The organism is Exiguobacterium sp. s80, assembly GCF_018618725.1.
Classification (GTDB): domain Bacteria; phylum Bacillota; class Bacilli; order Exiguobacteriales; family Exiguobacteriaceae; genus Exiguobacterium_A; species Exiguobacterium_A oxidotolerans.
On record NZ_JACSMP010000009.1, the window covers coordinates 1 to 57671 of the forward strand.

Consider the following 57671-nt stretch of genomic DNA (forward strand, 5'->3'; position numbering starts at 1 on the left):
AGCAACAACGCAACAACAGGTGCACTCGCACTCTTCGGTCTTGCACTCGGTGCAGCTGGAATCGTCGTTGCACGCAAACGTCAAAACGCATAAGAAATCGGGTATACTAAAAAGGATAGCGCCCTCGGCACTATCCTTTTTCTTACATAGAGAGGTCTTCCTCTCGGAAAGGAGTGACGTGTTTTGAAAAAATGGTTATTCCCAATCAGTATCGTCCTGATGCTCGCTTCAGTCGGCACACTGATTTTCTTATTATTCGGAAACACGAGCGACACAGAAACGAACATCACGCAAGGTACGGCTGATTCACAATCCGCGGCTTCTTCCGGGACACAGGAGGATCCACTCAAACCATCCGAAATCTTTAAAAAAGAATTTAAGACCCTCTCAACCAATGAAGTCGAACTTCCGAAGACATTGACGATCGACGCCCTCGACGTTAAAACGAACATCGAACAAGTCGGTCTCGATAAAAAAGGAGCGATGGGTACACCCAAAAATGAACAACAAGTCGGGTGGTATAAATTCGGACCACGACCAGGTGACATCGGTAATGCCGTCATCGACGGACATACGGATACAAAAACCGGTCCTGCCGTCTTCTACAAGCTGCATGAACTTAAAAAAGGTGACGCTATTAAAATCAAAGATGAATCTGGACGCCTGCTCGTCTTCCGCGTCAAGAAACTCGTCGAGTACGACCATCTCGATGCCCCACTCGAAAAAATCTTCGGTGCTGCCGATACCCGTAACTTGAACTTAATTACGTGTATCGGTACGTACGACCAAAATGCAGGGACGTATGACAACCGTCTCGTCGTGTTCACCGAGCTTGATGAGAAAGCATCCGATCCCGTCAACACACCACCAAAACCAGCAACCAACGTCCGCATCAGTGGTGGCTTCGTGAACTGGTATGCTTCAAAAGACGATGAAGTCGTGACGTATAACATCTATCAAGAACAAGATGGAAAACGGAAAAAACTCGGTTCAACGGAATCGATTGAACGGAAAGCGTTCCCGCTTCCGGAAGATGCGACAGGTCGCTTCATCATTACGGCCGTCAATAAAGCAGGCATCGAGTCACCAGAAGCGTTTAGTGTCACGCAAAAATAAGCACAACAAAAAGATCTTACGTTCAATTCGAGCGTAAGATCTTTTTAGTCTGCCCTTTCGTTCAGAGCAATCCGTAATTGTTTATCCCCAGACGCCGTCTCATAAAATACATGGAGCCGCCCCGGTCTGATTTTCGTTTCCGTCGTCGGGATGAAGACGATTCCGATTCGTTCTTCCCCACTCTGATACGTTCCGCTTAATGCATTAAACTGATCGGTAATCGTCACGATCCGTCCATCCGTTTCGTATTCACCGAGCTTCGGGGCGATCTCAATCGAATCGGCGGATTGATTTTTGATTTTGACGGTAATCGCGAGCAGGCGAGTCGCCTCACCACTGACCTGTAAGACTTTTTCTTTTTGAACGTTTACAAGCAAGAGCGGTGTTTGACGGGTCGCGTCCATCCGCTTGACGGCAAGCGTCTTGAGCGAGAGTCCGGCCATCTCGTAACTGACGCCAATCCGGTCTTCCCGATCAAATTGTTTTAGCTGGGCTTCCGTGAGACGCAGGCTCGTCCGGTCCGTCTGCGGCTTCGGTTCGTCCGCCTCGAAAAAACCGAGCAACGGGACCATGAATTTCGCAAGGATGATGACGACTAGCGCCGCCGTCATCAAATAAAACAAGAACGTCTTCACACGTCACCTCTTCTCTAAGCGCGCACCCGCTGTTTCATCCAGCCCGCCTTCAATCCATTGCTGGCGGTGTACGGTTGCTTCGCTAAAAAATCACAGTACTGAATCGCTAAATATTCTGCCTGGAATTCAACGTAACGCGTCCCCGGCAGACTGTTTACTTCATACAGATAAATCTTCCCGTCCGCTCCAATCCCGACATCGATGCCGAGCGCATCGAGCGGGTAATCATAAAACGACTCGAAATATGCCGGGAAGCGACGGGCGAACAACACAATCTGCCGGGAAATTTCTTCGTGTTGCTCCGGATAGTTTTGCTTCATGAAGATATCCATCCGCGTCGTCGAAAAGGCACCGTGACTCAAGTGACTAACGGACTCTTGCTTGTTGTTACTGACGAAAGGAAAGAACTTGACGAGCTTCCACGTTCCATTCGCCCCTTTTGCGACATGGATCCGCATACAATAGGAATGTCCGTGGATGGTTTCCGAAGCGATGAACGGTTGGACAATCATTGGGTTCCGTTGAATCTCTTCTTCGATACGGTCGATCAATTGTCCTGTCGAACAGGTGTTACTTTGTAAAAGATAATCGAACGTATACTGATCCGGGCCGACCTGTTCAATCGTATAAATCCGTTGCCCTTGCTTGCCGTTAGCCGGTTTGAAAATAATTTTCCCGTACCGTTCCAGTAGAGCGATCAAATCCTTCCCCGCACGAATCCGGTGCATCGGAATCAAATATTGTTTGAACGTTCCGTCAGCCGCAAGTTTTTTCAGGACGACGTTTTTGTTGCCGATCCGGTGTGTCGTAAACGGAATCTCGTCGGCCAAGCGCGAAAAGATGTCTTTTTGCTCGTCCGTCAACGGTAAGTGATTGTAGACGACATCCGGAAATTCGCACAAGCCGTTATGCCAGCGGTCATCCAAAAAGTGCATCCCCCGAATCATCCGCTTCTCAAAGTCGATATCCTGCGGCCGGAAGAAAAACGCTTCAATCCCCATCGATGCTGCGACGACACAGGCGATTTTATCACGAAATTGTGGTTTATCGTTCAAGCGTAATATGCCGATTCTTGTCATGTCCGTCTCCCCCTACTCAATCGGTTCTAAGAAAATCAAATAGCGTTCCGTACTGTTCGCAATGTTATAAAACGGGTAACAGGTCGAGATGACGAGCGACTCCGTTCCTGTCGCTGCCAAGACGCGTGTATCTTCATCGTCGACGATTTCACTCGACCGCATGACATAGCGGTATGATCCATCCGCCAAATAGAGTTCGACCTCATCACCCGGTTCGAGCTCACTGATTTTTGAAAACGTCGTATCGTTATGCCCGGCGATGAAGATTCGGTCACCCTGTCCAGGAAAAGCCGTGTCCGGGTGGTGCCCGACTCCTTTCGCAAGCGTTTTGTCCGTTACCCCTTCGAGGAGCGGTAATTCCATGTCGAGCGATTTAATGCTTAAGAAACCAAGCGTCTCGCCTTCTTTAAACGTGACCGGCACCGCCTCCGTGTCCGTTGCCTCTGGTTCAGCCGTCTTCTTCTGTTCCTCCGCCTCCACGACAACGGCTTTCGCCTTTTCCAGTTCGGTGGACAACGTTCGATCAATCGTGAATTTCTGATATCCGACGTAACCTAACAGGAGAACACCGATGATGAGCAAGAGTGTCGAGACGTGTCGTCTCATCCTTTTACGACCTCCTTCTGACGGATTTGTTCGAGTGCACGACAGTACCCGGAGATATTATGCTCGACATCATCAATCCGGACGCGGAAGGAGTGGTGACGGATGTAGAAACTACCGAGTATGCGCTCCGGTACTTTCATATACATCGCGACTTCCGGGTAGTAAAAACCAGTCAATTGATACTGCATCCGGCGTTCAATCGTCGCTTCGAGCCAGTCGAGCGGAAACGTCGTCAATAAGTCCGTCTGCCCGTCCGCTTGCATCCGGCCGATCATCTCGCGGGCCGCCAGCATCAACTCAAGAAACGTCGGATACGTCGTCTCGCGGTGATGAATGAAATCAAGCTTTTGTTCGATATTTTGAAGTCCGAACCGATAGTACCGTTCATCCGGGACATACTTCGTCAGTTCATTGACGCTGTAGCTGAGCCAGTGGTCATGTTGCTTCCAGTAATCGTGCGCGATAAAGTAGTCGAACGCTTGCGTCACACTCGTCAACCACTGTTCTTGTCGATCGAGCTCGTATAGACGAAGCAGCGCAAACGTCGCTTCACCTTCGTAATAGATAATCCGAAACGCCTCTTTCAGTGCAAGCGACGGATACGATAACACATGGTTGAAGTTGCCTGCCGGCTGCTGCAACCCTACAATTCCGTTCGCAAGGGCGCGGCACAGCGCGAGTTCGCGACGCGACTTGAACGTCGTCATGTATTTCGTCAACGCTAAGATCGCCGCGGCATTGGCACCGAGCTTAATTTCCGCATCCTGCTCCCAATCGACGACATAGGCCGATTCGTTCGGTTGAACGATCAAGTGCTCGATGAGATAGTTTTTCGCGCGATCGATTGCGTGTTGAAGTGTCACGTCCGGTCGGACTGCATACGCTTCAATCATCGAGTAAAGTGTACTCGCATGCCGTAAGCTGTTGTAAAATTGAATCGTTTTGTCAAAACATGAAAAGTAACCATATATGAAGCGGCCATCCGCCTGAACTTGGCGAGCTAAGTAATCACTCGCTTGCGTGACGACCGTTTTGATTTCAAAGGGAGTGGTGCGTGGAGAGGCTCTGATTTTTTCCACTGTCCCTGTCGTTTCGATGACGATCGGCTCCTCTTCACTGAAGACGCTCGTCGTCTCAAACAAGATACAGCTCGTTTCATCCGTAAAGATGAAGCGGGGTATTTTTCGACGCTGCTGTTCAACATATCGTGTCATGTTCTTCAAATTCACCCGGAGTTCCGGCGTGTCCTTGTCCGGCGTCAACATCGCATTCCCATTTAGTTCTTCTTCTAAAAAAGCACACGTGAAGCGAGCATCAAAAGCGATGCCTCTTCGAAAATAATTCTTACGTGTTGCACGAAGTTGATCGTTTAATTCTGCAAACGAACAAAAATGAAAATTCTTTGCAACATCTACTTTAATCCAGTCGTAGTCGACGGGATGTTCAAGTAAGAAGTTTTTGATTTTTTGAAAGATACTCGCCATTCGTTTCCCACGAAATGTATGGACCCGTGCGCGGCGTTTCTTCGTCCCGACTGATAGAAAAACGGTGAGGCGTTGATTTAAAAAGTAAGTTGCCTGATCTTCTTTCATTAGTGCAAAAACTTGTTCTTCGATTCGTTCTATCCGTTCCATCAATTCCATCCGAAGTCACTCCTTCAAAAATAATGAAAATTGTAGCAGAGAGCTTCCCCTCCGCTACAATGACTGTTATTTAATCGGTCTGCTTATTGCTGGGGACGGCGACGGAATAGTTTTGCAAACAATCCGGTTACTACCGCCAACATACCCATCATTGAAACAAGGAAAAGATTTTCTGATGTGTTCGGAAGCTTACTTGCAATCGGTCGGGTTACCGGTTTCGAAAGTACAGACGCTTTTTTCTGTAGAACCCCTAAGTTCGACGGCATCGTCGGTTTACTGATCACTCCCGTATTGATTGGACGGGTTGGTTTGTTTGTTGGTGCTGGAACAACAACATGGTCTTGATCTTTATCCCCGTCTTTATCGGCATCGGCATCGGCGTCGGCATCGGCATCGGCGTCGGCATCGGCCTCAGCGTCCGCATCCGCATCCGCGTCGGCATCAGCATCAGCATCCGCATCCGCATCGGCATCAGCATCCGCGTCGGCATCCGCATCGGCGTCAGCATCGGCATCGGCATCCGCATCTGCGTCGGCATCGGCATCCGCATCGGCGTCAGCATCGGCATCGGCATCCGCATCCGCGTCAGCATCGGCGTCAGCATCAGCATCAGCGTCAGCGTCCGCGTCAGCATCCGCATCCGCGTCGGCATCAGCATCGGCATCGGCATCAGCATCAGCATCAGCATCAGCATCAGCATCAGCATCTGCATCCGCATCGGCATCGGCATCCGCATCGGCATCCGCATCCGCATCCGCGTCGGCATCGGCATCCGCGTCGGCGTCAGCGTCCGCATCCGCATCAGCGTCAGCATCGGCATCGGCGTCAGCGTCAGCATCCGCATCCGCGTCAGCATCCGCATCAGCATCGGCGTCGGCATCCGCGTCGGCATCCGCATCGGCGTCAGCGTCGGCGTCCGCATCCGCGTCGGCATCAGCATCAGCGTCAGCATCCGCATCCGCGTCAGCATCCGCGTCAGCGTCAGCGTCAGCATCCGCATCGGCGTCAGCATCGGCATCCGCATCGGCATCGGCATCCGCATCCGCATCGGCATCCGCATCCGCATCGGCATCCGCGTCGGCGTCAGCATCGGCGTCAGCATCCGCATCCGCGTCCGCATCGGCATCCGCGTCAGCATCGGCATCAGCATCCGCATCGGCATCGGCATCCGCATCGGCATCCGCATCGGCATCGGCGTCAGCATCCGCGTCGGCATCGGCATCAGCATCGGCGTCAGCGTCAGCATCAGCATCGGCGTCCGCGTCGGCGTCCGCATCGGCGTCGGCATCAGCGTCAGCGTCCGCATCGGCGTCGGCGTCAGCGTCCGCATCGCCTTCTTCATCAAACACAATCGTCGTTTGACCATCTAAATCACTTAATAACTCAGCATCAATCGCTGTAGTACTGACGGCTGATCCCGTAACGACAATTTCACCATCAACACCCGCTGGCTTGTCGACGAGCACATTTAAGTCGACCGTCGTCGGTCCAAGAACCTGAACGCCGACTAGTTCATTCGATAAGTTGACCGTATCGTTCGCGACTGCTGTTAGTAAGCCATTAACAGATGGTAACAACTCTTTTACAGGAGTTAGCACAAAGTTCAGTGATGATCCTAATATTCCCGTCAATTGAAGATTCGCAATTGCATCCACTAAGTCTTGTAGCGCTTGTTGCACTACTTGCTGGACTGCAGTTTCAAGATGTTGTCCTAATCCATCGCTGAAATTGACAACGATCGTGCCATCAGCATTGACAGTCACCGGGGCCTGCCCATTGTAGTCAAGCAAATCAGACAATGCTACGTCCAAATTATTGAGTGCAGCCAACGCATCTTCTAGTTCATTTAATCCTTGGACATTTAAAAGCGGGCTTGTCAGCGGGTTGTCTAAAATTATGTCAATTTCAGTGACCAAATCTCCGACAAGGCCATTGACACTCGTCGTTAAAGGATCAAGTTGACCTTTAAGCGTCGGCAAGTCTTCCAGTGTGATTGGCAATAGTTCTACGCTCACGTCGGCATTGCCGTTCGCCGTCATTTTGCCCGCGAGATCCGGAATATTAAAGACGGCGACACGTTCTGGCGACAAAATTTCTGCATCGGCCAATCCTCGGCCCGTTAAACCAAGTGCTAAATTATAATTTTCTAATTGTTCTGTTAAATTCGCTCGGACTTGTACATCTGTCAATAATTGTACATCCGCTAGACTCACTCGATTTACTGGAGCAAGTGCTAATGAATTTTTAATGGATGAGGCAAATTGTTGCTGTTGCGGCTGAAACTTTTTTTCAGATGCTTCTGTCTTGGTGTAAGTAAATGAAATTGGGGATAGTGCCAGTGAGGAGGCTGTGAGTAGTTTGATCAAGCGTTTGGTGTGGTTTCTGTGGTGTCGGTTCATCTTCTTTCGGAAATCAGGCGTTTTCTTGTTCATTTGAACACTCCTTTTCTTGAGAAAAATTACCTTACACCCATCATTATGCAGGGTTTTACTAATAAAAAATACATTTTTTTACAATTATAATAGAAGTATAGTACCTAATATCTAGTATTTTTAATGCTTAATTGCCTCTAAAAATATAAATTAAAGCCGTTTTTATTTTCAATCTCTTAATTTATATTGTAATTTTATTTCATTACTTAATATCCCATAAAAATCCATATTCATTTAAGAGCCTTTTATACCCATATAATTTCCACAAAATAAAAAAAGGTCATCCTCAAGCTGATAGCTCGAAGATGACCTTTTTTATTAGAAGGTAATGTGTTGTTTACTCCATTTGATGGACTCTTTAAATTGTCTGATTAAATCTTCTGCTGGAACTGTCAAAAAGTAAGCTAATCCATCAACTTTTTCTGACATTTGCTGAATCACGAGTCCATCTTCAATCAACTCTTGAAGTTGCTCTAAAATCTGACTGTGTGACTGATCGATTCGCTGTTCAATCTCACCAATCGTCAGCGCCCCATCCCGTAAAATGTAGATGACGCTCGACTTTAAGCTGTTCTCGAAGTTATGCTGAAACTTTTGCAGGGCTAATAAATCGGCTTGTTCTTCTGTTTGACGTTGATCCATCTGTCACTACCCCTTTCCTAACACATCAGACTGCTTCTTTAGTATGAAGGAACGACGTTAATAATTCAAAAAGTCATTCTTTTTTTGTGATGATGGTATCGAACGTCTTTTCCTCATCCGTGATGACCATCTTCTTTTGTGTCCGGAGATGGTAAAGCCGTTGCAAGTTAAGAATGATAACTTTCATGACGGCATAAAACGGAACCCCGAGTAGGACCCCGAAGAAGCCGGCGATGTTCCCGGCGACAAGCAGGACGATGATGATCGTCAACGGGTGAACATCAAGCGTCCTTCCTTGAACGAGTGGTGACATGATGTGCGAATCGATTTGTTGCGCGACCGTCATGACAATGATGGCATAGATTGCAAGAATCGGATCCTGGATAAACCCGACGATCAAGGCCGGTATGACACCGATGACTGGTCCAAGAAACGGAATGATGTTCGTCAATGTCGCGAACATCGCTAACAAAATCGCATAGTCAATGCCGATGAAGAGGTATCCGATATAGGCGATGATTCCGACACCGATACTAACGATGACCTGTCCCCGGATATAGCTCATGATCGTTTCATGGACATCTTCTAAAATTTTCTTCGTTTCTTTATGAAATTCAAACGGCATCATGTTAACCAGATTGCCTTTTAGCTTATGACCGTCTAACAACATATAAATCAACATGATCGGAATGATGATGATTGTGATGACGGTCGTCGTGATTAAGCTGACAAACCCGCCGACCCCTGCCCCGACATTTTTTAAGAAGGATGACGCGTACTCGGAGAGATTCGTCGAAAATTTATCGAACAAGTCATCCGGTCCCCCAACGAAGCGAGAAAAGATACTGCTGTTTTCAAGCTGACTCCGGACTTCGACGAGTTGACGCTGAAATTCCGTCGCGAGGTTCGGAATCGAATTGACGAATTCGCTGATTTGTGTTGATAAGGACGGACCAAAGATAAATCCAAGCGCCGTCATAATCCCAATCAATCCGAACAAGACGACCATCACGGCCGGACGCCGACTCATCTTCTTCTCAAGCATCTCGACGATCGGCAAAAGGACGTAATAGAGAATCCCGGCGATTGCGAGTGGCGGGACGACCATTTGCCCGAGTATGGCGAGTGGGCGAAATAAAAAGGTCACGTGATTGCCGACCCAGACGATGACGAGCAGTGTCATGACCCACCATGCGCCACGATACCACTTGTTTTCAAACATTTTTTGCATTCTGTCACTTCCCTATGCGTAATAATGATAGCTTTCACTCAGTTAGTTTTCCTTTATCCGGCTGCTTCTAATCCTCCTAAAAAAAAATAAGCTGGACCGTCATCTAAATATAATATTTTTTTTACATCTTTGCGTGTTAAAATTTGATGACTGCTAACAAGCAGAGTAAAATCTACATATGTCTTCACACATTTACGTACATATACAAAAGAATATGGAGGATTCGAACGTGAAATGGATTAATCAAAAGATTGGTCGACAATTGATGTTTGCTTTTTATGCAGTCTTTATCGCACTCAGCATCACATCCGCTATCGTCTATACGTATACTGAACAAAAAATCAGTCAAACCGATGCGACATTCGATGACTTACGTGAACGAAGAACGAATGCGAACGCGTTGGCATACGAATGGTCCGCTGCACAGAGCAATGTAAAATCATACCTCTTGTTCGGAACACCGGCGATGCTCAATGCCGTCAAAACAAACCAAGATGAAATCAACCGCTTGACGACCTGGTTCGAGCAAAACGCCATCTATACGCAAGGCGATCAATACGCAACTGCGACACGAAACTTATATGAAGATTATTTCGGTACTGCCGTCCCCTTGTTACGTCAATACGTGGAACAAAAACAGGAAGGCTCGGTCGACGAGCAGTTCGTTGATCCGAAAACGCTCGCTTCGCTTTCGAACGGGAGCGAATTATTCAATTCTGACGGAACGCTAAAAGGCTCAAACAGTCAAATTGATGGTGAAGCCGATACGGCTGGAATCGAAGCCTTGCTGACAAACTATTTAAACCTCATTCAGACTGAAGAAGATGAAGCAAAGGCCAGCCTGCTCAATGAAATGCGCATCGCCCAGTTCATTTGGCTGTCAAACCTGCTTGTCCTCGTCATCATTCTTGTCTTACTCGTCCGCCCATTCATCAACCGGGTGACGAAACAAATTAATTCGTTGTCTCGGGACAGTGCACAACTCGCAAGTGGTGAAGACGTCAAAGAACTTCCCTTACCGAGACGACGCGATGAATTACACATGTTAACCGCATCCTTCAATCAAATGGCAGCATCGATTGCGGATAATAAAGTCCATATGCTGGCGAAGAATGAAGAGTTGCAAGCACAACAAGAGGAACTCGTTGCGCAGCAGGAAGAGCTGCAGGCGCAGCAGGAAGAACTCGAAGAAGCACTCGAAATCACCCTGCAAAGCGAACAACATCTAAAATATCGTAATGAACTGACGGAGACGCTCGCATCCCGCGAAACATTGACGGCGTATCCGGAAATCATCGAGAAGCTCGTCTCAATCACTCATTCGGAAATCGGAGCCTTGCTGTTCCTCGATCAACACGATGTCCGCTCGACGATTGAATACGGGATGACCCCTGATATGGTCGAACAACTGATCCACGAAGATCAATCATTGTTCCACCGGGCGCGTGTCTTAAAACGTCCGGTGCACTCGTCTAAACAGGTCGCACACGAAAGTCCGCTTCCGTATCCGTACTACATGTATGAAGTCGCCGTGCCGATCCTTGATCCGAATGAAGAAAAAATCATCGCCTGCATCTATCTCGTCCGGTACCGTGACGCCTTCACGCCGGAGCAGATGAGCGATATCCTTTCCTTCTCGCACCAGCTCTCACTTTCGTTGATGCGGATGGGAATTTACGAAAAAATGATTCATGAAAAGAACAAAACAGGACAACTGTTGAACTCGATCCGGGAAGCCGTCGTCTACATCGAACATGAATCAGATGAACTGCTCGTCAACGAACCGTTGATGAAGCTGTTCCCGGAAATTCAGACGGAACATCAGGATGAAAGTAATCTTTCCTCTTTCCGTCAAGCGATGTCCGCCTTGTCTTCCATCATCGATGAAGCAGAACCGTTCGAACAATACATCGAACAAATCGTCGAGCAGAACTTGCCGAAGGATAGTCTCGTCGTCTCGATTCGCGCGCGCAGTGCCTATATCCAAATTTACGCCGAGAGGATTCAAATCAATAACGTTTGGGTCGGAACGATGCTCGTCTTACGGGATGTCACGAAAGAAACGGAGTCGGACCGGATGAAAGAAGAGTTCGTCTCGACCGTCTCGCACGAACTTCGGACTCCGCTCTCATCAATTTACGGTTTCACGGAATTGATGCTCAACAAATCATTTGAAGAAGAACGTCAGCTAAAGTACTTGCAGACGATTCATTCGGAAACAGGTCGCCTGACGACCCTCGTCAACGACTTCCTCGACGTCCAGCGTATGGAATCGAGTGAGCAACGTTATCAGATGTCGACGTTCGACATCGTCGAACTCGCAAATGACGTGACCGACTTCTATGGTGCCTCGCACACGACACATACGTTAGTGTTCGCAGGTAACGGACCGATCATGATTGACGCCGATAGCGAAAAGATTAAACAGCTCTTAAACAATCTACTCAGTAACGCCATCAAGTATTCTCCTGACGGCGGAACGGTTTCAATCGAAGTCCAGCACCAGGATGGTTTCGCTGAAATCAAGATTCACGACGAAGGAATGGGCATCCCGCAAGAAGCGATGTCGAAGTTGTTCGATAAGTTTTACCGGGTCGACAACTCAGAGACACGCAAAATCGGTGGAACGGGTCTCGGTCTATCGATTTGTAAAGAAATCGTCAAACACCATAACGGAACGATTGATGTTGAATCGACCGTCGGTGTCGGCTCGACCTTTACGATTCGTTTTCCGGTCGCTGTCATTTCCACCATCTTGACGTACGAAACTGAATGAGTCTTTACCCCCGTGTCCACTAAGACGCGGGGGTTTTTTGACCTGTTCATGTTCAGGTTCCGTCAAGGGCGGACAAAACGCAGTCTTCTAGTAAGAAGAACGCCCCTTACGTCGCGTTTAACATAAGGTCCTAAAAGGGAATAGCTAAAGCGACTCTACACATACAGGAGGAATCAGACAGATGCAACTTGGTTGGATAGGATTAGGTCATATGGGTATCCCGATGGCGTTACGTCTTCGCCGTGCCGGACACCCGTTACACGTCTACAATCGAACAGAAAGTAAGACAGCACCGCTCGTCGCGGAAGGGGCAACATCGCTTCGCTCACCACGCGAACTGGTCGAACAGTCGGACATCATCTTCATCATGCTCGCAGACGGAAAAGCGATCGATCATGTCCTTCACGAAACAGACGGGCTGCTCGCAGGCGACTTGACGGACAAAATCGTCGTCAACTTGAGTACGATTTCGTCCGAGGAATCAACACAGGCAGCGCAACTTATCGAACGCGCCGGTGCCGCCTATCTCGAGTCTCCCGTCTCTGGTTCAGTCGGTGTCGCAGAAGCCGGCCAGCTCGTCATGCTCGTCGGTGGTGACAAACAGACACTTGCGACATGCCGGCCGTATCTCGATGTTCTCGGTAAAGAAAGTATCCATTTCGGTGACCACGGAACAGGCAGCTCAGCAAAACTTGCCATCAATCTCCTGCTCGGCATCGTCGGTGAGGGACTTGCTGAAACGTTCCTGCTCGGAGAAGCGGCCGGGCTCGACAAAGAAAAACTCATCCAGATGATTTCTTTGTCCGGCATGAATACACCACTCTTCCAAGGCAAACAGGACATGTACCGAACAGAGGAGTTCCCCCCTGCTTTCCCGCTTCGGTTGATGGCGAAGGATTTGGGGTTGATCACGGACGCCGCGAAACGGTACACGTTACGTTTACCGCTGGCAGAAGCAGCACATGAACAGTATGAACAGGCGAACACGGGAGACCAAGCCGATTTAGATATGGCAGCGGTCTACCTGAGCTTAAAAAAATGACTCCATCAGAAAGCCGCGCCTTCCGGATTCCGGAAGGCGCGGCTTTTAGCAGATGCGTTATTTGAGTGATGTGACGATTCCCATCATCTGATCGGTCGTCATCAAAGCTTTCGAATTAAACTGATAGGCGCGTTGAATTTGCGTCAAGTTCGTCATTTCCGTCCCCATGTCGACATTCGAGGACTCGAGCGTCCCGACCGTCAACGGGTTCCCTTGAGCATTTTGATATTGCCCGGCCGCCGTATAGAGTCCACCGCCGACATCCGTCAACTCGCCATGGTTCGGAATATCCGCGACACCGATGCGGGCAAGGACACGACGTTCTCCGTTGAGGACACCTGTGATATTGCCATCTTTGTTCAGCTCAATCGCCGTCGCATTTTCCGGTAAGGTGATGGCATCGTTCGCTTGATTGATGACGGAGCGTCCCGCATCATCCGTCAACAACATCTGTCCGTTGCCTTGCGGTGATAACTCAAAGTTGCCGTCCCGCGTGAATTTCGTCACACCGTCTGCATCGATGACACCAAAGAAGTGATGCGGATTACCGAGTGCCGCATCCAAATTCCGTCCGGTCGTTTGAAAAGCACCGACGGTAAAACGTGTCGCTTCGTTCGCGACATACCCACCGACACCAAGACGAAGATCGACCGGCGTCGTCAAAGGACCTGTTTCCAAGCCGCCCGGTGTGTTGCTGATGTTGCGGACGAGTAACTCATTGAACTGTGCATCACGACGCTTGTAGCCGTTCGTGTTCGCATTCGCGAGATTATGCCCGGTCGTATCGAGTTGTTTTTGTAATTGAGCCATCGTACTGGCTGATGTATAAAGTGATTGCATGACTTCCTCCTCCGATTAACGAACGCGACCGATTTCAGAAACAGCTTTTTCAGCCGTCCGGTCGTAAGCTTGAATGACTTTTTGATTGGCTTCGAACTGACGAAGTCCACTGTTCATCTCAGCCATCGTCTGCTCGATTTCGACGTTCCCGAGTTCGAGCACGCCTTGGTCGACTTTGACGTCTCCCGCGGCAAGTGCTGCCGGAGAGCGGAATAAACCGTTGCCTGTCCGCTCGAGTGTTTCCGGTTGATCCGTTACGACAAGTCCAAGGTTTCCAATTGCTTGTCCGTTTCCGTCCGTCACCGCTCCGTCTGCGCTGACAACGAAGTCTTCATTGACGACGTTCAGCGCCTGACCGTTTGCATCAAGGACGAGATCATTTTCTGTCGTCCGGAGCAAACCATCCTGCCCGACGGCAAATTGACCGTTCGTCGTGTAAAGCGTCTCTTCCCCACCTGTCAGCGGATCCGTATGTAAGACGGTAAAGAGGGCGGACCCGTCCCGTGAACTGATTTGGAGATCCGTCGCGTTGCCCGTTTCCGTAATCGAACCGAGGGCAAAGTTCGGCGTCGCTGCCTGCATGAAGACACCTGTCGCGAGCGTGCCGACCGTTCCTCTTGATTGAATTCCCGTCCGTTCATTGACGCCCGATTGTTGAATCATCATCTCCGGAAACGTCCGGAGCGATGCTTGATCGGCGCGGAAGCCAGGCGTCCGCGCATTGGCCAGGTTGTTACTTAACATTTCTTGTTGCCGCTGTAACGCCTGCATCGCACCAGACGCCGTGTACATTCCTCGTAACATATGTTTTTGTCTCCTCATTGACTTAATGTTCAATTCTCTTATGTTTAGTATATCGGTCAGGTTCTGTTGAATTATGAGTTTTTTTCAAAAAAAGGTAATGAGAACAATAGTTGAACCGAAAGTCCTAGCTCTTGATTGAAATATTCAAGCCTTGATTCACTTGCCCGTCGATCACCAAATCGAGCTGTCATTACGATTGAAGGATGTCAATCATCCACGGACGATCATCGAACCGCTTGCGATCACGGAACTCGACAATGGACTGTTCCATTACTCTGCCGACTATAAAGTACGTGCCCAGTCCATCCTTTTGATGAAGGCACTCGAACACTCGGAGCAACAAAAACTCGATGACTTCTTTTCGTTGACATGAAAAAAAACGCCTCCCGGTTACTGACCGGAGAGGCGTTCCGTGTTAGGAATGTTTTTTACTGAGTACCGCTGTTTGCGTCCGTTCGAGGACAGCATTCGTGATGACGATCAAACCGGTAAACAGGAACAACGCTTCAAAACCGAAATGACCGGCGATTTGACCACCGGCGAGCGGTCCGAGGAAGTTTCCCATGAATTGGGCCGATTGATTGTAACCGAAGATTCGTCCGGACGCATTGGCTGGTGTGTGTTTACGAAGCAGTGCTTGGACCGATGGCATCAAGGCCGCTGTCGCAAATCCGATTCCCATCCGTAAGACGATCAATTGACTCGTATCCGTGACGAACGCTTGCGGAATCAAGAAGGCGGCAAAGACGAGTAAGGCAACGAACAAGACACGTTCCGCTCCAATCTTGTCGGACAGTCGTCCGAGCCGCTGGGCAGCAATCAATGCCGCAATCCCGGGTGCTGAGGCGACGATACCCGACAGTAACGCCAGTCGTTCCGTTCCGGGACTCAGCTCTCGCACGTAGAGCGAGAGAATCGGACTGATGGATTGCGCTGCGAACTGAATCAAGAACGTCGTCAAGAATAGACTCAAGATGAGCTCCGGATGACGGAGTGATTGAATGATTTCTTTCGCGGAAGCCATTTTTTTGACTTCAAGTGGGACGAATTCTTCTTTGACGAAGAAATATGTCACGAGGAACGTCAAAAACAACGGTACGCTCGTAAAGAGAAAAACGGGTCGAAGCCCAATCATGTCGGCAAGGAATCCTCCAATCAGAGGTCCGAGTAATCCACCGGCAATCCCACCGGTCGACAATGTACCGAGCGCCCAGCCACTTTTCTCTTTCGGGGTTTGAGAAGCAATCAAGGTGATTCCGGCTGAAATGAATCCGGAGACTGCTCCCATGACGAGCCGTAAGAAAACAAGCTGATATACATCTTGCACAAAACTGATTAAAAACATGACAATCGACATGCCGAGGCTTGCCCGGAGCAGCATCAATTTCCGTCCTTTTCTATCGGCAAGGCGTCCCCAAATCGGTGAGACGATGGCTGCGACGAGGAACGTTGCTCCGAACGCAATCCCGGACCAGGTCGTAATCTCCTGACGTCCATCGACGCCAAGCTCTTCAATGAATAATGGCAAAAACGGTAAAACGAGACTGAGTGCAGCGGCAGTCAAAAAACTCCCGATCCACACGACGATTAAATTTCTTTTCCACAACGGCATTGTGGCATCACTTCCTTTTTAATGGTAATTCCGGGGTCAAGCAACAACTTCTAATATACACTTCACAATGTGAAATGTCTAGGTTTTGAACTGATGCAATAGTCTCAAAGACTATTGATGGATACTGATTTTAAGCAAACGAACCGATAGTAGGAGTACCATGCAGACGGAGTGAACACTAGTTTTCTCGTCAGTCTCGTCTGCGTCTCATTTTTCAGTCTGTTGCTGCCGTCAAGCGGTCAAGCCGCTCTCCCCGTCACGCGCCATACGGTGATGTGGTCGATTCCGGAAGCGAAGTCCATCCCCGTGAAAATCAATCAACTCGCCAACCGGCAGATGAAGCGTGTCTATCTTCATGTTGCTGTGGAGGGGGACCGGATTCTCTATCGAACATTCGTCGAGGCCGCGCATGCAGCAGGAATTGAAGTCTACTTCCTGTTCGGACAACCACGCTGGATTACGAATGAAGGCACGACCTTCCGACCGAATGTCGAAGACCCGCTCGCCTGGATTACCCTGTATCAAAGTGAGACGATGCAGCATCCGGATGGAATCAGCGTCGATCTCGAACCGTATGCCCTACCGGAGTGGACGACGAATCAATCTGCCGTCATCGCTTCTTATCAACGAATCCTGACTGCCTTTCAGGAGCGGGCAACGGCGGAAGGGCTACCGTTGCAACTCTTTCTTCCGTTTTGGTTCCTACGGTCACGGATGTCTCCGGACGTCCTGTCAGTGCCTGGGCGATGGATCTTGCAAGCGAAGTGACCTTAATGAGTTACCGGACTGTCTACGGTGGTGGAAACGGCTTATCCGCCATCACGCTCGTCGATACGTTGTATGCGGCAAACCACCAGCACAACCTGTCGTACGCTCTCGAGTTCACGGAACTACCGGAGACACCGAGCATCACCTTTTATGGTCAGTCACGGCAAGCCTTGAACCAACTCGTCAATCAGACGATGAACAGCTCTTTCCCCCCGCGTGCCATCGTCTATCATGACTTTGAGGCCTATCAGGCGTTCATGCAAAATACGAAGTGACTCATTGGCAAAATTATTTAAGCTATCGATGAAAAAAAGATCAATCCTTAACGGACTGATCTTTCAGACTGTAGACAACGTGCTATTGGGAGATCAAGCGTCTTTTTTCGTTGCTTTCCTCGGGCGAGGCGCAAGCCGTTGCTCCTTGATCCTCACGGACAACGAGCAGGGTCTTGCCTGCCTCTGGCAAGTCGCGTTAAAAACGCACTTTTCCCGTAGGAGTCAACGAAACGTGACGCTTTTTAGGTAATACCGTGACAGAAGTCCAGTCATACAGACGCTTTAGAGCGCAATCCGTCTCGAATCGCTTTAGAACCGCGAAAAGCTCAGTCCTTAACGGATTGAGCTTTTTTGCTGTTACAGTGCTGTTTTGATTTCTTCCAACATCTTTTCGATCGATTGGATACCGCCACCGGACAGATACCACACGTCTCCACTCAAGTAGACGACCTTATTATTTTTGACGGCATCGACGTTTTTCAATAATTCATTGTCCATCGCTTGTTTCGCCGTTGCCCCTTCACCGATTGCTTCTCCACGATCGATGACGAAGATGATGCCCGGATTTTTCTTGACGATGTATTCGTACGAGACATCTTGTCCGTGGACGGATTGATCAAGAGTCGTATCGATTGCTTTTAAACCAAATGCATCGTAAATCAAGCCAAAACGAGAGCCCGGTCCGAACGCACTCATGCTCTTATCCCCCGCGAGCAGGACAAGTGACTCAGGTGCTTCTTTAGCATCCTCTTTGACTGCCGCGATTTTTTCATCTACTTCTTTTAATGCAGCTGTCGCTTCTGCTTCTTTTCCAAACAACTTACCGAGCATGTTGACGTTATCTTTGAACGACGTCATGTAGTCCTGTGTATCGATTCCTACATAAATCGTCGGTGCAATCTTGCTGAACTCTTTATACATTTCCGATTGACGGGCTGAAATCAGGATGACGTCCGGTGCAAGTTCACTGATTGCTTCAAAGTTTGGTTCTTTTAAACTTCCGACGTTCGTATACTGCTCTGCTTCATATTGCTTAAGATAGGCTGGAACGAGTTCTTTCGGTAGACCTGCCACTTCGACACCCAGTTCATCGAGTGTATCAAGTGCACCAAAATCAAAGACGACGACTTTTTTCGGGTCTTTGACGACCTCAGTTGAACCTAATTCATGTTTGATTGTTATTTTTTCGTCGCTTGAAGCGGCTGATTCATTTGTTCCTTTTCCACACGCACCGAGTGCGACGACACAAATTGCAATAACGAGTAAGAACCACTTTTTCATGTGAGTTGATCTCCCTTATGTTAAGTATAGTAGAGGCAAATTTTATGATCATCCATCTGTTCCAACGTTAAATCCATTTCATACAGGTTTTCGAGTAACGACTGTTCCATCAATTGGTCTGTCGGACCCGTCGCAACGATTTGTCCTTCTTTCATCGCGACCATCTGATCCGAGTAAACGGATGCGAAGTTCAAGTCGTGTAAGACGACGACGATCGTTTTATTTTCCTCGTCGACGAGCTTCCGGAGTAACTTCATCACCTGGACGGCATGACGCATGTCGAGGTTATTCAATGGTTCGTCGAGCAAGATATAATCCGTGTCTTGGGCAATTACCATCGCGATGAAGGCACGTTGCTTCTGACCTCCGCTGAGGGCGTTGATTTGTTTATCTTGCATCTCTTCGAGGCCGACGTATGCAATCGCCCGATCGATTTTCTCGTGATCAAGGGCGGTCAGTCGTCCTTTCGAATACGGAAAACGACCAAACCCGACGAGCTCACGGACCGTCACACGCAGTCCGAGGTGATTGCTTTGTTTTAAAATCGACAGTCGCTTCGCCAAGTCATCTGACGGAAATTGACTGATGGCCGTCCCTTCCAGTATGACGACGCCCGCATCCGCTTTCGCGAGACGGCTAATCATCGAAAGGACCGTACTTTTACCCGCACCGTTCGGTCCGATGAAGGATGTCAATTTACCTTTCGGGATCGTGAACGTCGCCGCTTCGACGACGGTCTTCGTTCCGAACCGTTTCGTGATGTTGTCAATCGTAATCATCGGTTGACTCCTTTCAGCAAGAGATAAATAAAGTAGCTACCACCAATCAAGTTCAAGATGACACTGAGCGTCGTCGAAAAGTTCAAGACGTGCTCGACAACCAACTGCCCCCCGACTAACGCGATCACACCAAGTAAAACTGTCGCGACCGCTAAAGCGTGATGGCGGTACGTCGGGATGAGTTGATAGGCGACGTTGACAATCAATAGCCCTAAAAACGTAATCGGTCCAATTAAAGCCGTTGCAATCGAAATATAGATGGCGACGATGATTAACAGACGTTTGACGATTTTTTCATACGGAATGCCCAAGTTAATCGCATGGTCGCGTCCGAGTGCCAATACGTCGAGGAAGCGGACATACCGCCAAAGCCAAGCCGTATTCAAGACGAGGAGGACTGTCGCTAACATCAATAAGTCCGAATCGACGTTGTTGATGCTCGCGAACGAGCGATCTTGCAACAATTGAAATTCGTTCGGGTCCATCAGCAGTTGAAGGAACGAGGTGATGCTACCGAAAAACGTTCCGAAGACAAGACCGACGAGGAGAAGGAAGTAGACGTTCCGCCCTTCCCCTCGGAACAGCAATTGATACAGCACGATCGCAAAACCGACCATCAAAAGAATCGTTGCGACGAAGCGGACTTCGATTCCGACTTCAAGCAGGATTGAGCTGCCGAACAAAAACAAGAGTCCGGTTTGAAGCAACATATACAGTGAATCGAGACCGATGACGTTCGGTGTCAAAATCCGGTTCATCGTCACGGTTTGGAAAATCAAGGTCGAGACCCCGATCGCGACACTCGTGACAAGCATCGCTGCTAACTTTGTAAAGCGCCTTGGAATGACATATCCGAGTGCCCCTTGTAAGTTCAACGTCATATAGCCAACCATGCATAATAACGCGAGGACGCCCAGCCAAATCAACCGTTTACGATAAGCCATAACGATCCCTCCTAAACAAGAGGTAGAGGAACAAGCCACTGCCAATCGTCCCGACCATCAAGCTAATCGGAATCTCATACGGTGCAATCAACAGGCGGCCCGCAATGTCACAGACGAGGACGAACAAGGCACCGAACAGAGCCGTTAACGGTAACGTCTTTCGTAAGTGATCGCCGTACCAAATCGAAATCAAGTTCGGCACGATCAGACCAAGAAACGGAATCACACCGACCGATAAAATCACGGCTGAAGCGATCAATGAAACAATCGCCAGCCCAAGCTGCATGACACGCTTATGGGAGATACCAAGATTTTGTGAAAATTCTTCGCCCATTCCGACAATCGTAAACCGGTGGGCATAACGATAAGCGACGAACAGCAACGGAACAGTTATGTAAAGCAATTCGTAGCGTCCCTTTGTGATCATCGAAAAGTTTCCTTGCATCCATCCTTCTAAGCTTTGCAGCAAGTTAAACCGCAATGCGAGAAACGTCGTCAAGGCACCGACGATACTGCCGAGCATCAATCCGACGAGTGGAATGAAAATGACGTCCTTCATTTTGATCCGTTCGAGAATCCGCATGAACAAGAGCGAACCACCAAACGCAAATCCAAATGAAATGAGCATCTTAATCAGTGGATGTGCATCACTAAAGCCAATCATTGAAACGACGATTCCGAGTTTCGCGAAATCCATCGTTCCCGCCGTCGTCGGTGAAACGAAGCGGTTTTGTGTAATCTGTTGCATGATCAATCCCGCAATGCTCATACCCGCTCCAGCCAATAAGATACTTAAAAGTCGTGGTATCCGACTCATCAAGAACAATTCCCATTCCGTCTCGCTCCAAGATAAAATTTCTGTTAAATCGAGGTCAGCGACACCAACAAACATGGAGCCGATTGAGACACATACGAGGAGGATTCCCCAAATCATAATCGACATCGTAGTCTCCTTGTAAAGATAATGATATTCATTCTCATTGAGAACATTCTCATTCTCTCTTTTTTCCAGGCTTTCGTCAACCGTTATTCTGATATTTTTTTAGAAAGTCTTTTTCGCGGTCACATAAAAGTGCGTTTTTTTGAACAACATTCAGTACAGTGACCTCGTGGTTTTTAAACAACATTCGCTTCTACCACGGTTCGCTTGCTTAGGGGCAAGCGGGAAGCCGCTTCGCTTTTTACAAAAGCTGCAGGGTCTCCCCTTGCTTGCTCGTGAACCTTTTCAAGGTTCACTGATTCCCTCAAGCGTCTCACCGTTTTCGAAGCAAGTTGTTCAAGTTATCCCTATTTCCGTTTAAGGCGCTACATCTTATTGATTGGCGTTCTCACTTCTATGGAAGCTCAGACACGCGTTAACCGATTTGTTCTAGAACGGCATTCGACAGAAACGCACCTGCCTAAAAGATTCGCTTCCCGTGACTCCTACGGGAAAAAGCGCAAGAAATTCTTGCGCTGTCAGAGGCAAGCGAGACCCTGCTACTTATCCGGATAGGATCAAGTAGCAACGGCTTGCGCCTCGCCCGAGGAAAGCACGGGAAGAAAGAATCTTCATCCCCCAGCATTCTTGAATCGTTCAAGGCACTGTACTTTGTCTATCTGCAATCTAATCCGATCTGTTCGAGAACGGCATTCGACAAAAACGCATCTGTCTAAAAGATTCGCTTCCCGTGACTCCTACGGGAAAAAGCGCAAGAAATTCTTGCGCTGTCAGAGGCAAGCGAGACCCTGCTACTTGTCCGGATAGGATCAAGTAGCAACGGCTTGCGCCTCGCCCGAGGAAAGCGCGGGAAGAAAGAATCTTCATCCCGCAACATTCTTGAATCGTTTATGACGCTGTACTTTGTCCATTTTTAATCTAATCCGATCTATTCGAGGACGGCATTCGACAAAAACGCACCTGCCTAAAAAATTCGCTTCTCGTGACTCCTACGGGAAAAAGCGCAAGAAACTCTTGCGCTGTCAGAGGCAAGCACGGGAAGAAAGAATCTTCATCCCGCAACATTCTTGAATCGTTCTCTACGCAAAATAAAAAGAGGTAACCCCCACAATTAAGTGAACGGTTACCTCATCGCTTGACGATTTGTGCCAAACAAGCATTTCTTATTTTCCTAAGTTATCGAGCATGATTCCTGTCCCGCGTGCGACACATAACATTGGATCTTCTGCAATCAAGACCGGTAACCCAAGCTCCTTTGCCAACAACTGATCGATTCCGTCGAGCAATGCCCCACCACCCGTTAAGATGATGCCGCGGTCGATGATATCTGCTGCGAGTTCCGGTGGTGTCTTCTCGAGAACCCGTTTTGTCGCTTCAACGATTTCCATCGCTGATTCTGCGAGTGCTTCATGAATTTCCTGTGAGCTGACCGTAATGTTATGCGGCAGCCCTGTGACGAGGTTGCGTCCCCGGATATCCATCTCTTCCTGACGTCCGTCTTCTGAGACCGTTGCTACCGTCATCTTGACGTTTTGCGCCGTCCGTTCACCGATGATTAACTTATGCCGATCTTTGATCGCCCGAATGATATCGTGATCAAATCGATCTCCTGCAACTTTGATTGTTTCGCCACAGACGATATCTCCCATCGAGAGTACCGCAACATCCGTCGTCCCACCACCGATGTCGATGACCATATGTCCCACAGGCATCCAAATGTCCATCCCTGCTCCGACCGCGGCTACTTTCGGTTCGACTTCGAGGAAGACGGTTTTCGCGCCCGATTTTTCTCCTGCCTGACGAATCGCTTTTGCTTCGACCGTCGTGATGCTCGCTGGTGTACAAATCAACATCCGAACGCCACCGAACATGCTGCGGACCTCAATTTTATCGATGAAGTGACGTAACATGGCTTCCGTCATCTCGAAATCTGCGATCACACCATCTTGGAGCGGACGAATCGCGACGATGTTTCCCGGTGTCCGGCCTACCATTAAATGTGCTTCCGTACCTACTGCATGAATTTTGCCGGTCGCTTTATCAATGGCGACGACTGAAGGTTCATCGAGGACAATTCCTCTTCCCTTTACATGAATGACGACATTGGCAGTTCCTAAATCAATTCCGATATCTTTTGAAAACATCTCGCGTGATCTCCTTTACCAGCTGGATATTATTCCATAATTTAGAGCGTCGTTTGGACGTCTAACCCATTTATGTATACATACCTTTCAATTTTAGCACAGGCAAGCAAAAAGAGACGACTTTCTTTTTCAGAAAGTCGTCTCTCGTTAATGAAATGGAATAATAGCTTAAGATTAAAGCTTTGTCGCTGCCGTTTCTTCGACAACCGCTGTTTCTTCCGTGATGCGCTCGACATCTGCGCCAAGAGCTTGCAGTTTCAAGTGGAAGTCAACGTATCCACGATCGATGTGATGGAGTGCACCGACACGTGTTTCACCTTCAGCAATCAAACCAGCTGTGACGAGCGCTGCACCAGAACGAAGGTCTGTTGATAAGACTTCTGCTCCTTGAAGCTGAACACCACCTGTGATGATGGATGAGCGTCCTTCGATTTTGATATCAGCATTCATGCGGCGGAATTCTTCCACGTGCATGAAGCGGTTTTCGAAGACCGTTTCCGTGATGACCGATGTTCCTTCAGCTTTTAAGACAAGCGCCATCATCTGTGCTTGAACGTCTGTCGGGAAACCAGGGTGTGGCATCGTCTTCACGTCGACAGCAACCAATTTCTTAGGTCCGATAACACGAAGCCCTTCTTCTGTATCCGATACTTGAACACCCATCTCTTCCATTTTTGAAATCAATGGACGAAGATGCTCACGCTCAGCACCGATGACTTCGACGTCACCTTCTGTGATTGCAGCTGCAATCATGAATGTTCCGGCTTCGATCCGGTCTGGAATCACGTAGTGGTTGCCACCGTGTAATTTTTCGACACCTTCGATACGGATCGTTTCCGTACCTGCGCCACGGACTTTCGCGCCCATCGCGTTCAAGAAGTTCGCGAGGTCAACGATTTCAGGTTCTTTCGCAACGTTCTCGATGACTGTCGTGCCTTCAGCGAGTGTTGCCGCCATCATGATGTTTTCTGTCGCACCGACAGAAGGGAAATCAAGATAGATTTTTGCACCTTGGAGACGACCATCGACTTGTGCTTCAACAAAACCGTTTCCGATGATTGTTTTAGCGCCCATCGCTTCGAATCCTTTTAAGTGAAGATCGATTGGACGTGATCCGATTGCACAGCCACCCGGCATCGCAACGCGTGCGCGACCGAGACGTGCAAGGAGTGGACCCATGACAAGAATCGATGCCCGCATTTTACGGACGTATTCAAGTGGTGCTTCGTCTTTTAGTTCCGGTTCTGCATTGACGGTAACCGTGTTCGCTTCTGCATCGAATTCGACTTGTGCGTTTAAGTTCCGTAAGACATTGTTGATTGTATAGACGTCTGCAAGACGTGGTACGTTTTGAAGGACCGATTGACCTTCTGATGCGAGCAATGTCGCAACCAACGTTTTTAAGACTGCATTTTTTGCACCTTCTACTTTTACTGTTCCAGCTAATTTACGTCCGCCACGGACAACAATTTTTTCCATTACCCATACTCCTCTGCTTCGTTTCTTTTCTATTCGTACAATTCGTGATTGGTGTTGATCATAGTTGAAAAGTCAACGAATGATAGAAAGAAACTTTCCTATAGTTATCTCTCGTGCCAAAAGCCAATACGATTTTCAATGTCATAATCAATGTGTTTCTTCATTATAAGAATACTATCCTTTTCTATACTAATTCAGATGACCAAATTAGGGTTTACAAGGAAGTTACAAGTTCAGCCTACTAAAAATTGAAGACGTTGGGCGAATCCCGAATACTCCAGCAAAAAGCGACCGACGAGGGAACCGAGTGCAATCGCAAGCAACGTCCGTAACGCAATGGCGTGTGGACCTTTAGGATGTTGGAGGATTTTTTCCCACTTGACTGGTAAGAGTGACCACCAGGCAAGAACAATTGCCATTACATAAACGAGCATACTTACTAAAGCACTTAAACCAATTGACGTCACGCGCTTGCACCTCTTCTTCGTGTTTTCTTCAACCTTACCATGATTTCACAAAATGAATGATTTCGCAAACAAAAAAGCACAATATGCATTTATTTTATCGCATAAAATATATTTATTAAAGATGATTGTCACAATTTCTATAGAAGTAAGGATGAAAAGTTTGTGAATAAGAGGTCTATATGGTACTTTTACTATTTTTCGCCATCTTAAACCTGAATCGCCTTAATCCTAAAGAAAACGCTTTTAAATTGACGTTTTCTACAAAAAAAGACCCGATTTCCACGAGGGAAACCGGGTCTTTTACTTGAATCAATCGCGACCGTAGTCTTTTAAATCGAGACGGTTAATTGCCCGTTTCAATGAAAGCTCTGCGCGTTTGAACTCAAGATCTGATAATTTCGTGTCCTGGAGACGTCGTTCTGCACGAACCTTCGCAGCCGCAGCACGGTCATAATCGACCTTATCTGCCTGCTCCGCTGTTTCTGCAAGAACCGTTACAGTATCCTGGCGCACTTCCATAAAGCCACCGCTGATAGCGATCAACGTGCGTCCGCCATCTTCGTGGCGCAACTTCAAGATGCTGATGTCGAGTGGTGTTACGAGCGGTACGTGGTGCGGGAGGACCCCGATTTCACCCGTTATCGTTTTCGCAACGACCATACGGACATCGCCATCATACACTTCGCCATCCGGGGTGACGATATTGACATGAAGTGTGTTCATCTCAAGTCCCCCTTATGCTTTGTCACTTAGACAAGCGCCTTCGCTTTTTCAATCGCATCTTCGATCGGACCGACGAGACGGAATGCTTCTTCCGTCAAATCATCGTGTTTGCCATCGAGGATTTCTTTGAAGCCGCGGATCGTGTCCTTAACTGGGACGTACGATCCTTTTTGTCCTGTGAACTGCTCAGCTACGTGGAAGTTCTGCGACAAGAAGAACTGGATACGACGCGCACGGTGAACACTTAACTTGTCATCTTCCGACAACTCGTCCATACCGAGGATTGCGATGATATCTTGAAGTTCTTTATAACGCTGAAGTGTTTCCTGAACTTGACGTGCTACAGCGTAATGCTCTTCACCGACGATTTCAGGTGAAAGGGCGCGTGATGTAGAAGCAAGTGGATCCACGGCAGGATAAATACCCATCTCAGAGAGACGGCGCTCAAGGTTCGTCGTTGCATCTAAGTGAGCAAACGTCGTCGCAGGAGCCGGGTCAGTATAGTCATCGGCTGGTACATAAACCGCTTGGATTGATGTAACCGAACCTTTGTTTGTTGACGTGATACGCTCTTGGAGCATACCCATCTCTGTTGCAAGTGTTGGTTGGTAACCAACGGCAGATGGCATACGACCGAGAAGGGCCGATACTTCTGAACCAGCTTGCGTATAACGGAAGATGTTATCAACGAAGAGAAGAACGTCCTGTCCTTGCTCATCACGGAAGTACTCAGCCATTGTCAAACCAGTCAAGGCAACACGAAGACGTGCACCAGGTGGTTCGTTCATCTGACCGAAGACCATCGCTGTTTGTTTGATAACGCCTGAATCCGTCATCTCATGGTACAAGTCATTACCTTCACGTGTCCGCTCACCAACACCTGCGAATACCGAGATACCGCTGTGCTCTTGGGCGATATTGTTGATCAATTCCTGGATGAGGACGGTCTTACCTACACCGGCACCACCGAAGAGACCGATCTTACCACCTTTGATGTAAGGCGCAAGTAAGTCAACGACTTTAATTCCTGTTTCAAGAATTTCAACTTTTGTTGAAAGGTTGTCGAACGTTGGTGCTTTTTTGTGAATCGGAAGACGTTCCACGCTTGCATCAAGTTCTTTTTCATCAATTGGGTTACCGAGTACGTTGAATACGCGACCGAGTGTCGCTTCACCGACGGGTACCGAGATTGGAGCGCCTGTATCTAGGACTTCCACTCCACGGCGTACACCATCCGTCGAATCCATCGCAATGGTACGGACGACATCGTCACCAAGGTGTAATGCGACCTCAAGCGTTAAGTCGATAGCCACTTCTTCTACAGTTTGCGGCGTATATTGAATACGAAGCGCGTTGTAGATGTTCGGTAAGTGTCCTTCGAACTTAACGTCGATGACAGGTCCCATGACCGCGACGACGCGGCCTTTTAAACCGAGTTCGTTCATCGTGTTTCCTCCTACCTATCATTACGTCCTTGGGGCTTACTGCTGCGCAGCTGCTCCACTGACGATCTCTGTGATTTCTTGCGTGATTGCAGCTTGTCGAGCCCGGTTGTAGACGAGAGTCAATCGACCGATCAAGTCATCTGCGTTATCTGTCGCACTTTGCATTGCTGTCATACGTGACGCATGTTCTGCTACTTTCGCGTCAAGAAGCGCACCGAAGATCAAGCTTTCCGCATAACGCGGAAGGAGTTCAGAAAGGATTTGCTCCTCACTTGGCTCATACTCATAAGTCGTCGAAGACGAAGCTTCGATTTCTCCGAGTGGGAGAAGGGTTTCGACTTTCACTTCTTGGCTGATGACAGACAAGAAATGGTTGTAGCTCAGCTTGAGTTCGTCGATTTCACCGTTCGTGAACGCACTCACTGTACGCTTCACGATTTCAGCTACATCAACATACGAAGGAGAATCGTTGAGTCCTGTGATCGCGTCTGTGACCGTGATTCCGCGTGAACGGAAGAACTGGACACCGACTTTACCGACCACGTACAGAACGTAACTGTCCGTAGTGTGCTTTTCTTTGATTTCCCGGTAGACTTCACGCAGCACGTTGGCGTTATATGCACCAGCTAAGCCGCGATCCGATGTGATGACGATAAATCCAGTCTTTTTGACGGGACGTTTCTCGAGCATCGGATGGCTCGCACCTGTCGTGCCATTCGCAATGGTTCCGAGAACCTCCTGCATTTTCAGCATGTAAGGCTGGAACTTCGCGCTATGTGCTTGAGCGCGGTTTAGTTTCGACGCCGAAACCATGTTCATCGCTTTCGTGATCTGTTTCGTACTTTTCGTCGAGTTAATCCGCGTTTGTATCTCGCGCAACGATGCCATTTCGATTCACCACCTTGTTAGTATCAAGAGCGTTCAGGCGAAGCCTAAGAGTTGACCCTTAGACTGTCGCTTGGAACGTTTTCTTAAATTCTGAGATTGCTGTAACGAGTTCTTCGTCAGCCGGAAGGTTACCTGTTTTACGGATCTCATCGCAAAGCTGTTTGCGGTTTTGATCGAGCCAGAGGTTGAGTTCCTTTTCAAAACGACGAATATCCGTAACGGCAACATCATCAAGGTGACCACGAGTCAAGGCATAGATGATGATGACTTGCTTGTCAACAGTCAACGGTTGGTTAAGATCCTGTTTCAGAACCTCTACTGTCCGCTCACCACGGTTAAGCTTCGATTGTGTCGCTTTATCAAGGTCAGATCCGAACTGTGAAAAGGCTTCGAGCTCACGGTAAGAGGCGAGGTCAAGACGGAGCGTACCCGCTACCTTCTTCATCGCTTTTACTTGAGCCGATCCACCAACACGCGATACCGAGAGACCCGGGTTGATCGCTGGACGGACACCTGAGAAGAAGAGATCCGATTGAAGGAAGATTTGACCATCCGTAATCGAGATAACGTTCGTCGGGATGTAAGCCGAGATATCCGACGCTTGTGTCTCGATGAACGGAAGTGCTGTTAAGCTACCTGCGCCAAGCTCGTCGTTCAATTTCGCCGCACGCTCAAGAAGGCGTGAGTGAAGGTAGAAGACATCCCCTGGGTAAGCTTCGCGGCCTGGTGGACGCTTCAAGAGAAGCGAAAGCTCACGGTATGCAGCTGCTTGTTTTGAAAGATCATCATAGATGACAAGAACGTGCTTGCCGAGATCCATGAAGTGTTCACCCATCGCTACACCAGCGAATGGTGCGAGGTAAAGAAGTGGTGCCGGCTGTGAAGCAGCGGCAGAAACGACGATCGTGTAATCAAGTGCACCGTTTTTACGGAGTGTTTCAACAACACCACGGACTGTTGATTCTTTTTGTCCGATTGCGACGTAAATACAAATCATGTTTTCTTCTTTTTGGTTGATGATTGTATCGATGGCGATCGACGTTTTACCTGTCTGACGGTCACCGATGATCAACTCACGTTGTCCACGACCAATTGGAACGAGGGCATCGATTGCCTTGATTCCTGTCTGAAGTGGTTCGTGAACCGATTTACGTGCCATAACGCCAGAAGCTTTACGCTCGATTGGGTTATAGTGTTCCGTTTCGATTGGACCAAGACCATCGATTGGCATACCGAGCGGGTTAACGACGCGACCGAGCAATGCGTCCCCTGTCGGTACTTCCATGATGCGTCCTGTACGGCTAACTGAATCGCCTTCTTTAATATCAAGGTAGTCACCAAGAATGATGATACCAACGTTGCCTTCTTCTAAGTTTTGCGCCAAGCCCATTGTGCCGTTAGCGAATTCTACGAGCTCTCCCGACATGACGTTGTCGAGTCCGTGTGCACGAGCGATACCATCACCAATTTGGATGACCGTACCCGTCTCGTTCACTTCCATCGTAGAACCGTACTGCGCGATACGCGCTTTAAGCAGGGCGCTGATTTCTTCAGCTCTAATGCTCATGCGTTTCACCCCTATTTTCTTACGCTTTTAACAGCTCACGCTCAAGTCGCGTTAGTTTCGTTTCGATCGTGCCGTCATATGTCGTGTAACCGATTTGGACGCGAAGTCCTCCGATTACGTTCGTATCAACAACATTTTCTACTTCAAGCGTTTTACCTGATTTTTGGCCGAACGTTTCTTTCACTTTCGTGATTTCCGCGTCTGACAATTTGTATGCACTCGTCACGACGGCTGTCGCAACGTTACGGTGTTCATTCAATAACGCAATGAAATGCTCCGGCAAAGACAATACTTCCGCCGCACGGTCGTTTTCGACCATGACGAGGATGGTATTCAAAACAATCGTGTTGAAGCCCGTGAAGCTCGTCTGTAAGACTAACTTCAGCTCTTCCGCAGAAATCGATGGGTTACTTAAAACCGATGCGAGCTCTGGTGTTGCGTGGAGCACTTCGCCGAGCGTCCGCACATCAGCTTCTGCTTGCTCGAGCACATGATGCTCAAGCGCAAGATCGAAGAGCGCTTTTGCGTAGCGTCCCGCTACGTGATCACGCATTAGTTCGTGCCCTTAGTGTCAGCAAGGAATTGATCGACGAGCGCGCGCTGAGCGGCTTCGTCTATCGCAAGCTGTGTTTTCATGACGTGGCGTGCTGCAGCGATTGCTTGAAGAGCAACATCGTTCTTCAAAGCAGCTTGTGCTTCAGCGCGTTCACGGTCGATTGCACGGCGAGCTTCTTCCTTACTCATTTCTGTCTCAAGACGTGCCTGCTCCATCGCACGTGCTTGTTCTGCCTCAGCTTGACGGCGTGATGATTCTAATAAGTCACGTGCTTCCGTACGTGCCTTATTTAATTCTTCTTGTTGTTGTTCTACGTAGACTTCAGCGTCTTTACGGCTTTTTTCAGCCGAGTTGATCTCGCTAGCCACATGCTCTTCCCGCGCTTTCATCATGTTGATGAGCGGGCCCCAAGCGAATTTCTTCAAGAGGATGAGGAGCAAGAGGAAAACGACGATCGTGACGATCATATTGGCAAGTAAAAGGTGGCTTTCTTCGCCGCCTGCTTCTGCCGCAAGATACGTAAGATTCATTCGATTACACTCCCCTCGTGGTTGGTCCAACTTCTTATATCTACATAAGGGAGCAAAAGCTCCCGTGACGGTTCACTCCTGTCGAACGAATAACGCCCTATGTAGCTCGTTTCTTAAACTATGGATTAAGAGTTGAGGAGAAGGAAACCGACCGCTACACCGATGATTGGAAGTGCCTCAACAAGACCGATACCGATGAACATTGTTTGACGAAGTTCGTTTTTGAGTTCTGGCTGACGTGCTTGTCCTAATACTGTACCGTTTACGATAAGACCGTTACCGATACCAGCGCCAAGTGCGCCGAGTCCGATGATGATCGCTGTTGCAATAAGTTCCATTATAAATTGCCTCCCTAGATTGTGTTCGAAATTTGGTCGTGCGATTATCGGAAAAGCAGATGCTTTACCTTCGAATTAATGGTCGTGCGCTGCCTTATGTCCGATGTAAACCATCGTCAGGATAAGGAAGATATACGCTTGGATCGCTCCGATGAAGAGTGAGAATCCTTGCCAAATCAGCATTGGAATCGCTGAAAGGATGACACCGACTGGTCCGAGGAATTGGAAATCGTTCGTTCCAGAGATGATTCCGATCGAGAGAATGATTCCGATCATGATTTCACCAGCGAAGATGTTCCCGTAAAGACGAAGACCGAGCGTCAACGTGTTTGCGAATTCTTCAATGATGGTAATAATAAACATCGGCGTCATAAACGTTTTCGCGTATGCACCGAAGCCGCGCATTTTCACACCGTAATAATGGCTCATGACCACTACCATAGATGAAAGTGCAAGTGTCACGTACGGATCCGCAGTTGGTGAGTTGAACCAAATGTAGTGACCCGTCACAACGTTAAATGGGAGACCCATTAAGTTGGACACGATGATGAATAGGAACAGTGTCATTCCGAAAGTAAGGAAGCGACCCCCTGTTTTCCAATCCATCGTACTGCTGATGATTCCGCGAACGAATTCGAGGAACCACTCTAGCGTGTTTTGAAAACCGGTTGGCTTCATCGCGAGACGTCGCGTACCGGCCACGGCAATCAGGAAGACGAGAGCAGCTGCTATCAGCACTGTGATCAAGTTCGTCCAGCTACCGTACAGAACGAAGTCGCCCCAGAGTGGGATTTCGTAAAGTGGCATTTCGTGGTTCATTTGACTATTCACCTCTTTTCCCGCTTAAGTTCGTGAGTCAAGAACTCACAAAATTGTATGACGTGGCCGGCGAGAAGGCCTATTACCACCGCAGTTAATGACAATTCGGCTTCGTACTTCAAACCGATCATCACACAAAGTACCGCGACCGCCATGCGTGATACGGTCCCTCGAGACATCGGCTTGCGCCCACGCTCGATTACACGATACATTCGATCGACGCTTAATCGTTGCAGCGTCAAGATCATGAAGCTACCTGCCCCACCTAATGCCAGCCCATAAATCACTGGATCACTCGGATAACCGACAAGTAACAAGACAGCCAGGATTCCATAATAGAGTCCAAACCATCGTAAGTACGCACGATACAACGCATCTTGAAGGATTATGTTCATGTCTTGTCTCCTAACAAGTGCCTGATCATTGCGATCATGCAAAGAATGCCGATGAAAATCCCGATGAACACTGAGAATGTCGCTCCCATCTTTTGCCACCAGTCTTGCTGTTCCCCATAGTTCCCAACAAGGAAGCCGATGACGATTGGTGCGGCAAGTGCCGTCGAAATTTGCGAGGCCATGACCATACTCGTTGCGAGCCCTTTTTGGCGCACTAGAGACGACCCCCTTTTCCCAATTGCAGGTTCTTTTTCTTTCCCACAATTTGCGGATTTTCATACTAGTCAAGAATACAATGAGAACCATTTCATAGTCAAATGAATTCACAAATAAAATAGACCGCTGAAACCATTGTATATCAACGATTGATAAGGTTTTCACAGAGGTACCCCATCCACCTCTTTTCACGAAGATGTGAAGAAAATATGTAGTACTATCAACGTTTAAAGAGATGGTTCACTTGATGAACAAAACCATTGAACAGTAACGTTATATCGCGTTCTGGAATGAGAAACAAGCCGTCTAAAATTGATTTGTGTCGATTTTGTGAAAAAGTATTTTTTGTTCAAGATTGGAAGCGCTTTCGATTCGGGACAGGAAAACCGCTCTGACATCTGTTTGTAACAAAGGATTTAAAGCATTTCCAATTTGTCTGTTGTGTTACTTGTCACAGCTTGAAATGTCATGAATGGATTATAGGTTTTAAGGTCAGCACGGTGATTTAGATTTTACATTTTCTTCACAATCAGGCAGATTGAGGCGTTTATTTCTTAGTTAAAGATATATTGATGTATGTTTACTCACTGCTTTTTGTTTAGTGATTATCGGATAGACCATTATTGATTATTGAATAGACCTTTCGCTATTTCCTCTCGCTTTCCTTGGGCGGGACGCAAGCCGCGATCCCCCTTCGGGTAACCGGGTCTCGCTTGTCCCTGTCGGAAGCGTTCCGCTTCCTCTTCCCATAGGAGTCGAGAGGAATTGCTCAAGGCGATTCAATTTACAAGTGACTAACAACACTACGCCTTGACCAAAGTTTAGTAGAGCGTAATTGAAAAGGACGTACCCCGGTCGACTCGACTCCTACGGGAAAAGAAACCACAGTTCATCGTGGTTTCGTCAGAGGGAAACAAGACCCGGCTTGGCACACACCGTGTACCGAGTCGCGACTTGTCCCTCGCCCGAGGAAAGCGAGGTCGACGGGAACGTCTGAGACAACTTATGGAAGTTAACCTTAAACGGAATCATTAAAAAGGACGCATCCGTTCGTCTTGATTCCCGTGGGAACGACAAGATATACGGAAACGCCCTAAATAAACATTTTTTGGACTGGATTACTTTATTTTAGATATCCGCATGAAAGGGTTCTGGAGTTTCCCCTTGATTGAAGTGCGCTAAAATCGCTGCTGCAATCCGCTCCGACGCATGACCGTCCCCGTAAGGATTTGAAGCATGCGCCATTTTTGCATAGGCCGCTTCGTCTTCAAGCAACTCGCTCGCCATCCGGTAAATCGTCTCTTCATCTGTTCCGGCAAGTTTCAACGTACCGGCTTTGACTCCTTCCGGACGCTCCGTCGTATCGCGTAACACAAGGACAGGTACGCCGAGCGAGGGTGCTTCTTCCTGTACGCCGCCGGAATCGGTCAGGATTAAATGGGCACGACTGGCAAAGTTATGAAAGTCGAATACATCGAGCGGCGGAATTAACGTGATGCGGTCGTGTCCCCCAAAGATTTCAGCCGCTGTTTCCTGGACGACCGGATTCAAATGGACCGGATAGACGACGTGCACGTCCGGATATGTATCGACGAGTCGACGGATCGCCCGAAACATCTGATGCATCTTCTCTCCGAGGTTTTCTCGCCGGTGTGCCGTCATCAAGATCAGGCGTCGTTTGCCGACTGCCTCGAGCACAGGGTGAACATAATCCGGCTGGACCGTCGTCTGCAGGGCATCGATTGCCGTATTTCCCGTCACATAGACACCAGCATAACGATTTTCAGATGCTAAGTTCGCTGCCGCCTGATCGGTCGGCGCAAAGTGCAGATCTGCGAGTGTCGACGTCAATTGACGATTGACCTCTTCCGGAAACGGTGAGTATTTATTATATGTACGGAGTCCGGCTTCGACGTGTCCGACGGCGATTTGATTGTAGTAGGCAGCAAGACTACCGACGAACGTCGTCGTCGTGTCGCCATGAACGAGAACGAGATCCGGTTTGACATCCTTCATGACGAGATCAAGTCCTTCGAGACCACGCGTCGTGATGTCGACAAGCGTCTGACGGGGTTGCATGATATTGAGGTCAGAATCCGGTTCAATCTCGAACATCCGTAACACTTGATCAAGCATTTCCCGGTGTTGCGCCGTGATCGTCACATGGACATCGAACGCTGGATTTTGTTTTAAGGCATTGACGAGCGGTGCCATCTTGATGGCTTCCGGTCGTGTTCCAAAGATGGGCATGACTTTGATGGGCATCATTACTTCCTCCTTTTTCTACTTCCTCCATTTAAGCATAGTTGAAAGCTGTCCTGCATCTTACAACAAAAAAAGCAGCCTGCCGGGAGTGGCAGACTGCTTCTGTCTTACTTCGTACCGAACAAACGATCACCGGCATCCCCGAGTCCAGGGACGATATAACCATGATCGTTCAGTTTTTCATCGAGTGCCGCGAGGTAAATATCGACATCCGGATGCTCTTCCTGAACGCGTTTGACGCCTTCAGGTGCTGCACACAGGCAAGCCAGTTTAATGCTTTTCGCGCCTTGTTTCTTTAAAGAGGAGATTGCGTCAGCAGCCGAGCCGCCTGTCGCAAGCATTGGGTCGACGACGACAAAATCACGTTCTGCGACGTCAGTCGGCAACTTGAGGTAGTATTCCGTTGGTTCAAGCGTCTCTGGATCACGGTAAAGACCGATGTGACCGACTTTGACGTTCGGCATCATCCGAAGCATCCCGTCGACCATCCCTAGTCCTGCGCGAAGGATCGGAACGATTCCGAGCTTCTTGCCTTCAATCATCTTCTGCGTCGTTTTCGTGACCGGTGTCTCGATCGCGACTTCTGTGAGTGGAAGGTCACGCGTGATTTCATATGCCATCAATGAAGCCACTTCGTCGACAAGCTCCCGGAATTGTTTCGTCCCCGTTTCGACTTTACGCATGATTGTCATTTTGTGCTGAATCAATGGGTGATCAAATACATGTACTTTACTCATTGTTTGCATCTCCTCTCAATTCTCTTTTCGCATTGTACTCCAAAAAGTGACCGCTTGGGAACTGTTTTTTTGGAATCACTCCTCCCCAAGCGTACTTTTCCCGTCAAGAATCGCTTGCGCCGCATAGGACCATTCATTATCTGGTTGCTTCGCTAATTCTTCTAACGTCGCCTTATAATCGCCGACCTTATTCTTTTGTTCATAGACGGCCTGCATCCATAACACATCACTCATGTAACCGGAATCCGGGAAGTCCTCTCGATACGCGACATAATCCGTTTGTTTCGTTTCACCTAACTTGCCTCCAGCAATCAATTGATAAAAACGTGCCATGCCCTTCGTTGCGTCATCCGTTAACACAGTTCCCGTCAACAAGCGGTTCGCTGACTTATAATCTTTTTCTTGCGTCGCAGCGATCGCCTGTTTCAATGTTTCTTCGGGAGAAAGCGTCTTCTTTGCATCCGTAGTCGCTTTTGGTTTCGCTGTCTCTTTTGGTTTCGTTGTGTCTTTTGATTTCACTGGTGCTTGTTCTGTCAGCTGTTCATTTTTTTCTTTTAATTGCTCGACTTCTTTTTCAAGCGCGGCCAATTTTTGTTCAACGTTCTCTTGATTGGTCACGACCGGCACTTCTTCCGGTTGTGAGAAATCAAGTTGAAAGAGACCGAGAACGGCAAGACCCGCAACAAGCAATCCGCCGAGCATCCACGGATTCGATTGCAGCTGCTTTTTCCACGGTTTGAGCTGCGGATGATTTTGGACAGCTGCCGGGAGCATGGAAAAACGCTTTTTGACGAGTCGCTTCCCGCCCGCTTTTCCGGCGATTGCTAACCGGTACCGCTGGAGCTCCGCCGGAATCCCTTTGTTCTTCCACTGGCTGAACCGCGTGTCCGCTTGTTCATAAAAGCCTGCTTCTTGCATGATGACGATTGCTTTAAAGTCTTCACTGAGTCGTTTATATTCACGTTCTGTTTGACTTTTTTTAGTCAGCCAGTCCGCAATTTGAGTCGTATTGATTGTTTCGAGTTCTGATTGGACCAGTGCTGAAAATTTCATCTGACAGTTTCCACCCTTACCTTATTTTACTAAGGTTAAGTATACCAAAAATCATGGTCGTAAAATATAAGTCTTCTGACGCATGGTGGACAAAACACGGACGCCGCCTCTTGTCTCGAGACGACGTCCGCGTTATTCCACTTCGCTCAAGTAACCATCCTCGATCCGCAGGACACGGTCACAATACTCAAGCATCCGCTCATCATGGGTGATGACGATGACCGTTTTTTGTTCCTCATGGGCTTGCTTTTGTAACACTTCCATCACTTGGCGTCCGTTCGTATAATCAAGGCTTGCCGTCGGTTCATCTGCGAGGACGAGTCGCGGCTGATTGACGAGTGCCCGAATGATCGCGACACGCTGTCGTTCTCCACCCGATAAGGCGTGTGGCAAATGGTGTGCACGGTCTTTTAATCCAAAAGCGGCGAGCATCGCGGCGGCGTCAACTTTCCGCCCCGCTTCTTCTGCGACGAGTTCGAGTTGTTCCGCCGCCGTCAGGAACGGAACGAGATGCGATTCCTGAAAGATGAATCCGATCTCTTCGAGGCGCATCTTTCGGCGTGCTTCGTCCGATTGCTGATTGACGTGCTGTTCCCCAAACTGAATGTCTCCCGCTGTCGGTGTTTGCAACAATCCGAGCAGTTGGAGCAACGTACTTTTTCCACTTCCGCTCGGTCCGACTAAGGCAATCAGTTCACCCGCTTTCGCTTCGAATGAAACATCATGGAGCACGGGGACGTCACTGTAAGTCTGTTCGACATGTGTCATCTTAATCATCCTGCCATTCCTCCCATCGCGTCTGCCGGCTCAAGTTTTTTTAAGGCCCGGAGCGGAATCACGGATCCAATTAATGCCGTACCGATCAACAATGCTCCGTAACCGAGACTCGTATCCCACTCAAAACGAAACGGAATGCCGCTCGGTAAGACTTGGCTGACACCGAGCGTCACGCACAGGCTGAAAGCAAGCGACAGGAGCGTCAAGACGAACACCTGAAAGACGAGTCCGCTTCCAATCGTCCGTGTCCGAATCCCGATCGCCTTCAAAATGCCCAGTTGCTTCATTTTTTGCATCGTCAAAATATAGAAAAACGCCGTCAAAATCAAGGCGCCGATTACGACAAGCGCAATCCGCATCATTTGGAATGAATTTTGTTCCGCTGCGTAACCGGGAACTTGCTTGACAATGTCTGCTTTCGTATACGTCGTCAGGTCCGTTTTGAATGAATCCTGACTGACGAATGCCGAGACGTAGTTCGTCTGCATCTTCGCTTGCCAGTCGTCCCATGACGCAATCGTCGTCCATAACACAGGCGCATGGCTGTAGCGTCCATCCGTGACGGTACCGACGATCGTAAACGTCATCTTCGTCCGAAAGTCGGTTACTTTGTCGCCGACTGCGGTCCCGGTCTGTTTCGCATAAGCGGTATCGACGAGAACCTCGCCTCGTTTCAACGCTTGCAGTTGCTTTGGACCGTACGCCGTCTCAGCAGGTAACGCAAACACCGTCACATCGTCCTTCGTCCCGTCCTGTTTCTCGAGAACCATATTTTGGACGCCGAGTGCCTCCGTCCCTTTTGGTTGCTCCTGTTCCTCTAAAAATGATCGCGTCAGTTGCCCTTCCGCCTCTTGACTGAGTGCCACCTGCTCAACCGGTAAATTCCGGATGACGGCTCCATTATCGTATGCCAGTCCGTCTGCGAGCCCGGTGATCATTAAAATCAAGACGATGATCAATGTCGTCACGAGCCCCATCAGACCGAAGCGTTTTTTCATCCGGATTAGTTCGCGCCAACCCATTTTCATTTAATATCCCTCCTGTATGTGCGTTACAGGTCTTATCTTACGGATACTATATGAACGGAGCATGAACAACTTACGTCGCTCGTAAAAACGTCAGGATGAACGTCGTCCCCGCGCCGATTTTTGAATCAATCTCGACCGTCCCGTGCAACTGCTTGACGGTCTCGGCGACGATGGCGAGCCCGAGCCCCGTCCCGCGCGAACCGCGTGCCGTGTCGGCTTGATAAAAGCGGTCAAAGGCATGGGCAATCATGTCGTCCGACATACCGGGACCTTCGTCCGTGATGCGGACAGTGACGTGCTCCGCAGTCTGTTCGGCTTCAATCGTAATCATGTCCCCGTCGTTTGAAACATGGAGGGCATTCCGGATGACATTTTGAAAAACATGTTCGAGTGCGGCGGCATCCGCCTCGATCGTCATGTCACTCGCGACATCAACAGCGACAGCGACACCACGTTCATCGATTTGGTAGGCGAGTGTCGCGAGCGTCGTCCGAATCGCTTGTCCAAGATGGATTGACTCCAGTCGCATCCGACTTCCTTCATCGAGCCGGGCGAGGACCAGCAGTTGCCGGGTCATCTCTGCCATCTGGTCTGCTTCACGCGCAATCGTTGCCAGTTTATCCTGTCCGACAGGTGCGACATGCGGTTGCAGTTGACCGGCGTACCCTTTAATCGTCGTCAGTGGCGACTGAAACTCGTGCGAGACGTTGGCGACGAACGTTTTGCGCTCAGCATCCGACTTCGCGACTGCTTCCGCCATCTCACCGAACCGCCGTGACAACTCTCCAATCTCATCGCGCGAGGTCGTCGCCACATGAACGGCATAGTCACCGGACGCGACTTGTTTTGTCGCATCCGTCAAGCGTTTAATCGGACGAACGAGATAGCGGATTGAGAAGGCAAGCAACAGAAAACTGATGACGACGAGTAAACCGAGGAAGGCTCCGACGAACAAATGGAGTTCGCGGATTTGTCGGCTCAAATCGGGTCGAATGAAGACGGCGTCGGTCCCGTCTGGTGTTTTGAGCGACGCACCGACTGTATTGACGACTTCGTTGTCAAACAGACCGAGCAAAAAGAGATGAAACGGATAGTCCCGCATGCCGTGATAGACTTCCCCGGCGCGGACACGTTCGATGATCGCCGGTGCCAGTGTTTCGTCGCGGAATGCATTGCCGTGGCGAATGACGGGGCCTGTCTCCGGGACGACATAGAGCTGAAAACCCGTCGCGCTCAACATGTCGTAAAAGGAACCGGTCTGTCCGTCGCCATGCCGTTCATAGTAGGCAAACGATTGATCGACCGCCTCTTCGACCTTTTGACTATAGGAAGACTGCAAGACATTGTAGTAAAACAAGTTGCTGATCAGTAAGGAAATCAAGGCCGACACGAGCAGGACAAGACAGACGAGTCCGACGATTTTCGTATAAAGTGACTTCATCCCTTCGCCTCCAGTCGATAACCGAGACCGCGGACGGTACTGATGTGAATCGCGTCCGTTTGGCGCAAGCGACTGCGCAAGCGTTTGATATGGACGTCAATCGTCCGGTCATCACCCATGAAGTCGAGTCCCCAGACCCGTTCAATCAATTCCTCCCGACTGAAGACGCGTCCGGGAAAACTCGCAAGCTGATGTAACAAGTCGAACTCACGCCTAGGCAACGTCAGCTGGGTTTGGCCAAGCATCACCTGCTGGCTCCGTTTATCAATCGTTACGTCACCAAACCGGAGAATCGGAAGCGCCGCCTTTTGATAACGCCGGGCGACGGCGTGCAAGCGAAATAATAATTCTTCCGGGTCAAACGGTTTCGTGATGTAGTCGTCGGCACCTGCCGTAAATCCGGCGCGTTTATCTGTCAACTCTCCGAGCGCCGTCAACAGCAAAATCGGCAGTTCATCTCGTTGCCGGAGCTGTTCACATAACTCAAGTCCACTCCGCCCGGGGATCATTACGTCGAGAATCGCCGCCTCGAACGTCAGCTCGTTTATCCAGCACGCCGCTTCTTGCCCGTCTGCCGTCGCCCGGACGCGATGGCCGTCTGCTTCGAGCGTCTCGACAATCAGGTGTTGAATGTTTTGGTCGTCTTCTACGACTAAAATCTCCATCTTTCGTCCCTCCTATCCTATCGTTTACTCGTCAATCAAAAAAACCACCTCTGACTTCTCAGCGATCGAAAAGAAAGAGGTGGTTTAACAGACGGGTCGGCATGCGTTCCGATTACCCGCGTTCCGGGTAAAGCGGGAAGCGACCTGTCAATGCAAGGACTTGCTCGTGTGCATTTTTTAATGTGTCGTCGTCTTCCGGATTTTTGAGGACGAGTTCAATCAATGCCGCAATTTGTTTCATTTCTTCTTCTTTAAAACCACGTGACGTCATCGCTGCCGTCCCGATGCGAATCCCGCTCGTGACGAATGGGCTGGCCGGATCGAATGGAATCGTGTTTTTGTTGACCGTGATACCCGCTTCATCAAGGGCATGCTCAGCGAGCTTACCTGTGATGCCGAGCGGCTGTAAGTCGACGAGCAACAAGTGGTTGTCCGTGCCGCCTGAAACGATCCGCAGACCACGTGCCGTCAATTCTTCACCGAGTACTTTTGCATTCGTGACGACTTGACCAATGTAGTCTTTGAATTCAGGAGCAAGTGCCTCACCGAACGCGACCGCTTTTGCTGCGATGACGTGCATGAGGGGACCGCCTTGAATACCAGGGAAGATCGATTTATCAATCGCTTTCGCATGTTCTTCTTTACACAGAATCATCCCACCACGTGGCCCACGGAGTGTCTTGTGCGTCGTCGTCGTGACGAAGTGTGCATGCTCGACAGGGTTCGGGTGCAGACCCGCTGCAACGAGCCCTGCAATATGCGCCATATCGACCATCAAGTATGCGCCGACGCTGTCTGCGATTTCACGGAAACGTTTGAAGTCGATGACGCGCGGATAAGCCGATGCTCCCGCAACGATCAATTTTGGTTTGTGTTCTTCTGCAAGCTTCGCGACGACATCGTAATCAATCATCTCTGTCTCTTGATCGACACCGTATTCGACGAAGTTGTATTGAACACCGGAGAAATTCACAGGACTACCATGCGTTAAGTGGCCACCGTGTGAGAGGTTCATCCCGAGGACCGTATCGCCCTGGTCAAGAATCGTGAAGTAGACGGCCATGTTCGCTTGTGCACCCGAGTGCGGTTGAACGTTTGCATGTTCGGCACCGAAGATTGCTTTCGCACGATCACGTGCCAAGTCTTCTGCGAGATCAACGAATTCGCACCCACCGTAATAACGGCGTCCCGGGTAACCTTCTGCATACTTGTTCGTCAGCACGCTACCTTGTGCTTCCATGACAGCTTGCGAGACGAAGTTTTCTGACGCAATCAACTCGATATTATCGCGTTGACGTCCTAGTTCCTTGCGCATTGCCGAAAAGAGTTCCTCGTCTTGCTGTTTCAGATACGTAAGCGGTGTTTGTTCCATCTGAATTCCCCCATTCATTTTCGATACGCCTATCTTAACACGAATAATCAGTCCGCGGCACCCACAAAAAGTGCAGAAAAATAGCAAGAGGTATGCAACCCCTTGCATGAATCATTCGTATTTAGCACGCATTCCACCAATTAACTTCGGACGCGTCGTTGCTGCCGTAACATGTGCCTCACCGATTTCCCGGTGTGGAAGGCGAACCGGGATGGCGACCGGCTTCAAGTGCATGCCGATGAACGTGTCTCCGATGTCGATTCCAGCATCTGCTTGAATCGATTCGACGACGACCGGGGCAGAAAAACGTTCATAGGCGATACTCGCCATCGAACCACCTGCTTCCGGTACCGGGACGACCGTGACCGGTTCCAGTCCGAGTCGTTCAACCGTTTGGCGTTCGAGCGTCAAGGCGCGGTTGATGTGTTCACAACCTTGGAACGCAAGATCGATTTGATGCGAACGACGAAATGTATCGAACACCTCGAATAATGCTTCCGCGACTTCCGGCGAACCCGCTTTTCCGATTTGTTTACCGATGACTTCACTCGTCGAACAACCGATGACGAGCAGCTTCCCTTTTAAAGGGAAGCGCTCATTCAAATCGGTCAACGAGGCTTCAAGATCCTGTTTAATCTGTTCGAGATCCATTTACTTCACCTCATAATCCGAGATTTTGCAGACACGGTTTTCGTGACGTCCACCTTCGAACTCCGTCTCTAACCAAATCTTTGCGATATCAAGCGCAAGACCCGGTCCGATGACACGTTCGCCCATCGTCAAGATGTTCGAGTTGTTATGCTGACGTGTCGCTTTTGCACTGAACGTATCATGGACGAGTGCCGCACGAATCCCTTTGACTTTATTCGCTGCGATTCCGATTCCGATTCCTGTTCCGCAAATCAGGATTCCACGATCAAATTCACCGTTCGCGACGGCCTCCGCGACGGGAATCGCGACGTCCGGGTAATCAATCGAGTCAGACGAATACGTACCGAAGTCCGTATAGTCGATCCCGAGTTCCTTTAATAAACCGTTGATTTCTGCTTTGAGTTTAAAGCCACCATGATCTGCACCGATTGCTACTTTCATCTGAACTATTCCCCCGTTTGTCTAGGTTGTTTTTTCGGAAGTTTCCGGTTGTCCGGCGCTTTTCTTCCATTTCCGTTCTGCGTTAATTTTAACACAAGACGGTTGACGAGGGGTTCGAGTTCATTTCGAACTTGGCGATAAACGTTCATCGATCCACCGTACGGATCGTTGATGTCCCGCTCAAGCCCTGTCACATATTCATAGAGGGTGAACGTCCGGTCCTTCAGTTCCGGGTAACGTTCCCCGACTTCTTGTTTATGACTCCGCGTCATCGTCAAGATGATGTCAGACCAGCGTCCGAGAACATCATCGAAAACTTGCGTATAATGCTCGAGTTCAATTCCCCGTTCCCGCAATACTTGGAGTGCGTTCTCTGACGCATCGAAGCCTTGCATCGAACGCAGTCCCGCAGACCGGACATCAAACTCTTGATCTGCGACTTTTGAGCGTAGTAATGCCATCGCCATCGGGCTCCGGCATGTATTTCCAGTACAGATAAACAATACGCGACGTGTGCTCATCTCAGTATCCTCCTTCTTTACGGGCGAATGATCCGACCACCTGCTGCCTTATGGAGCCGATTTCGGACTGCTAGCCCAACCCCTTCTTCTGATAGGTCCCGTACAAAAATCTGATCCACCGTCGTCTGATCAAATCGCCGTAAACAATCGTAAAGACGCTGTGCCGCTGTTTCTGCGGTCGTGCCGAGGAAACAGCGGACATCTGCTTCGACGTCTTCTCCGTCAAAGAGAATGACGCCGGTCTTTTGTCCGGTTTGGCGTGCTTCATCGATGAGCTGCTGCAGGAAAGAGAGGTCGCCCGCCACGACGGACAGTGTTGCTTCCGGTGCGTAGTGCGTGTACTTCATTCCCGGTGCCTTCGGTGTTTTATCTTTCATCGATAAAGCAGGATCGAGTGCCACGGTGCCGATCTCGCCTTCCAGCTGCTCACGTGTGACGCCGCCCGGTCGTAAAATGACCGGAGGTGTCATCGTACAGTCGATGACGGTCGATTCAACACCGATACCGGTTTCTCCCCCATCGACGATTGCTGCGATTCGTCCCGAGAGGTCATAGGCGACATGTGCCGATGACGTCGGAGAAGGTTTTCCGGAACGGTTGGCACTCGGTGCCGCTAACCCTAGTCCTGTCGCTTCAATCAATTGAAGTGCAAGAGGATGGTCCGGCATCCGTAATCCAATCGTATCAAGTCCTGCGGTGACGAGGCTTGAAGCGGTTCCGTTCGATTCTAGAATGATCGTCAAGGCACCTGGCCAAAACGTATCCATCAAACGTTTCGCGACAGCCGGAATATGAGTGACGAACTGCTCTGCCTGTTCGATTGACGCGACATGGACAATCAATGGGTTGTCGGACGGTCGGCCCTTCGCGGCGAAGATTCGCCGAACGGCCGTCTCGCTCGTCGCATCCCCCGCAAGACCATAAACGGTCTCTGTCGGCATCGCGACGACTTCCCCTGCTTTTAATAAGTTTACTGCTACATCCAGTGTCTGTTGATCGATCATTTCCGTCTTCACTCTGTACAATCCTTTCGTTCCGCATACACGATACGGTCTTTACCGTTTATATCTTTTAAAATACCCGTTTCCGCAGTAGGATAACGCTCTTTTAACATCATTTGCACTTCACTTCCTTGATTGTGTCCGATTTCAAACACAATCAAGCGAAAATCGTCCTTTAAAATACGTGTGCTGCCGTCAATCAAGCGACGATAAAAGACGAGACCGTCTTTTCCGCCGAACAGCGCGAGATGAGGCTCATGGTCAAATACGACGTCACTGAGCAACTCATCTTCTTCAATATAAGGCGGGTTCGAGACGAGGACACGGACCGATTGATCGGCGAGCGGCTCAAGCAGATCCCCTTGTAAAAAAGTTACGTCGCCGCCAAGTGCCGCTTGATTTTTTTTCGCGACCGCAAGTGCGTCTTCTGAAATATCGACCGTCGTGACCGGCTGTCTAAGCTCGAGCGCGAGTGTGACCCCAATCGCTCCGCTTCCCGTTCCGATATCGACGATTTCACCCGGGTGGAACGTCTCCCCGCCTAAACGACGGACGACGAACTCAATCAATTCTTCCGTTTCCGGACGGGGAATCAGGACAGCTGGCGTAACCTGAAAATCGCGTCCATAAAAGGGTTGGTACCCGATCAAATGTTGGACGGGAACACCATTGACGTGTGCCAGTAAGTATTCGCTGAATAACAGGTCATCGTCCGGCGATAATTCGTCCGAAAGTCGCACGAGCAATCCCGTCCGGTCGACTTGTAACACATGCATAAGTAACCATTCGGCACTCGACGCCTCGCGTCCTGCCGCGGCTAACATCGTTTGTGCTTGATTCAATCGTTTCGCAATCCGCATCAGTTCGCCGCCTCCGATGCCCGTGCCTGGTACTCCATCACGAGCGTGTCGATGACTTCATCCATCTCGCCTTGGAGAATCCGGTCGAGCTTTTGAATCGTCAAGCCGATTCGGTGATCCGTCACCCGGTTTTGAGCGAAGTTATACGTCCGGATCCGCTCGGAACGGTCGCCCGTCCCGACAGCTGATTTGCGTTTTTCATCGTACTCGGCCTGCTGTTCGCGTTGAATTTTATCATAGACGCGTGCTCGTAACACTTTCATTGCTTTTTCTTTATTTTTAATTTGCGATTTCTCATCCTGACAGCTGGCGACGATTCCTGTCGGCACGTGTGTCACGCGGACAGCGGATTGTGTCGTATTGACGGACTGACCGCCGGGACCGCTCGATGTAAACGTATCGACGCGGACATCTTTATCGTGAATTTCGACTTCGACATCTTCTGCTTCCGGCAAGACGGCGACGGTCGCTGTTGATGTATGAATCCGTCCGCCTGACTCTGTCGAAGGCACACGTTGGACGCGATGGGCGCCGTTCTCATATTTCAGTTTCGAGTACGCCCCTGTCCCTTTGACGATGAAGATGATTTCTTTATAGCCGCCGAGTTCCGTGTAGCTCGCATCGATGATTTCGATTTTCCAGGCTTGTTTCTCAGCAAACTTCGAATACATCTTGAAAAGATCAGACGCAAATAAGGCTGCCTCGTCGCCTCCTGCCGCACCCCGAATCTCGACGATGACGTTTTTGTCGTCGTTCGGATCCTTCGGTAAGAGTAACGCTTTTAATTTCGTTTCGAGTTCCTTGATTTCCGGCTCCAGGATTGTCACTTCTTCTTTCGCGAGGTCCCGCATCTCGGGATCCGTCAACATTTGACGTGCTTCCTGATAGGCTTCCATCTTATCGCGGTAAACGCGATACGTTTCGACGGTCGGCGCGAGCTGGGATTGCTCCTTTGAGACCTCTCGTAATTGATTCGTATCATTAATGATCGCCGGGTCAGCCAACTGATCATTTAATTTTTCATAACGGTCCTCTAACGCACTTAATCGATCCAACATAATCGGTCATCCTTCCTGACGGTTCTTCTATCGTCAGTATAGCAAATATTTAGAACGTCAGTAGCAAGACCTCCTCGCGACCGACACTTCCGTCGTCAGACCGGTAGTTGACGTCAGACGGTCATTTTCCTATAATTAGTGTACTAATTGAATTAATACACTTAAGGAGGTGGAAGGATGTTTACCGTTGATCCGAAAAGTCCGCTCCCGATTTACGAGCAACTGGTCACGCAAATCATCCGCGCGATTGCGCGGGGAATCCTACGGTCGGGCGAACAGATGCCGTCGGTCCGCGATCTTGCGAGCACGTTACTCGTCAATCCAAACACTGTCTCCCGTGCTTATCAGGAACTCGAAAGCCGAGACTTTATCGTGACGATGCGAGGAAAAGGCTCCTTCGTCTCGGATTTGCCGCTTGACCAAGTCAAACAAGCTGCCATTCAAGAGCACATCACGACGCTTTGCCTTGTCGCGAATGAACTATCGATTTCAAACGAAGAACTTTATCAGTTACTCATACAACACAGGGAGGATTCATCATGTTGACCGTGTCACATTTAACAAAACAAATCGATTCGACGATGATTTATGAAAACGCCTCGTTCACATTGCCTGCTGGTACGATCACAGCATTGATTGGACGAAACGGCGCCGGAAAAACGACGTTATTGAAAACACTTGTCGGGGCACTCGAACCCTCGCGCGGGAAAGTCGAATGGAACAACCAGTCAATCCACGACGTCCCGGCAGCACGGAAGCATCTATTTCTCGTCCCCGATTCCATCGGCGTCTACCGTCAGATGACACTCGGATCACTGATTGAGTTTTATCAGGCTTTTTATCCGAACTTCGAACGGACCTATATCGAAAACTACTGCCGCTCGTCGAACCTCGATCGTGGTCGGAAAGTGACGTCGCTCTCGAAAGGACAGGCGCAACTGTTCTTGCTGCAACTCGCGTTTGCGACGAACGCCCCTGTTTTGTTACTCGACGAACCGACAGACGGACTCGACCGGATTAATAAGCGCAACTACTTACAGCAACTGGTCTCTTTACTGACGGAGCGTCAGACAGCCGTCTTGATTGCCTCACACCAACTCGAGGAACTCGATACGCTCGCGGACCGCGTGATGACGATCGAACAGCACCTCGTCAAGGAACCGAAGACGCTCGACGATGCAAAAGCGAGCATGCAAAAATGGCAAGTCGTCTACGAGATCGTCCCCGAGCTGAAGCACCATGACATTCATGTCCTGACACAAACCGGACGCGTCGTCACCTTACTCGTTTTATCGGAAGCAGGAAAGCTTTACTTAGAGAAGACGAATCCCTTATTAAAGGACGCCTTACCGGTTCAGATGGAAGACTATTTTTTAGGAACGTTCGGAGGAAATCGTCATGATTAAACAATTGATTCGTTATCATATCAAACAAGGCATTTGGCCGCTCGCGACGTTCTTTTTACTCGCAATCTTCAGCTACGGCTTCAGCAGTTTCTCCGCCATCGAAAATTTCGATACGTATCGTCTTGATGCAAAACCAAATCTCTTGCAAACCGTACTCGTCAGCCCGATTTTCGCCGGTTTCGGAGCGCTTTTGATTGCCGTCTTCGCCATTTTGATGGTTGGTCAAGAACGGGGCAGCGGACGCAGTTTAATCCTCCATGCCTTACCGATTCATAAAAAACATCTATTCTTCATTAAGTTGAGTATCGGGGCCGCCGTATTGATCATCATTCCAATCCTCGGCTTTTTCTCGAGCTGGTTCATCTTACAAGGCATCGGCGGCATCCATCCGTTTGATTACGTCACTTTGAGTGATCTCACATATGACTTTTTTAAATTCTTCATCTTCGATATGACCGTCTTCGCCATTTTCTTGTTCGCAGGAACGATTGCGGGTGATATCATCGGTCAGCTCTTAATCGGGATGTTCCTGTTCTTTTTGAATTACTTCACGTTTTTTGCCATCGCTGCCGTCACGACACTCGGTTTCGGACTTAAGGATGATTTCACATCGTCACTGGATTTTTTGATGACGGTCACAACCCCGTTCCCGTTGTTGTTCCAATCGAATGACTTAACCGGTCCTGCGATTTACAGCGCTGCTTTGACGATCCTGCTTCTCGTCATCAGCCGTCAGCTTTATGTGCGTAGCGAAAACGAGCGACTCGGTCGCTTTACCGTCTTTCCGAAGTCGCATCCGTTTTTCATCATTCTCTTTACGGTCTATACGACGTTCATACTCGCTGCCGTCATCGGCGTCATTTCGTCCGAGAATCAAATCCTGTATTGGCTCGCCGTCTTGATTCTCGCCTGGCCTGCCTTCAGTTCCTACCGCCGGATGATTGGGTGGAGTCGCTGAATCCGTGCTACACTTGTTTCAAATCTTTTAAATAAGGACGGTCTACACCCATGCCAAAATATCTTCAAATTTCCCAACAACTCGCCGCCCGGATTCAGGATGGATCATTACCTGCTGAAACGAAATTACCGTCAGAAACGGAATTGATGGCAGAATTCTCTGCGAGTCGCGGGACGGTCCGTAAGGCAATCGATGCGTTGCTCGAAAAAGGCTTTGTTCGTAAACAACAAGGCAAAGGCGTCTTCGTCTTGAGTCAAGATGCGATCGAGTTTCAGTTCAATGGCATCGTCAGCTTCTCGGAAGCCCATCAAAAAATGGGGCAACACGAAGTTGAAACGGACGTTTTGTCTTGCGACGTCATCGATGCGACGGATGAGCTCGCTCAGTTATTCAGTGTAAAAAAAGGAACATCGATCACACGAATCAAACGGATTCGAATCATCGACGGGGAACGCGTCATTTTTGATATCAACCACTTCGTGACAGAACTCGTCCCAGGACTCACTTCAGCGGTCGCTTCCGGCTCGATTTATACGTATATCGAACAGACGTTGAACCGGCAAATCAGCTATGCGAAACGAAAAATCGAAGCGCAACCTGCGACAGCTGAAGATCGGGAACAACTCGACTTAGAAGGGACGACGCATGTCATCGTCATCACGAATGACACGTATTATTATGAAGGGCAACATTTCGAACATACGGAATCGCGCCACCGTCTCGATAAATTTCAATTTACGGATATCGCGCGTCGATAGACCGCAAGATGACCGCTCAAAAGACGATTCGAGACAGAATGCGCTCTAAACCGTTTGCATGCCTGGATTTTCCTCATGGTATGACCTGAAAAGCGTTACGTTTCGTTGACTCCTACGGAGAAAAGTGCGTTTTTAACGCACTTTCAGAGGCAGGCAAGACCCTGCTCGTTGTCCGTGAGGATCAAGGAGCAACGGCTTGCGCCTCGCCCGAGGAACGCAACGAAAACAGACGCTTGATTTCCCGATAGCACGTTGTCTACAGTCTTAAACCGCCTCCCGATTTTGTCGGAGAGGCGGTTTTTATCTTGATTCAGAAAGGATTGAAGTATCCTCTTCTTCAATCTCTTTAAACTTATCTATATAAGTTGTTGACTTAACTTATATAGATAAGTTAAGATGAATTTGCGCAGATAAGAAAACGTTTTCATTTCAAGTGATGTCTTCAGTTCAATCCAAAAGGAGAATGAGAGATGAAACCTAATTACCGTCAAATTGCTGAACAACTCATCGAGCGAATCGGTGGGAAAGATAATATTGAGCAAGCCGCCCATTGTGTGACGCGGCTCCGCCTGACACTGAAAGATCAAAGCCTCGTCGAACAAGATGCCTTACTCGAAGTCCCGCTCGTCAAAGGGGCATTCTTGAATGCCGGCGTCTATCAAATCGTCATCGGTGCGGGGGATGTCGACCGCGTCTATGCCGAATTCATTCAATTGACCGGATTAAAAGCAACGACCATCGCCGACGTCAAATCGTCCGGTGCCTCTAAGATGAATCCGTTCCAGAAACTGATTAAAGTCTTCTCCGACGTCTTCATGCCGATCATTCCTGCCATCATCGTCGCTGGTCTCTTGATGGGGATCAACAATCTCTTCGGGATCGAGTTCGGCGGAAAAACGATGATTGACCGCTACCCGAACCTCCAGGGGTTATGGGATTTAATCAACATGATGGCGAACACCGCCTTCGTCTTCTTACCGGCACTGGTCGGCTGGTCGGCGACAAAACGGTTTGGCGGGAGTGAAATTCTCGGGATCGTCATGGGACTGATGCTCGTCCACCCTGATCTCTTGAACGCTTGGAACTATGGACAAAGTGCGTTAAAAGGCGAGATTCCGACATTCAACATACTTGGTCTCTTCGAAATCGAAAAGGTCGGTTACCAAGGTCAAATCCTGCCTGTACTCGCAGCGGCCTATGTCTTAAGTACGATCGAGAAATGGCTCAAGGAACGTGTTCCGAATGCAATCCAGCTCCTCGTCGTCCCGATTACGACGATTACTTTAACTGGTTTCCTTGCCCTCGCTGTCATTGGTCCCGTCACGCGTCAGCTCGGCGACTGGATCACGATTGGTGTCGTCAATACGTTCGAAGCCGTCCCGCTGCTTGGTGCCTTGTTGTTCGGTGCCCTCTATGCACCACTCGTCATCACGGGGATGCACCATATGTTCATCGCCGTCGACCTTCAACTCATTGGACAAAGCGGTTCAACCTTCATCTGGCCGATGATCGCCATCTCGAATATCGCTCAAGGATCAGCAACGCTCGCCATGCTCTTCCTCGCAAAAAATGCGAATGATAAAAACATGGCTTCGACGTCCGCGATCTCTGCCTACTTCGGAATTACGGAACCGGCGATGTTCGGTGTCAACTTACGCTTTAAATATCCATTTTATGCAGCACTCGTCGGATCAGCAATTGCGTCTTCCTTCATCGCTGTGAGTGGTGTCTTAGCTCCTGCGATTGGTGTCGGTGGTTTACCTGCCTTCATCTCAATCGTTCCCGGATCGATTTTATCGTTCATCATCGGTATGGTGATTGCGATTGTTATCCCGGTTGTCTGTACGTTCCTGTTCCATTACGTCTCGACGAAACGCGCACGAAAAGCGGCACTCAAAGATGCTGCGTAACTGTTTTTAGAAAGGTGTGACTTGTATGACGCTCACAACGACCGACTGGCGGAAATCCGCTGTTTATCAAATCTATCCGAAAAGTTTTTACAGCCCGGAAGGAAAAGCGACGGGCACACTCCGTGGCGTCACGGAAAAACTCGACTATCTCGCGTCACTCGGCATCGATTATTTATGGCTGACACCCGTCTATGCCTCACCACAAAATGACAATGGGTATGATGTCAGCGACTATTATGCGATTGACCCTTCTTACGGGACGATGCAAGACTTCGATGACCTGCTTGCAGAAGCAACAAAACGTGATTTGTCGGTGATGATGGATATCGTCGTCAATCACTGTTCAACGGAGCACGACTGGTTCCAGCAAGGACGGAATCCGGACAGTCCGTATCATGATTATTTCATTTGGCGGGATGAACCGACCAACTGGCAGTCGAAGTTCGGTGGTCCGGCCTGGTCGTTTGATGAAGTCGCCGGCAAATATTATCTTCATTTGTTCGATCAAACCCAAGCCGATCTCAACTGGGAAAACCCGCGTCTTCGCGAAGACATCTATCAGATGATGCAGTTTTGGCGCGACAAAGGGGTCCGTGGATTTCGCCTGGATGTCATCAATCTCATCTCGAAGGATCAATCGTTCCCCAATGATCCGACTGGAGACGGCAGAACGTTTTATACGGATGGACCTCGTGTCCATGAGTACCTCCAGGAAATGAATCAACGTGTGTTTGACGGTTATGACTTGATGACGGTCGGTGAGATGTCCTCGACGACACTCAATCATTGCCGGCAGTATTCAAATGTCAGCGAGGAAGAGTTGAAGATGACCTTTAACTTCCACCATTTAAAAGTCGACTATCCGGACGGTCAAAAATGGACAGCCGCACCATTCGATTTTCTTGAGTTAAAACGGATCCTGTCAGACTGGCAAGTCGGGATGCAGGGAAAAGCGTGGAATGCCATCTTTTGGTGCAACCACGACCAGCCCCGTGTCGTCAGCCGGTTCGGTGACGATACCGTCTACCGCGTCGAAAGCGCGAAGATGCTTGCGACGACGTTACACGGTCTACAAGGCACACCGTATATTTATCAAGGTGAAGAAATCGGGATGACGAATCCGGATTTCACGGATCTTACAGATTATCGTGACGTCGAAACATTGAATCTCTATGAAGAAAAAATTGTTCAGGGCGAAGCACCTGAACAAATTCTTGCGGCAATCCGCCAAAAGTCACGCGACAATGCCCGAACACCGATGCAATGGGACTCGACGCTTCACGCCGGTTTTTCAGAAGCAACGCCGTGGATCGACGTCGCTCCGAACTATACTGACATCAATGTCAAAGCGGCCATCGCTAATCCTGATTCGGTGTTCCACCACTATAAAAAGTTGATTCAATTACGAAAACAATATGACGTGTTGACAAACGGAATGTATCGTCTTCTCACACCGGACGACTTGTCGATTTGGGCGTACGAACGAACGACAGAGGACGAACAGCTGCTCGTCCTCTCGAACTTCTACAGTTCAGAAACGACGTTCACGTTACCAGAGACGATGTCGGACGCCGACGTCTTGATTCAGAACTATCCTGATGTCGCACAAGACGGGCGCAACGTCACATTACGTCCATATGAGTCGGTCATGTTCTACCGGACCACTTAACGACTTGAAATGAATAAAGGGAGGTGGATTTCCAGTGTATGATCTGGAAATCCGCCTCCCTTTCCTTTGTGAACGATAAGAATTTGCATAGAAACGGCCGATGCTTCCGTAAAAAGTCGGAAGCGTCGGCCGTTTGATGGATTGTGATCTGACTCCTGCGTCGGATTCACCTCCAAAAGAAATGATCGCTTTTGGATTCAGGAGGCGTTTCGATTTGCCTGTTCTTTTTTCAGCTGTTCGCGGAACAACCTCGTCTCGGCAATGACGACGCCGGACAGACCAAGCAGACCAAGCAAGTTCGGGATTGCCATCAAACCGTTGAAGACGTCCGAGATGGCCCAAACCATGTTCAAGTTCGTCGTCATCGCGCCCAGTCCGGCGACGAGAACAAATACGACGCGGTACGGCACGATTGATTTTTGACCAAAGAGATAATAAATCGATTTTTCACCGTAATACGACCAGCCGAGGACTGTTGAAAAGGCAAACAAGACAAGTCCAATCGTGACGATATACTTTCCGGTCGGACCGAGGAACACTTCAAAACTTGCAGTCGTCAATTCGACTCCTTCTAATCCGGTCCCGATTTTTCCACCCATGACGAGCGTCAATCCTGTCATCGAACAGACGAGAATCGTATCAAGGAAGACTTGTGTCATCGAGACGAGTGCTTGTCGTCCCGGGAAATCGGTTTTCGCAGCCGCCGCCGCGATTGGCGCTGAACCGAGACCCGCCTCATTTGAGAAGACGCCTCGGGCGACACCGTAACGAATCGCCGCCCCGATTGCACCACCCGTAATCGCTTCATTCGAGAACGTGCTGCTGAAAATTGTTGAAAATGCCGCTGGAATCAAGTCATAGTTCATGATCAGGATCAATAAACCACTTCCGACATAAAAGAAAATCATGAATGGCACGAAAAAGCTGACGACTTTCCCAATCGATTTGACACCACCCAAAATGACGCCACCTGTTGCGACCATTAAGACGATTCCGGTCACGTAGAGCGGTACATCGAACGTTGACTTCATCGCGAGCGCGACCGAGTTCGTTTGAACCCCGTTACCAATCCCGAAAGCGGCAATCGAAGCGAAAGCGGCAAATAAAATCCCGAGCCACTTTTGCTTGAGCCCCCGTTCAAGATAGTACATCGGCCCTCCGGCCATCTGCCCCTTTTCATCGACGACACGGTATTTGACGGCGAGAATCGCCTCCGCATATTTGGTCGCCATGCCGAATAATCCGGATAACCACATCCAGACGATCGCACCTGGTCCCCCAAGGACGACAGCTGTTGCGACACCGACGATATTCCCCGTACCGACCGTTGCTGCCAGTGCGGTCATTAATGCCTGAAAATGACTGATGTCCCCTTCCGATTGTTTCGAGTCCTCTTGTTTCGTAAACGCGAGCTTTAACGCATAAGGAAGTTTTGTAATTTGAATGAATCCTAAACGAATCGTTAAGTAAATGCCTGTTCCGACTAATAGGATCAGTAACGGTGCTCCCCAAACCAAATTTGACACCGAACTTACCCACTCAGTGAATGACGTTCCCATGCTTTTCCCCCCTCTGCAATTCGTATGTAGACTTTCCCATTTTTTCAGAATTGACAGAATACTGTCAACCCTATTTCCTAAGTTCCCCTTTCAGAGATGTTCCACACATGAAAAAAACGCCGACCTCCTCCGGCGTGTCACGTCGGGGAAAATCGGCTGTTCGTCATTGGTTCATATCAGTAATCGATTGGGCCTCTTTTGCCTCTTCCGGCAGCTCAATCGACTCGATGGCATTGAATTTCGAAAACGTGGATTCATTCGTCATCTTAAAGGTCGTGCCTTCTGTGATTTCAAACTCCATCGTCATATCGAGCGACTTCGGATAATACGTCTTTGCGTCATATGTCATCGTATATTCCATCTTTTTATAATCCACTTGATCCATCATCTCTTTCATCTGCGCCATCTGTCCCGATTGTTCGAGCGCGTCTTTCATGAAGTTTTTCAAGTCGTCCCCCGTCAAGTCCACATCAATTTGATAGAGTTCACCTTTTCTTTCGGCTGTCCAATTGTCTTTATACTTCTTCAACAGTTTCAGGTTCTGATCGGTCGAGACGGATGATTCCATGATGTCATTCATCTCCGAGATGTCTTGGACAAACCATTGCCCGTCCTGTGCGATATACATCTTGTCGTCGAGCATATAGCTCTCCATTTGTACATCCGAGCCATCTTCGACATTCTTCATCTTAATCGTTTGATGCATCGTATAGGGTTTTTGAATGACATCTGCTGCGACTTGCTGACTGACAGGCAGACCGCCGACTTCTGAAAAGATGTCGCTCTCCATATGAAACGACTGAATGTCCTCCTGTGCTGCCGTCGCCTTTTTTAACAGTTCACTATTCGACAGGTCGTCTTGACTGCATCCGGCAAGACCGACCGAAGAAACCATTGCCAGCGAAAAAAACCATCTTCCCTTCTTCATGTGCGTTCCCTCCTCGTTTACCTGTGTCTACGAGTCGATTTTGGAAAAAGTTTCAAACTGATTCGGTTACGCTTAGCGCTGATCCGGATAGAGCAACGGCTCAATGGCTTCAGGCCGCATCGGACGACCGAAATAATAACCTTGCATCCGTGTACACTTCAAGCGATTCAAGACGTTGACTTGTTCGAGCGTCTCGACCCCTTCCGCGATGACTGCTACATCCAGCGATTTTGCTAAATGAATGATGGAGGAAATCATCGCATACCCACTCGTCTCGATATTGATTTTTTCAACAAATTCACGCGGAATCTTTAACGTATCAATCGGGAAATCGACGAGACGGGATAATGAGGAATAGCCTGTCCCGAAATCATCAATCGAAATCGTGAACCCCAGCTCTTTCAAACGATGCATCGTCTTGACCGTATCCTCGATGTCTTCGACTGCCGATACCTCCGTGATTTCTAAATCGATTCGCCTCGGGTCGACGTCTGTTTCTGCTAAAAGTTGCATCAGCGTCAGGACGAACGTTGGGTGATGGAACTGTTGCATCGATACATTCAAGCCTACCTTCAAGGCGATGTCTGCCTGTTCCCAGCGCTTCGCCTGCAAAAAGCCTTCACGTAAAACCCATTCGCCAAGACGAATGATCATCCCCGCTTCTTCCGCGAGGGGAATGAAATCGTTCGGTGAAATCATTCCGAGCTCCGGATGATTCCAGCGGACCAACCCCTCGACACCGACCATCTGATACGTGATCGTGTCGACTTGAGGTTGATAATACAAGACGAGTTGATTCGTCTCAATCGCATGGGGGAGCTCCGACTCAAGTCGTAGCCGGTATGACGCCGCTTCCGCAATATCATCAAAGAAGACGACCGTTTTTCCGCCTTTTGCCTTTGCCTGATACATCGCTAAATCCGCTTGTTTTAATAACGTCACGACATGTTTCGGTTCCGTTCTTTGATGGCGAACTACTCCGATGCTCGGGCTCGAGACGACTTCAAGTCCTTCAATATTGTACGGGATGCTCAACTGGTTAAGAAGGCGCTCAGTCCGGGTTCTCGCCCCTTCTTCCGACACGATATGACGGAGAATGACCGTGAATTCATCGCCCCCTTGTCGGGCGACGACATCTTCGATTTCTGTCGCGCGGCGTAAGCGTTCTGCGACTTGAATCAGCAATTGATCGCCGATGTGATGTCCAAACGAGTCATTCACGAGTTTAAAATCGTTTAAGTCGATGAAGCAGAGAATGATTGTTTCTTGACTTTGTTCTTGCTCGACTAAATGGTGTAACATCTCTTCGAAATACTTTCGATTGACCGCTTTCGTCAAGTGGTCATAGTACGCAAGCTGATGGATTTTCAATTCATTTTTCCGCATGTCTGTGATGTCACGACCGATGCCGAACAAACCAACAAGTCGTTTTCGGACACGAATCGGAATTGTCGTCACGCTGAGCAGGACATTGTTGCCACCTTCCTTTCGAAACACAGTCTCGAATTGTTCAGCGCTCATCTTATCTTGATCCGCCATGGCAGAAGTCCCTTTTCCAAGCAATTGATCGTACGACCGACCAATCAACTCGCTCTCACAAT

General features: G+C 49.1%; 57 protein-coding genes (1 of these 57 running past the window's edge). 13 read left to right on the forward strand and 44 right to left on the reverse strand.

Annotation, left to right across the window (positions count from 1 at the left end; translation table 11 throughout):
* Both KNP94_RS16170 and KNP94_RS13330 read left to right on the forward strand, forming a co-directional pair.
* Positions 1-93 (forward strand): LPXTG cell wall anchor domain-containing protein (locus tag KNP94_RS16170; protein WP_214770648.1); only part of this gene is annotated, 93 nt, incomplete at its 5' end.
* 90 nt (positions 94-183) lie between these two features.
* Positions 184-1116 carry a class F sortase gene (locus tag KNP94_RS13330; RefSeq protein WP_214767737.1) on the forward strand — a complete coding sequence of 311 codons (933 nt, stop codon included), beginning with the start codon at positions 184-186 and terminating at the stop codon, positions 1114-1116.
* A gap of 44 nt (positions 1117-1160) precedes the next feature.
* Here KNP94_RS13330 and KNP94_RS13335 read toward each other — a convergent pair whose 3' ends face one another.
* The 7 genes from KNP94_RS13335 to KNP94_RS13365 all read right to left on the reverse strand — a co-directional run bounded on the left by KNP94_RS13335 (position 1161) and on the right by KNP94_RS13365 (position 9384).
* On the reverse strand, positions 1161-1751 hold the full coding sequence (locus KNP94_RS13335) for a hypothetical protein (RefSeq protein ID WP_215115826.1): 591 nt from the start codon (positions 1749-1751) through the stop codon (positions 1161-1163).
* Between the two features lie 14 nt (positions 1752-1765).
* Entirely contained in the window at positions 1766-2830 is a 1065-nt protein-coding gene (locus KNP94_RS13340; RefSeq protein ID WP_088837948.1) for a YheC/YheD family protein, read from the reverse strand.
* Between the two features lie 12 nt (positions 2831-2842).
* Positions 2843-3436 carry a class D sortase gene (locus KNP94_RS13345; protein ID WP_088837949.1) on the reverse strand — a complete coding sequence of 198 codons (594 nt, stop codon included), beginning with the start codon at positions 3434-3436 and terminating at the stop codon, positions 2843-2845.
* On the reverse strand, positions 3433-5079 hold the full coding sequence (locus KNP94_RS13350) for a hypothetical protein (RefSeq protein ID WP_215115827.1): 1647 nt from the start codon (positions 5077-5079) through the stop codon (positions 3433-3435). Before KNP94_RS13350 ends, KNP94_RS13345 begins: the two co-directional genes overlap by 4 nt.
* Positions 5080-5162: 83 nt before the next feature.
* Entirely contained in the window at positions 5163-7511 is a 2349-nt protein-coding gene (locus KNP94_RS13355; RefSeq protein ID WP_215115828.1) for an adhesive domain-containing protein, read from the reverse strand.
* Positions 7512-7829: 318 nt separating this feature from the next.
* Positions 7830-8153, reverse strand: coding sequence for a winged helix-turn-helix transcriptional regulator (locus KNP94_RS13360; RefSeq protein WP_088837952.1), 324 nt, complete (start codon positions 8151-8153; stop codon positions 7830-7832).
* Between the two features lie 73 nt (positions 8154-8226).
* Entirely contained in the window at positions 8227-9384 is a 1158-nt protein-coding gene (locus KNP94_RS13365; RefSeq protein ID WP_088837953.1) for an AI-2E family transporter, read from the reverse strand.
* A 229-nt stretch (positions 9385-9613) separates the two neighbouring features.
* Between KNP94_RS13365 and KNP94_RS13370 the strand changes: the two genes are divergently transcribed.
* Both KNP94_RS13370 and KNP94_RS13375 read left to right on the forward strand, forming a co-directional pair.
* On the forward strand, positions 9614-12160 hold the full coding sequence (locus tag KNP94_RS13370; protein WP_215115829.1) for an ATP-binding protein: 2547 nt from the start codon (positions 9614-9616) through the stop codon (positions 12158-12160).
* Between the two features lie 181 nt (positions 12161-12341).
* On the forward strand, positions 12342-13202 hold the full coding sequence (locus KNP94_RS13375; protein ID WP_214767751.1) for an NAD(P)-dependent oxidoreductase: 861 nt from the start codon (positions 12342-12344) through the stop codon (positions 13200-13202).
* A gap of 57 nt (positions 13203-13259) precedes the next feature.
* Here KNP94_RS13375 and KNP94_RS13380 read toward each other — a convergent pair whose 3' ends face one another.
* On the reverse strand, positions 13260-14042 hold the full coding sequence (locus KNP94_RS13380) for a flagellar hook-basal body protein (protein WP_214805820.1): 783 nt from the start codon (positions 14040-14042) through the stop codon (positions 13260-13262).
* 15 nt (positions 14043-14057) lie between these two features.
* Entirely contained in the window at positions 14058-14846 is a 789-nt protein-coding gene (locus tag KNP94_RS13385; RefSeq protein WP_029331728.1) for a flagellar hook-basal body protein, read from the reverse strand.
* Positions 14847-14997: 151 nt separating this feature from the next.
* Here KNP94_RS13385 and KNP94_RS13390 point away from each other — a divergent pair, with 151 nt between their 5' ends.
* Complete coding sequence (locus KNP94_RS13390) at positions 14998-15219, forward strand: hypothetical protein (protein WP_088837958.1); 222 nt, start codon at positions 14998-15000, stop codon at positions 15217-15219.
* Between the two features lie 42 nt (positions 15220-15261).
* Here KNP94_RS13390 and KNP94_RS13395 read toward each other — a convergent pair whose 3' ends face one another.
* Positions 15262-16458, reverse strand: a complete 1197-nt coding sequence (locus tag KNP94_RS13395; protein WP_088837959.1) for a multidrug efflux MFS transporter — start codon at positions 16456-16458, stop codon at positions 15262-15264.
* A 171-nt stretch (positions 16459-16629) separates the two neighbouring features.
* Here KNP94_RS13395 and KNP94_RS13400 point away from each other — a divergent pair, with 171 nt between their 5' ends.
* Together KNP94_RS13400 and KNP94_RS15995 are read left to right on the forward strand one after the other, a co-directional pair.
* Entirely contained in the window at positions 16630-17226 is a 597-nt protein-coding gene (locus KNP94_RS13400) for a hypothetical protein (RefSeq protein WP_251132668.1), read from the forward strand.
* Positions 17205-17501, forward strand: coding sequence for a hypothetical protein (locus tag KNP94_RS15995; RefSeq protein WP_251132230.1), 297 nt, complete (start codon positions 17205-17207; stop codon positions 17499-17501). Before KNP94_RS13400 ends, KNP94_RS15995 begins: the two co-directional genes overlap by 22 nt.
* A gap of 357 nt (positions 17502-17858) precedes the next feature.
* Here KNP94_RS15995 and KNP94_RS13405 read toward each other — a convergent pair whose 3' ends face one another.
* The 31 genes from KNP94_RS13405 to prfA form a co-directional block, all read right to left on the reverse strand.
* Positions 17859-18782 (reverse strand): siderophore ABC transporter substrate-binding protein, encoded by a 924-nt coding sequence (locus KNP94_RS13405; protein ID WP_215115830.1) that lies wholly within the window; start codon positions 18780-18782, stop codon positions 17859-17861.
* A 20-nt stretch (positions 18783-18802) separates the two neighbouring features.
* A complete protein-coding gene (locus KNP94_RS13410; protein WP_215115831.1) occupies positions 18803-19561 on the reverse strand; it encodes an iron ABC transporter ATP-binding protein in 759 nt (252 codons plus the stop codon).
* Positions 19558-20505 (reverse strand): iron chelate uptake ABC transporter family permease subunit, encoded by a 948-nt coding sequence (locus tag KNP94_RS13415; protein WP_215115832.1) that lies wholly within the window; start codon positions 20503-20505, stop codon positions 19558-19560. Before KNP94_RS13415 ends, KNP94_RS13410 begins: the two co-directional genes overlap by 4 nt.
* Positions 20492-21448: an ABC transporter permease gene (locus KNP94_RS13420; RefSeq protein WP_088837963.1), complete on the reverse strand. Its 957-nt coding sequence runs from the start codon at positions 21446-21448 to the stop codon at positions 20492-20494. The genes KNP94_RS13415 and KNP94_RS13420 overlap by 14 nt, the downstream gene beginning before the upstream one ends.
* 1160 nt (positions 21449-22608) lie before the next feature.
* Positions 22609-23589: a rod shape-determining protein MreB gene (gene mreB / locus KNP94_RS13425; protein ID WP_215115833.1), complete on the reverse strand. Its 981-nt coding sequence runs from the start codon at positions 23587-23589 to the stop codon at positions 22609-22611.
* Positions 23590-23763: 174 nt separating this feature from the next.
* Entirely contained in the window at positions 23764-25068 is a 1305-nt protein-coding gene (gene murA / locus KNP94_RS13430) for a UDP-N-acetylglucosamine 1-carboxyvinyltransferase (protein ID WP_215115834.1), read from the reverse strand.
* Positions 25069-25301: 233 nt separating this feature from the next.
* Positions 25302-25535 (reverse strand): DUF1146 domain-containing protein, encoded by a 234-nt coding sequence (locus tag KNP94_RS13435; RefSeq protein WP_029331740.1) that lies wholly within the window; start codon positions 25533-25535, stop codon positions 25302-25304.
* 309 nt (positions 25536-25844) lie between these two features.
* Positions 25845-26258, reverse strand: coding sequence for a F0F1 ATP synthase subunit epsilon (locus tag KNP94_RS13440; RefSeq protein ID WP_088837965.1), 414 nt, complete (start codon positions 26256-26258; stop codon positions 25845-25847).
* Between the two features lie 26 nt (positions 26259-26284).
* The gene (gene atpD, locus KNP94_RS13445; RefSeq protein WP_088837966.1) at positions 26285-27703 is read right to left on the reverse strand and encodes a F0F1 ATP synthase subunit beta; all 1419 of its coding nucleotides are present in this window, start codon (positions 27701-27703) and stop codon (positions 26285-26287) included.
* 36 nt (positions 27704-27739) lie between these two features.
* A complete protein-coding gene (gene atpG, locus KNP94_RS13450; RefSeq protein WP_088837967.1) occupies positions 27740-28591 on the reverse strand; it encodes an ATP synthase F1 subunit gamma in 852 nt (283 codons plus the stop codon).
* A 58-nt stretch (positions 28592-28649) separates the two neighbouring features.
* Positions 28650-30158 carry a F0F1 ATP synthase subunit alpha gene (atpA, locus tag KNP94_RS13455; protein ID WP_029331744.1) on the reverse strand — a complete coding sequence of 503 codons (1509 nt, stop codon included), beginning with the start codon at positions 30156-30158 and terminating at the stop codon, positions 28650-28652.
* A 19-nt stretch (positions 30159-30177) separates the two neighbouring features.
* Positions 30178-30711: a F0F1 ATP synthase subunit delta gene (locus tag KNP94_RS13460; RefSeq protein ID WP_088837968.1), complete on the reverse strand. Its 534-nt coding sequence runs from the start codon at positions 30709-30711 to the stop codon at positions 30178-30180.
* Positions 30711-31244, reverse strand: coding sequence for a F0F1 ATP synthase subunit B (gene atpF, locus KNP94_RS13465; RefSeq protein WP_215115835.1), 534 nt, complete (start codon positions 31242-31244; stop codon positions 30711-30713). The genes KNP94_RS13460 and atpF overlap by 1 nt, the downstream gene beginning before the upstream one ends.
* Before the next feature lie 125 nt (positions 31245-31369).
* Positions 31370-31582, reverse strand: coding sequence for a F0F1 ATP synthase subunit C (gene atpE / locus KNP94_RS13470; RefSeq protein ID WP_012371545.1), 213 nt, complete (start codon positions 31580-31582; stop codon positions 31370-31372).
* A gap of 75 nt (positions 31583-31657) precedes the next feature.
* Positions 31658-32401, reverse strand: a complete 744-nt coding sequence (gene atpB, locus KNP94_RS13475) for a F0F1 ATP synthase subunit A (protein WP_088837970.1) — start codon at positions 32399-32401, stop codon at positions 31658-31660.
* An 8-nt stretch (positions 32402-32409) separates the two neighbouring features.
* Positions 32410-32796, reverse strand: a complete 387-nt coding sequence (locus KNP94_RS13480) for an ATP synthase subunit I (RefSeq protein ID WP_088837971.1) — start codon at positions 32794-32796, stop codon at positions 32410-32412.
* A complete protein-coding gene (locus KNP94_RS13485) occupies positions 32793-33011 on the reverse strand; it encodes an AtpZ/AtpI family protein (protein ID WP_014971404.1) in 219 nt (72 codons plus the stop codon). The genes KNP94_RS13480 and KNP94_RS13485 overlap by 4 nt, the downstream gene beginning before the upstream one ends.
* 1129 nt (positions 33012-34140) lie before the next feature.
* Positions 34141-35280: a non-hydrolyzing UDP-N-acetylglucosamine 2-epimerase gene (gene wecB / locus KNP94_RS13490; protein ID WP_204251406.1), complete on the reverse strand. Its 1140-nt coding sequence runs from the start codon at positions 35278-35280 to the stop codon at positions 34141-34143.
* Between the two features lie 104 nt (positions 35281-35384).
* A complete protein-coding gene (upp, locus tag KNP94_RS13495; RefSeq protein WP_029331752.1) occupies positions 35385-36014 on the reverse strand; it encodes a uracil phosphoribosyltransferase in 630 nt (209 codons plus the stop codon).
* Positions 36015-36089: 75 nt separating this feature from the next.
* The gene (locus tag KNP94_RS13500) at positions 36090-37067 is read right to left on the reverse strand and encodes a hypothetical protein (protein ID WP_088837973.1); all 978 of its coding nucleotides are present in this window, start codon (positions 37065-37067) and stop codon (positions 36090-36092) included.
* Between the two features lie 132 nt (positions 37068-37199).
* Positions 37200-37844: an ABC transporter ATP-binding protein gene (locus KNP94_RS13505; RefSeq protein WP_214767759.1), complete on the reverse strand. Its 645-nt coding sequence runs from the start codon at positions 37842-37844 to the stop codon at positions 37200-37202.
* Complete coding sequence (locus tag KNP94_RS13510; protein WP_215115836.1) at positions 37841-38872, reverse strand: ABC transporter permease; 1032 nt, start codon at positions 38870-38872, stop codon at positions 37841-37843. Before KNP94_RS13510 ends, KNP94_RS13505 begins: the two co-directional genes overlap by 4 nt.
* A 70-nt stretch (positions 38873-38942) precedes the next feature.
* Positions 38943-40313: a sensor histidine kinase gene (locus KNP94_RS13515; RefSeq protein ID WP_215115837.1), complete on the reverse strand. Its 1371-nt coding sequence runs from the start codon at positions 40311-40313 to the stop codon at positions 38943-38945.
* A complete protein-coding gene (locus tag KNP94_RS13520) occupies positions 40310-40978 on the reverse strand; it encodes a response regulator transcription factor (protein ID WP_215115838.1) in 669 nt (222 codons plus the stop codon). Before KNP94_RS13520 ends, KNP94_RS13515 begins: the two co-directional genes overlap by 4 nt.
* A 112-nt stretch (positions 40979-41090) precedes the next feature.
* The gene (gene glyA, locus KNP94_RS13525; protein WP_088837978.1) at positions 41091-42350 is read right to left on the reverse strand and encodes a serine hydroxymethyltransferase; all 1260 of its coding nucleotides are present in this window, start codon (positions 42348-42350) and stop codon (positions 41091-41093) included.
* Between the two features lie 111 nt (positions 42351-42461).
* Entirely contained in the window at positions 42462-43001 is a 540-nt protein-coding gene (locus tag KNP94_RS13530; protein ID WP_214767769.1) for a TIGR01440 family protein, read from the reverse strand.
* Positions 43002-43442, reverse strand: coding sequence for a ribose 5-phosphate isomerase B (gene rpiB / locus KNP94_RS13535; RefSeq protein ID WP_029331763.1), 441 nt, complete (start codon positions 43440-43442; stop codon positions 43002-43004).
* 5 nt (positions 43443-43447) lie between these two features.
* On the reverse strand, positions 43448-43963 hold the full coding sequence (locus KNP94_RS13540; RefSeq protein WP_029331765.1) for a low molecular weight protein arginine phosphatase: 516 nt from the start codon (positions 43961-43963) through the stop codon (positions 43448-43450).
* Positions 43964-43980: 17 nt separating this feature from the next.
* Entirely contained in the window at positions 43981-44979 is a 999-nt protein-coding gene (locus tag KNP94_RS13545; RefSeq protein WP_088837979.1) for an L-threonylcarbamoyladenylate synthase, read from the reverse strand.
* Complete coding sequence (gene prmC / locus KNP94_RS13550; protein ID WP_214811540.1) at positions 44976-45824, reverse strand: peptide chain release factor N(5)-glutamine methyltransferase; 849 nt, start codon at positions 45822-45824, stop codon at positions 44976-44978. The genes KNP94_RS13545 and prmC overlap by 4 nt, the downstream gene beginning before the upstream one ends.
* Positions 45824-46882, reverse strand: a complete 1059-nt coding sequence (gene prfA, locus KNP94_RS13555) for a peptide chain release factor 1 (RefSeq protein WP_214770987.1) — start codon at positions 46880-46882, stop codon at positions 45824-45826. Before prfA ends, prmC begins: the two co-directional genes overlap by 1 nt.
* A 177-nt stretch (positions 46883-47059) precedes the next feature.
* Between prfA and KNP94_RS13560 the strand changes: the two genes are divergently transcribed.
* The 6 genes from KNP94_RS13560 to treC all read left to right on the forward strand — a co-directional run bounded on the left by KNP94_RS13560 (position 47060) and on the right by treC (position 53583).
* Positions 47060-47428, forward strand: coding sequence for a GntR family transcriptional regulator (locus KNP94_RS13560; RefSeq protein ID WP_088837981.1), 369 nt, complete (start codon positions 47060-47062; stop codon positions 47426-47428).
* Positions 47422-48288 carry an ATP-binding cassette domain-containing protein gene (locus KNP94_RS13565; RefSeq protein ID WP_215115839.1) on the forward strand — a complete coding sequence of 289 codons (867 nt, stop codon included), beginning with the start codon at positions 47422-47424 and terminating at the stop codon, positions 48286-48288. Before KNP94_RS13560 ends, KNP94_RS13565 begins: the two co-directional genes overlap by 7 nt.
* Positions 48281-49246 (forward strand): hypothetical protein, encoded by a 966-nt coding sequence (locus KNP94_RS13570; protein WP_088837983.1) that lies wholly within the window; start codon positions 48281-48283, stop codon positions 49244-49246. Before KNP94_RS13565 ends, KNP94_RS13570 begins: the two co-directional genes overlap by 8 nt.
* Positions 49247-49296: 50 nt before the next feature.
* Entirely contained in the window at positions 49297-50004 is a 708-nt protein-coding gene (treR, locus tag KNP94_RS13575) for a trehalose operon repressor (protein WP_214894440.1), read from the forward strand.
* Between the two features lie 470 nt (positions 50005-50474).
* Positions 50475-51914 (forward strand): PTS system trehalose-specific EIIBC component, encoded by a 1440-nt coding sequence (treP, locus tag KNP94_RS13580; protein ID WP_214770981.1) that lies wholly within the window; start codon positions 50475-50477, stop codon positions 51912-51914.
* Between the two features lie 25 nt (positions 51915-51939).
* Positions 51940-53583 (forward strand): alpha,alpha-phosphotrehalase, encoded by a 1644-nt coding sequence (gene treC, locus KNP94_RS13585; protein WP_214767778.1) that lies wholly within the window; start codon positions 51940-51942, stop codon positions 53581-53583.
* 197 nt (positions 53584-53780) lie between these two features.
* On the opposite strand, the gene KNP94_RS13590 is transcribed toward treC, so the two are convergent.
* The 3 genes from KNP94_RS13590 to KNP94_RS13600 form a co-directional block, all read right to left on the reverse strand.
* Positions 53781-55142, reverse strand: a complete 1362-nt coding sequence (locus KNP94_RS13590; RefSeq protein WP_215115840.1) for an alanine/glycine:cation symporter family protein — start codon at positions 55140-55142, stop codon at positions 53781-53783.
* Between the two features lie 163 nt (positions 55143-55305).
* Positions 55306-56070: a DUF6612 family protein gene (locus KNP94_RS13595; RefSeq protein ID WP_214805807.1), complete on the reverse strand. Its 765-nt coding sequence runs from the start codon at positions 56068-56070 to the stop codon at positions 55306-55308.
* A gap of 72 nt (positions 56071-56142) precedes the next feature.
* Positions 56143-57671, reverse strand: the 3' portion of a protein-coding gene (locus KNP94_RS13600; RefSeq protein WP_251132669.1) for a putative bifunctional diguanylate cyclase/phosphodiesterase. Its footprint extends 1123 nt past the window's final position; only the last 1529 of its 2652 coding nucleotides appear in the window; its start codon lies off the right edge, out of view; the stop codon is at positions 56143-56145.

Excerpts from the sequence above, each read along its gene's own strand:
- KNP94_RS13340 (WP_088837948.1), bottom strand. The coding sequence starts at position 2,830 with ATGACAAGAATCGGCATATTACGCTTGAACGATAAACCACAATTTCGT.
- KNP94_RS13345 (WP_088837949.1), bottom strand. The coding sequence starts at position 3,436 with ATGAGACGACACGTCTCGACACTCTTGCTCATCATCGGTGTTCTCCTG.
- KNP94_RS13350 (WP_215115827.1), bottom strand. The coding sequence starts at position 5,079 with ATGGAATTGATGGAACGGATAGAACGAATCGAAGAACAAGTTTTTGCA.
- KNP94_RS13355 (WP_215115828.1), bottom strand. The coding sequence starts at position 7,511 with ATGAACAAGAAAACGCCTGATTTCCGAAAGAAGATGAACCGACACCAC.
- KNP94_RS13360 (WP_088837952.1), bottom strand. The coding sequence starts at position 8,153 with ATGGATCAACGTCAAACAGAAGAACAAGCCGATTTATTAGCCCTGCAA.
- KNP94_RS13365 (WP_088837953.1), bottom strand. The coding sequence starts at position 9,384 with ATGCAAAAAATGTTTGAAAACAAGTGGTATCGTGGCGCATGGTGGGTC.
- KNP94_RS13375 (WP_214767751.1), top strand. The coding sequence starts at position 12,342 with ATGCAACTTGGTTGGATAGGATTAGGTCATATGGGTATCCCGATGGCG.
- KNP94_RS13380 (WP_214805820.1), bottom strand. The coding sequence starts at position 14,042 with ATGCAATCACTTTATACATCAGCCAGTACGATGGCTCAATTACAAAAA.
- KNP94_RS13385 (WP_029331728.1), bottom strand. The coding sequence starts at position 14,846 with ATGTTACGAGGAATGTACACGGCGTCTGGTGCGATGCAGGCGTTACAG.
- KNP94_RS13395 (WP_088837959.1), bottom strand. The coding sequence starts at position 16,458 with ATGCCGTTGTGGAAAAGAAATTTAATCGTCGTGTGGATCGGGAGTTTT.
- KNP94_RS15995 (WP_251132230.1), top strand. The coding sequence starts at position 17,205 with ATGGATCTTGCAAGCGAAGTGACCTTAATGAGTTACCGGACTGTCTAC.
- KNP94_RS13405 (WP_215115830.1), bottom strand. The coding sequence starts at position 18,782 with ATGAAAAAGTGGTTCTTACTCGTTATTGCAATTTGTGTCGTCGCACTC.
- KNP94_RS13410 (WP_215115831.1), bottom strand. The coding sequence starts at position 19,561 with ATGATTACGATTGACAACATCACGAAACGGTTCGGAACGAAGACCGTC.
- KNP94_RS13415 (WP_215115832.1), bottom strand. The coding sequence starts at position 20,505 with ATGGCTTATCGTAAACGGTTGATTTGGCTGGGCGTCCTCGCGTTATTA.
- KNP94_RS13420 (WP_088837963.1), bottom strand. The coding sequence starts at position 21,448 with ATGTCGATTATGATTTGGGGAATCCTCCTCGTATGTGTCTCAATCGGC.
- mreB (WP_215115833.1), bottom strand. The coding sequence starts at position 23,589 with ATGTTTTCAAAAGATATCGGAATTGATTTAGGAACTGCCAATGTCGTC.
- murA (WP_215115834.1), bottom strand. The coding sequence starts at position 25,068 with ATGGAAAAAATTGTTGTCCGTGGCGGACGTAAATTAGCTGGAACAGTA.
- KNP94_RS13440 (WP_088837965.1), bottom strand. The coding sequence starts at position 26,258 with ATGAACACACTTCATGTCAATATCGTCACCCCGGATGGCGAAGTGTAT.
- atpD (WP_088837966.1), bottom strand. The coding sequence starts at position 27,703 with ATGAACGAACTCGGTTTAAAAGGCCGCGTCGTCGCGGTCATGGGACCT.
- atpG (WP_088837967.1), bottom strand. The coding sequence starts at position 28,591 with ATGGCATCGTTGCGCGAGATACAAACGCGGATTAACTCGACGAAAAGT.
- atpA (WP_029331744.1), bottom strand. The coding sequence starts at position 30,158 with ATGAGCATTAGAGCTGAAGAAATCAGCGCCCTGCTTAAAGCGCGTATC.
- KNP94_RS13460 (WP_088837968.1), bottom strand. The coding sequence starts at position 30,711 with ATGCGTGATCACGTAGCGGGACGCTACGCAAAAGCGCTCTTCGATCTT.
- atpF (WP_215115835.1), bottom strand. The coding sequence starts at position 31,244 with ATGAATCTTACGTATCTTGCGGCAGAAGCAGGCGGCGAAGAAAGCCAC.
- atpE (WP_012371545.1), bottom strand. The coding sequence starts at position 31,582 with ATGGAACTTATTGCAACAGCGATCATCATCGGACTCGGCGCACTTGGC.
- atpB (WP_088837970.1), bottom strand. The coding sequence starts at position 32,401 with ATGAACCACGAAATGCCACTTTACGAAATCCCACTCTGGGGCGACTTC.
- KNP94_RS13480 (WP_088837971.1), bottom strand. The coding sequence starts at position 32,796 with ATGAACATAATCCTTCAAGATGCGTTGTATCGTGCGTACTTACGATGG.
- wecB (WP_204251406.1), bottom strand. The coding sequence starts at position 35,280 with ATGATGCCCATCAAAGTCATGCCCATCTTTGGAACACGACCGGAAGCC.
- upp (WP_029331752.1), bottom strand. The coding sequence starts at position 36,014 with ATGAGTAAAGTACATGTATTTGATCACCCATTGATTCAGCACAAAATG.
- KNP94_RS13500 (WP_088837973.1), bottom strand. The coding sequence starts at position 37,067 with ATGAAATTTTCAGCACTGGTCCAATCAGAACTCGAAACAATCAATACG.
- KNP94_RS13505 (WP_214767759.1), bottom strand. The coding sequence starts at position 37,844 with ATGATTAAGATGACACATGTCGAACAGACTTACAGTGACGTCCCCGTG.
- KNP94_RS13510 (WP_215115836.1), bottom strand. The coding sequence starts at position 38,872 with ATGAAAATGGGTTGGCGCGAACTAATCCGGATGAAAAAACGCTTCGGT.
- KNP94_RS13515 (WP_215115837.1), bottom strand. The coding sequence starts at position 40,313 with ATGAAGTCACTTTATACGAAAATCGTCGGACTCGTCTGTCTTGTCCTG.
- KNP94_RS13520 (WP_215115838.1), bottom strand. The coding sequence starts at position 40,978 with ATGGAGATTTTAGTCGTAGAAGACGACCAAAACATTCAACACCTGATT.
- glyA (WP_088837978.1), bottom strand. The coding sequence starts at position 42,350 with ATGGAACAAACACCGCTTACGTATCTGAAACAGCAAGACGAGGAACTC.
- KNP94_RS13530 (WP_214767769.1), bottom strand. The coding sequence starts at position 43,001 with ATGGATCTCGAACAGATTAAACAGGATCTTGAAGCCTCGTTGACCGAT.
- rpiB (WP_029331763.1), bottom strand. The coding sequence starts at position 43,442 with ATGAAAGTAGCAATCGGTGCAGATCATGGTGGCTTTAAACTCAAAGCA.
- KNP94_RS13540 (WP_029331765.1), bottom strand. The coding sequence starts at position 43,963 with ATGAGCACACGTCGCGTATTGTTTATCTGTACTGGAAATACATGCCGG.
- prmC (WP_214811540.1), bottom strand. The coding sequence starts at position 45,824 with ATGCGGATTGCGAAACGATTGAATCAAGCACAAACGATGTTAGCCGCG.
- prfA (WP_214770987.1), bottom strand. The coding sequence starts at position 46,882 with ATGTTGGATCGATTAAGTGCGTTAGAGGACCGTTATGAAAAATTAAAT.
- KNP94_RS13560 (WP_088837981.1), top strand. The coding sequence starts at position 47,060 with ATGTTTACCGTTGATCCGAAAAGTCCGCTCCCGATTTACGAGCAACTG.
- KNP94_RS13565 (WP_215115839.1), top strand. The coding sequence starts at position 47,422 with ATGTTGACCGTGTCACATTTAACAAAACAAATCGATTCGACGATGATT.
- KNP94_RS13570 (WP_088837983.1), top strand. The coding sequence starts at position 48,281 with ATGATTAAACAATTGATTCGTTATCATATCAAACAAGGCATTTGGCCG.
- treR (WP_214894440.1), top strand. The coding sequence starts at position 49,297 with ATGCCAAAATATCTTCAAATTTCCCAACAACTCGCCGCCCGGATTCAG.
- treP (WP_214770981.1), top strand. The coding sequence starts at position 50,475 with ATGAAACCTAATTACCGTCAAATTGCTGAACAACTCATCGAGCGAATC.
- treC (WP_214767778.1), top strand. The coding sequence starts at position 51,940 with ATGACGCTCACAACGACCGACTGGCGGAAATCCGCTGTTTATCAAATC.
- KNP94_RS13590 (WP_215115840.1), bottom strand. The coding sequence starts at position 55,142 with ATGGGAACGTCATTCACTGAGTGGGTAAGTTCGGTGTCAAATTTGGTT.
- KNP94_RS13595 (WP_214805807.1), bottom strand. The coding sequence starts at position 56,070 with ATGAAGAAGGGAAGATGGTTTTTTTCGCTGGCAATGGTTTCTTCGGTC.